This window comes from Streptomyces sp. NPDC029164, assembly GCF_055563995.1.
This window is the reverse complement of record NZ_JBVHWW010000016.1, coordinates 123,993-167,489: the sequence shown is the minus strand read 5'-3', so window position 1 is coordinate 167,489 and position 43,497 is coordinate 123,993. Positions and strand designations below refer to the sequence as shown.

Genomic DNA, 43,497 nt, shown 5'->3' with positions numbered 1-43,497 from the left:
TCACAGGGGGATGGGTGCCCTTTGGTGAACGGAGACTTCCGGCGCCGCGCAACCCCCTGGGCCACGGGGGAACCCTGCCTTCGGGCAGGAGCCCCCCCGTCGGGCGCGCCCCCCCCGCGGGGCCCCCGCCTCCGTTCAGGGGCGCGGCTGGATGCCGCGCAGCTTCTCCGGGTTGACGGTGATGCGCAGTGCGGTGATCCGGCCGTCGACGGCCTCGAAGGTCATCGCGCCGATGTTCACGCCGCCGAGGACGAGCAGCAGGCCGGGCTCGCCGTTGATCTCGGCGAGGCGCATCTCCCCTTCGGCGGCCTGGGGTTTGGCCAGGACACCGAGCCACCAGCGGGCGACGTGGTCGGCTCCGTGCAGCGGGCGGCGGGCGGCGGTGACGACGCCGCCGCCGTCCGACCAGGTGACGACGTCCGGGGCGAGGAGTTCGAGCACCTCGCCGAGGTCTCCGCCGGCGCAGGCCGCGCGGAACTTCTCGGCGATCTCCCGCTGTTCGGCCGCGCCGGCGGTGAAGCGGGGGCGGCGGGCCTGGACGTGTTCGCGGGCGCGGTGCGCGCACTGGCGGACGTTCGCCTCGGACTTCCCGACGACCTCCGCGATCTCGGCGTAGGGGTACCCGAACACCTCGCGGAGCATGAACACCGCGCGTTCGGTCGGGGTCAGGGTCTCCAGTACGACCAGGACCGCCATGGAGACGGTGTCGGTCAATTCGGCCTCCTCGGCGATGTCGGGCGAGGTGAGGAGGGGTTCGGGGAGCCAGGGCCCGACGTACGCCTCGCGGACGGCCTGGGCCGACTTCAGCCGGTTCAGGCTCAGGTTGGTGACGGTGCGCACCAGGTAGGCCCTGGGGTGCTCGACGGCCGTCCGGTCGGCGCGGTTCCAGGCCAGCCAGGCGTCCTGCACGATGTCCTCGGCGTCGGCGACGCTGCCCAGCATGCGGTAGGCGGCGGCGAACAGCAGCCGCCGGTGCTCCTCGAAGTGATCATTCATGATCGACACCGTGGCATCAGCCTCCTGTTCGATCAAGTGGGGTTCACCTGGTGGTTCTTCGTTCCGTTCATGTCCAGGGGACAAGCCGCCGGGGCCGAACGTGACACTCCTGCGAGGTGACCGGGGTCACACGTCTCCGCCGGGCGGGCGTAGGCGTCTCACGGCCGCCGGCCCTCGTCCAGCGGGGCGGCCGCCGGATCGACGGAGGCCGCGGCGTCCCGGAAGCGGCGCAGGAGGTCCATGCCCTCGGTGCACTCCCACAGGTACGCCGCGACCAGCCCGCCCGGCCGGACCACCCGGGCGGCTTCGGCCACCGCGGGCCCGGGCGGTTCGAGGAAGTCGAGGGCCGGCCCGCTGACGGCCGCGTCGAACACGGCGTCGCGCAGCGGCAGCCCCGACGCGTCGGCCACGGCGAAGCGGGCCGGCCCGGGCGCGGCGGCCCGGGCCGGCGCGCTGGAGTCCGGGGGACCGGTCCAGTCCCACCACGGCGAGCGGCCGGCACCGGGCCGCCACCGTCAGGGTCAGCGCTGCGGTGCCGCGTCCGACGTCCAGCCACCGCAGACCGCTCCGGGCGCCGTGCCGTGCGACGAACACCTCGGCGCCCTGACGGCTCCACCGGCCCGTGTACCGCTCACAGGCGCGCCCCTGCACCCACGCGTCGGACGGCCGCTGCGCCGTGCGGCTGTCAGTGGTGGAACCCCGAACGGGGCGCCGCGTTCGGTACGGGCGGGGGTGAGGCCGTGAGGTGCTCCACGGACCGGCGCAGATCGGCGACGAGCAGGGCGATCTGGTCCCGGGTCACGCCGTGCCGGACGAGGACGCGCTGGATGACCGTGTCCTCCCGGTCCGCGGGCAGCGGGTACGAGGGCACCTGCCAGCCCCTCATGCGCAGCCGATCGGAGAGGTCGTAGAGGGTGAAGCCGGCCGCTTGCGGGTCGGTGAGCTTGTAGGAGACGGCCGGCAGGCCGCCCTCGCCGTCGTAGAGGAGGGTGAAGGGGCCCATCCCGGCGATCTCCCCGGCCAGGTACTGGGCGGTCTGGGCGCAGGCCTCCTGGACGCGCCGGTAGCCGCCCCGGCCCAGGCGCAGGAAGAGGTAGTACTGGGCGATGATCTCGCCGCCGGGGCGGGAGAAGTTCAGGGCGAAGGTCGGCATGTCACCGCCCAGGTAGTCCACGTCGAAGACGAGGTCCGCGGGGAGCAGGTCGGCGGTGCGCCAGACGATCCAGCCGACTCCGAGGGGCGTGAGCCCGTACTTGTGGCCGGAGGTGTTCACGGAGGCGACGCGCGGCAGCCGGAAGTCCCACACCACGTCGGGGTGGAGGAAGGGCGCGACGAATCCGCCGCTTGCGCCGTCCACGTGGATGGGGACGTCCCAGCCGCTCTCGGCCTGGATCCGGTCGAGTTCGGCGGCGATCTCGGCGACGGGCTCGTACACACAGGTGTAGGTGACGCCCAGGATGGCGACGACGCCGATGGTGTTCTCATCGACGTACGCGGCGAGCTGATGGGGCAGCAGGCCGTTCGCGCCGGGCTCCATCGGGACCTGGCGCAGCTCGACGTCGAAGTAGCGGGCGAACTTCTCCCAGCAGACCTGGACCGGGCCGCACACCAGGTTGGGGCGGTCCGTGGGGAGCCCGGCGGCGCGGCGGCGTTCGCGCCAGCGCCATTTGAGGGCGAGGCCGCCGAGCATGGCGGCCTCGCTGGAGCCGGTGGTCGAGCAGCCTGTCGCGGTGACGCCGGCGGGGGCGTTCCACAGGTCCGCCAGGATGTTGACGCAGCGGGACTCGATCTCGGCGGTCTGCGGGTACTCGTCCTTGTCGATCATGTTCTTGTCGAGGCAGTCGTTCATCAGGCGGTGGACGCCCTCGTCCGACCAGGTGGTGCAGAAGGTGGCCAGGTTCTGGGCGGCGTTGCCGTCCAGGAGGAGTTCGTTGCGGAGCAGTTCGTAGACGACCTCGGTGGGCGAGTGTTCCTCGGGCATCCGGTACTTGGGGAGGACCTCGCCGCTCAGCGCGGACGCGAACACGTCCGTGTCGGCGTCACTGGAGCGCGCGTCCTTCGTCTCATGAAGAGCCATATCGGGACTATAGGTGACAGAGTCTCCCAATTCGGGATGAGATCGAGGCGACGCGAGGGGTGGATGACGCTCCGCTTCCGGCCGACTCTGCGGTGTGACCCTCCCCATACGAGCCTTGGCAGTCCGAAAAAATTACCGTCCAGTAGACTCACCCCCGCAGATCTTCCCGTTCGAACCCCTGGATCCAGCCCGAACGGGAAGATCATCCAACTTGTTCTATGCGCAACATATCCGCCGATGTCCGGATAGCGGTCCGACGTCCCCCCGGCCCTGATACCTCTCTGGCCATGAACAAGATCACCCGCCGTCAGGCCCTGGGTACAACCGCCGGTGCACTCACCGTCGTTGGCCTGACCGCTGCCGCCGCGAGCGTCGCCACAAGCGCCGCCGCGACCCCCACCGCGTCCACACCCCCGGGCACGGTCGACCAGGTCTACAAGGGCCGCCGCATCCAGATCACCCCGGGCGAGGGGGGCCACCACGGCGGCCACCACTCCCCCGGCCAGCCCACCGTACGAATAGACGGCCGCGAACTGCACGTGATGCGCAACGCCGACGGAACCTGGATCAGCGTGATCAACCACTACGAGACGTTCTCCGACCCGACCCTGCTCGCCCGCGCCGCCGTGCGCGACCTCCAGGGCGCCGCCCTCGCCCCCTTCGGAGGTGCGGCATGACCGTCCGCAAGAACCAGGCCACGCTGACGGCCGACGAGAAGCGCGCCTTCACCTCGGCCCTCCTGGAGCTCAAGCGCACCGGCAGCTACGACCGCTTCGTCACCACCCACAACGGCTTCATCATGAGCGACACCGACTCGGGCGACAGGGTCGGCCACCGCTCCCCCTCGTTCCTGCCCTGGCACCGCCGGTTCCTGCTGGAATTCGAGGCGGCGCTGCAGAAAGTGGACGCGAACGTCGCGCTCCCGTACTGGGACTGGACCGTGGACCGCACCTCCCGCTCCTCGCTCTGGGCCCCCGACTTCCTCGGCGGCACCGGACGGGCCCGCGACGGACAGGTCCTCGACGGACCCTTCGCCTACGCCACCGGCAAGTGGAACGTGAACGTACGGGTGGACGGCCGCGCCTACCTGCGCCGCACGCTCGGCGAGGGCGTCGCCCAGCTGCCGACCAAGGCCGAGGTGGACGCCGTGCTCGCCATGCCGGTGTACGACGCGGCCCCCTGGAACAGCTCGTCCAGCGGCTTCCGCAACAACCTTGAGGGCTGGCGCGGCGCCAACCTGCACAACCGGGTGCACGTGTGGGTCGGCGGCCAGATGTCCACCGGGGTCTCCCCGAACGACCCGGTGTTCTGGATGCACCACGCCTTCATCGACAAGCTGTGGGCCGACTGGCAGGCACGCCATCCGCAGTCCACCTACCTGCCGGCCGCGGGTACCGCGAACGTCGTGGACCTGAACGACACGATGCGGCCGTGGAACGACGTGACCCCCGCCGACATGCTGAACCACCGGAAGTTCTACACCTTCGACACCGAACCGGCCGCCGCCAGCCAGCGGTAGTGCAGTTCGGGGCGGCCGACCTGGCCGTACCGGGGGGTGCGGTCCGCGCGGCCGGTGTCCACCAGGTGCTCCAGGTAGCGGCGTGCCGTGATCCGGGAGATCCCGGCCGCCTCGGCCGCCCCCGCCGCGGTCAGCCCCTCGGGCGCCGCCCGCAGCAGCGCGGCCACCCGGTCCAGGGTCGGCGCGCTCAGCCCCTTGGGCAGCTCGGCCGGACGGGGCGCGCGCAGGGCGGCCATCGCCCGGTCCACGTCGTCCTGGCCGGCGGCCTCGCCCGCGGTAGCGCGGAACTCGGCATAGCGCAGGAGCCGTTCGCGCAGCGTGGGGAAGGCGAAGGGCTTCAGTACGTACTGGACCACCCCGAGGGAGACGCTCTCGCGCACCACGGCCAGATCCCGTGCGGAAGTCACCACGATCACGTCGACGGGATGTCCGGCGGCGCGCAGCCCGCGTGCGTAGCGCAGGCCGTGCCCGTCGGGCAGCCCGAGGTCGAGCAGCAGCAGGTCGACGCGGGTCCGCTCCAGGACCCGGGTGGCCTCGGCGAGGGAGTGGACGGCGCCCACGGCGCTGAAGCCCGGCACCCGGCCCACGTAGAGCGCGTGCGCGTCGGCGGCCACCGGGTCGTCCTCGACCACCAGGACGCGTACGTCTCCCGCGCTCATCGCGGGCCCCCCGCGGCCGGATCCGCCGCGGCGCCCCGCGGGGGCACGGCCTGATCCGGCTCGACCCCCTGCGGGGCCGGCAGGCGGACCGTGAACTCCGCCCCGCCACCCGGGCCCTGCGCGGCGGTCACCGTGCCGCCGCGGCGCTGGGCCACCTGCTGGACCAGGGCGAGGCCGAGGCCGCGCCCCTCGCCCTTGCCGGACCAGCCCCGGCGGAACACGTCGACTCCCTCGGGCAGCCCGGGTCCGTTGTCCGCGACCCGCAGCAGCAGCTCGTCCCGTTCCGGCCGCAGCGTCACCGCGATCCGCGCGCCCGGTACGGCGGTCACGGCGTCGACCGCGTTGTCGATGAGGTTGCCCAGCACCGTGACGAGGTCACGGGCCGGCGGCAGCCCGCCCCCGTCGGCCAGGCTGCGGCTGTCCGCGGTGACGACCAGCTCCACGCCCCGCTCGTGCGCCTGCGCGGCCTTGCCCAGCAGCAGCGCCACCAGCACCGGCTCCCCGACCGCGGTGACCACCTCGTCGGTGAGGGCCTGGGCCAGTTCCAGTTCGGCGGTGGCGAAGTCCACCGCCTCGTCCGCGCGGCCGAGTTCGATGAGCGAGACCACGGTGTGCAGCCGGTTGGCTGCCTCGTGTGCCTGGGAGCGCAGGGCCTGCGTGAAACCCCGCTCGTGGTCCAGCTCGCCGGTCAGCGCCTGCAGTTCCGTGTGGTCCCGCAAGGTGACCACGGTGCCCCGGCGGCCGCCGCCCGCCACCGGCGAGCTGTTGACGACCAGCACCCGGTCCGCGGTCAGGTGCACCTCGTCCACCCGGGGCCGGTCGGCGAGCAGGGCCCCGGTGAGGGGGGCCGGCAGGCCGAGGTCGGCGACCCCGGTGCCGGTGATCTCACCGCCGGGCAGGCCCAGCAGTTCCCGCCCGGCGTCGTTGATCAGGGTGATCCTGCGCTGCCCGTCGAGCATGAGCAGCCCCTCGCGGACCCCGTGCAGAGCCGCCTGGTGGTAGTCGTACATCCGGCTGAGCTCGGCCGCGTTCATGCCATGAGTGTGGCGGCGCAGCCGGGCGTTGACGACGTACGTGCCGACCCCGCCGAGGGCGAGGGCGGCGGCCGCGACCCAGGCGAGGGCGGAGAGCTGCGCGCCGAGCCGGTCGCTGATCGCGCGGACCGTGATCCCGGCGCTCACCATGCCGACGATCCGGCCGTCGTCCTCCAGCGGGGTGACGACACGGATGGAGGGGCCGAGGGTGCCCGTGTAGGTCTCGCTGAAGGTCTCGCCGCGCAGCGCGGGGGCGGTGTTGCCCATGAAGGGCTCGCCGATCCGGCGCGGGTCGGGGTGGGTCCAGCGCCGCCCGTCGGGGGCCATGATCGTCACGAAGTCCACCCCGGAGTCCGCGCGGACCTTCTGGGCGTAGGGCTGCAGCTCGATCGACGGATCGCTCCCGCGGGCCGCTCCCCGTACGGCCTCGCGTACGGAAGGTGAGTCGGCGACCGCGTGGGCCACGGCGCCGGCCTGCCGCCGGGCGGCCTCCTCGGCCTGGCCCCGGGCGGTGGCGTACGCGTAGACGGCGCAGCCCGCGACGACCAGCGCGACCAGCAGGACCTGCATGGCGAAGAGCTGGCCGGCGAGGCTGCGCGGGGGCCGGGGGAAGCGGAACATGGCGCTCAGTGTGCACCGGGTCGTGAACTCAATGAACGCAAGGGTGACCGGGGTCACAGCCCTGGGCGATGGTCTCCCCGAACGTATTCACCACCGGGAGGCATCGTGGCCGCCAGACGCGACAGAACGCACTATCTCTACATCGCGGTGATCGGCGCGGTGCTGCTCGGCATCGCCGTCGGCTTCGCCGCACCCGGCGTGGCCGTGGAGCTCAAGCCTCTGGGCACCGGCTTCGTCAACCTCATCAAGATGATGATCTCGCCCGTGATCTTCTGCACGATCGTGCTGGGCATCGGGTCCGTCCGCAAGGCCGCCAAGGTGGGCGCCGTCGGCGGTCTCGCCCTCGGCTACTTCATGATCATGTCCACGGTGGCGCTGGCCATCGGCCTGCTGGTGGGCAACCTGCTGGAGCCGGGCAGCGGCCTGCACCTGACCGAGGCGGCGCGCAGCGCGGGCGAGGCGCAGGCCAAGGCGGGCGGGGCGGAGAGCACGCCGGAATTCCTGCTCGGGATCATCCCGACCACACTGGTGTCCGCCTTCACCGGGGGCGAGGTGCTCCAGACGCTGCTGGTGGCGCTGCTCTGCGGGTTCGCGCTACAGGCCATGGGCGCGGCGGGAGAGCCGGTGCTGCGGGGCATCGGGCACATCCAGAAGCTGGTGTTCCGGGTCCTCGCGATGATCATGTGGGCGGCTCCGGTGGGCGCCTTCGGGGCGATCGCGGCGGTGGTCGGGGCCACCGGCATCGACGCGCTGAAGTCCCTCGCCGTCATCATGATCGGCTTCTACACGACCTGTCTGCTCTTCGTGTTCGTGGTCCTGGGCACCCTGCTGCGGGTGTGCACGGGGGTCAGCGTCTTCGCGCTGCTGCGCTACCTGGGCCGGGAGTTCCTGCTGATCCTCTCGACCTCCTCGTCGGAGTCGGCGCTGCCGCGGCTGATCGCGAAGATGGAGCACCTGGGGGTGTCGCGGCCGGTCACCGGGATCACCGTGCCGACCGGGTACTCCTTCAACCTGGACGGGACCGCGATCTATCTGACGATGTCCTCGCTGTTCGTCGCCGAGGCGATGGGCAAGCCGCTCGCCCTGGGCGAGCAGATCTCGCTGCTGCTGTTCATGATCATCGCCTCGAAGGGCGCGGCCGGGGTGACCGGCGCGGGCCTGGCGACGCTCGCCGGCGGACTCCAGTCGCACCGGCCGGAACTGGTGGACGGGGTCGGCCTGATCGTGGGCATCGACCGGTTCATGAGCGAGGCCCGGGCCCTGACCAACTTCGCGGGCAACGCGGTCGCGACGGTGCTCATCGGGACGTGGACGAAGGAGTTCGACCACGCGCGGGCCGCCGAAGTCCTCGGGGGCCGGCTGCCGTTCGACGAGTCCACGCTGGTCGACGACGGGCACGGGGCGCCGGCGGGGACGGAGCCGGCCCGGACAGAGTCGGCCGGGTCGGATCCCGCCGGGTCCGACACGGCGCCGACCGCCATGCCTGCCCCGTCGCACGGCCCCAAGGACGGCGTACCGGTCTAGCCGGACCGCCCGCACGGGCCGGCCGGGCAGGGCTCGCCCCCACGGTGCCCAGCCCGGCCGGCCCGCCACATTCTCCGCACTTGTACCCATAGTCGGGATTCGGCCACCGATAAACGAACCCCGGTGCTGCAAAAGGTACTTCCGTAACCGGCCGCGTGCATGACATCTTGCGTCCACCACTTGTTTCGTACGACCCGGCATGACCACCGGGTCTTCGGAGGACGCATTGATACCCCACATATCCAGCCGACCTCGACGTACCCTCGTGCTAGCCGCCACGCTCGGCGCGGCACTCGCCTTCGGCGCCCCCGCCGCGCTCGCCGGCACCGCCCCCGTCTCTCCCTCCGGCTCCCCCGCCCCCGCGGCGGCGGCACCCCAGGCCGCGGCCCCGACTTCCCAGAGTGCGACCTGGGTTGCCGGCACCCGCGCCTACCTCGTGATCACCGCCCCCGGTGACACCACGGCGGTGCGCAACGCCGTCACCGCCAACGGCGGCACGGTGTTCAACAACTACGACGCGATCGGCGTGATCATCGCCCACTCCGCGTCCGGCACCTTCGCCTCCACCATGCGCGGTGTGAGCGGCGTCCAGCAGGTCGGCGCCACCCGCACCTCGGACGTGCCGGCGGACGCCTACAACCCGGCGCTGCCCGCCAACCCGGCGCAGTCCACGACGCCTTCGGGCGAGCCGGTCCGCGCGGACATGACCCAGATCAAGGCCGACCAGGCCTGGGCCGTCACCACCGGTTCCGCCTCCGTCAAGGTCGGCATCCTGGACACCGGTGTGGACGACCAGCACCAGGACCTGGCCCCGAACTTCAACGCGGCGGACTCCGCGTCCTGCGCCTACGGCAAGCCGGACACCCGTTCGGGCGCCTGGCGGGACGTCGGCACCCACGGCACGCACGTGGCCGGTACGGTCGCCGCCGCCAAGAACGGCAAGGGCGTCATCGGCGTCGCGCCGGGCGTGAAGATCTCCTCGGTGCGCATCGCCGAGCCGACGTCCTCGCTCTTCTTCGCCGAGAACACGGTCTGCGGCTTCATGTGGGCCGGTGACCACGGCTTCAAGGTCACCAACAACAGCTACTACACGGACCCGTGGCAGTTCAACTGCCCGGACAACGCCGACCAGGCCGCGATCATCGAGGGCGTCAAGCGCGCCCAGGAGTACGCCGAGGGCAAGGGCTCGCTGCAGGTCGCGGCGGCCGGCAACTCCAACATCGACCTGGCCAACAAGACGACCGACACCGAGTCCCCGAACGACTCCACCCCGGTCACCCGCACCATCACCAACGCCTGCCTGGACATCCCGACCGAACTCCCGGGCGTGGTCACGGTCTCCGCGATGGGCACCACCGCGAAGGCCTCGTACTCCAACTACGGCCTGAACGTCGTCGACGTCACGGCCCCCGGCGGCGACGCCACCGGCATCTACAGCACCCTGCCGGGCGGCAAGTACGGCAGCATGAGCGGTACGTCGATGGCGTCCCCGCACGTCGCCGGTGTGGCGGCCCTGCTCGCCAGCACCAACCCGGGCATCACCCCGGCGCAGCTGCGCGACAAGCTGGCCACCCAGGCCAACGACGTCGCCTGCCCGTCGGACAGCCGCTGCAAGGGCACCACGGCGAAGAACGGCTTCTTCGGCGAGGGCCAGGTCGACGCCCTCAAGGCGGTCGGCTCCACCCCGCCGCCCGGCAAGTACTTCGAGAACCCCGGTGACTTCGCCATCGGCGACAACACCACCGTGGAGAGCCCGATCACCGTCAGCGGGGTGACCGGCAACGCCCCGGCCACCCTCAAGGTGGGCGTGAACATCGTGCACACCTACATCGGTGACCTGAAGGTCGACCTGATCGCCCCGGACGGCACCGTCTACACGGTCCACAACCGGGCCGGCGGCAGCACCGACAACATCAGCCAGGTCTTCACCGTCAACGCCTCCTCCGAGGTCGCGAACGGCACCTGGAAGCTGCGGGTCAACGACAACGCCGGCGGCGACACCGGCAAGATCGACTCCTGGAACCTGACCTTCTGAGAAGGCGGTCCTGGGGGACCTGAACCCATCCGCGAGCCAGTCGAAGACGGCCTCGCCGTGCTGTTGGGGGGCCATCGGGGAGCAGTGCAACTGCGCCCCGGTGGCCTCCTTCATCTTCACCTACTCCGTGCGCGAGGTCAGCAGGTCGTACATCTGCCGCGGCCGGCCCGGGTAGAAGGTCTCGAAGCGCTTCTTGACCGTGAAGGCCAGCGTCGCGCAGCTCCTTGTCGAAGCCGAGCCACGGGCTGACGCAGCCCGGCTGGCAGACGACCGCCGCGCGCCGGTGCGCGAAGGCGGTGGCGCGCGCCGGCTGTCCCTGGCCGGGGCCGTCGGCGGCCACCGCCCGGGCGCCGCCGCCCAGGGCGAGGGGAGCCCGCACCGGCGGCGAGTCCGGTGAGCGCGGCACGGCGGGACAGCTCGGACGGCTGGTGCGGTGAAGGAGCCGTCATGCAGCGGACCGTAGGAGCAGCCCGGGTGGCGCCGCAGCCGGCCACACCCTGCGCCCATCCGAACGGCCCCTACCGCGTCCGCAGCACGCAGTCCCCGCAGAGCCCGCCGCCGGGCACCCGGTAGTACAGGCAGCAGCTGCGCCGTACGAAGGCCACCCCGAGCCCCTCCTCGTGGACGAAGGTGCCGGTCCCCGCCAGGGCTCCGCCCTCGGCCAGCAGGGCGCCCGCCAGCGCCACGGCCGCGCCGCCCGGCACCCGGTCGAGCAGCACCCGCAGCGCGCCGACGAGCCCGGACGCCGCGTTCCCCCGCAGGACCTTCTGGGAGACCCCGAACCGCTCCCGCAGACCCGCGTCGAGCACGGCCAGGTTCCCCAGGACCGTCTCGCCGAGCGTCTCGGCCGGCCGGTCCACGGGCTCGGGCAGCCACAGCTCCAGCGACCCCGCGTCCGGCAGCCTCCACCACACCCGGTCTGCGGCCAGGTCGGGCACCCGCCCGGCCAGCGCCGCGCACCCCAGCCCGAGCGACCACAGCCGGGAGGCGATCCCGAGCTGGGCCGTCGAGGCGGCGACGCGGCCGGGGCCGCTGCCGATCCGCCGGCCCACCTCCGCTACGTACGGCCCCAGCCGCTCCCCGTACAGCGCCGTCAGCGGCCGGAAGCCGGGCCCGGGCGGCTCCGTCCCGTACGGGACGGTGAAGAAGGGCCCCACGGCGGCCAGTCGCCGCAGTACGTCGTCCATGCCCGCAATGATCTCAGGCGCGGCCGGGGCGACCCCGGGCGGTCGGCTCAGAGCCCGGCGAGGAACTCCAGCAGCGCCCGGTTGAAGGCCTCCGGCTGCTCCACGCCGGGCAGGTGGCCGGCCCCCTCGATGACGGTGAGCACCGCGTTCGGCAGCAGCGCGTGCAGCGCCTCGGCCTCGGCCACCGGTGTGTAGACGTCGTCCGCGCCGACCAGCACCAGGCAGGGCTCCGCGGTCTCGGCGAGGACGGGCCGGTAGTCGGGGCGCTCGGCCCGGCCGCGCAGCGCGGCGGCCGCGCCCTGCGGGTCGGTCGCGCACATCATGGCGCTCACCCGTGCGGCGGCCTCGGGCATGCCGGTCACGTTGTAGGGCGCCAGCATCTTGTCCATGACCTCCTCGGCGTACGGCCGCATGCCCTCGGCGATCAGCCGTTCGGCCGTCTCCCGGCGCAGCTTCGCGCCCTCGTCCGTCTCCGGGACCGGCGAGGTGTCGGAGAGCACGAGGGCCCTTACCAGACCCGGGTGGCGCAGTCGGAGCTCCATCGCGATCTGACCGCCCATGGACACACCACCGACGACCACCTGTTCGATGCCCAGGCGGGCGAGGAGGGAGGCGAGATCATCGGCGAGATCGGCGAGCAGGGCCTTGCCCGGTACGACCGGGCTTTCCCCGTATCCCCGCAGGTCAGCGGCGATCACACGGTACCCGGCGGCCGTGAGCGCGGCCGTCTGGGGGGCCCACATCGTGCGGTTGAAGGGATGTCCGTGGATCAGGATTACGGGCGCTCCGTCGCGGGGACCCAAGTCCTCGAAAATCAGCGTCACACCATTGCCAAATTGGGGGTTCATGAGAGGACATTAAGGGGCTACATTGAGCCACTCGCGTTCACCTGACAGCCGGTTGCCTTTCACTCGTGTTTTGCACGGGGGGCGACGTCATGGACGCAGACTGTGCAACCACCCCACCGCCCAGAAGGACCGAAGGCTCCGTGCCCGTACCCGTACACCTCGCGGGCCGCACCGTGCGGCTCGAGCCCCTCGCCCCCCACCACACCGAGGCTCTGGCCGTGGCCGGGGCCGAGGATCGTACGACTTACGCCTTCACCCCCGTACCCCATGGGGTGCAGGCGTCCCACGAGTACATCGACCGTGCCCTCGCCGATCAGGCGGCGGGTCGATCGCTCCCCTTCGCCATCGTCAGAGCCACTGACGGGCGTGTCGTCGGTTCGACCCGGTTCCTGGAACTCGACTACTGGCAGGGGCCACTGGTGTGGCCCGCCGTGCCGGGCGTCCCGTTCGGCGATCCGGCGACGGCGATCCCCGATGCCGCGGAGATCGGCAATACCTGGCTGTCCCCCGCCGCCCAGGGAACCGGCATCAACACCGAGGCGAAGCTGCTCATGCTCCGCCATGCCTTCGAGACCTGGGGTGTGAGGCGCATCTCGCTGCGCGCCGACGCGCGCAACGGCCGGTCGAGAGCCGCGATGGAACGTCTCGGCTTCACCTGCGAGGGGGTCCGCCGGGCCCATTCGCGGGGACTGGACGGCGCCGTCCGCAGTACCGCCTTCTACTCGATCCTCGACGAGGAGTGGCCGGCCGTGCGGTCGATCATCGAGCTGAGGCTGTCGGCCGGTGCGCAGCGCAAGCGGCGCCGCAAGACGCTGATCCCGGCCTAGCCGGAACGGACACCGGAACAGACAAACGGAAAAACGGTCCTGCCCCCGCCCCGGCCCGCCATGGGCCGGTCGTGGGGGCGGGCGTTCCCGGGGCCTCGCCGCGGTCTCCTCATCCGAGGAAGGCCGGGGCGAGGGCCGAGTCCATGAGCCGGGTGGGGGCGCCGCTCCCGTCGGCCGCCACCGAGTACAGATCGGCGCCGAAGTCTCCCGGCAGGGCGTAGACGACCGTCCGGTCGTCGGTCCACACCACCTGGTCGTCCACGCTGCGCTCCTCACCGAGCGGGGTCTCCGCGCCGGAGGCCAGGTCGAGTGCGTACAGCCGCCACGGTGCCTCGGCCGGCAGGCCCGGTACCCGCTTCTTGAACACCACCCGGGTCCCGCCGGGTGACAGCGACGGGCACTCGACGTTCTCGCGCAGGGTGGTCACCGTGCGTGCGCCCACGTCCCCCCGGACCAGGTGGGTCCGGCCGCCGGTCGCCAGCGTCGCGTAGAAGGTCCGCTCGTCGGCGGCGAAGGTGACGCCCCAGAAATTCACGTCGGCGCTGCGGTACGGCTTGCCGTCCTTGAGGATCGTGAAGTCCTCCAGCGAGGCGTCGAGCCGGCCCGTGCGCAGGTCGAGCACCGAGGTCCGCGTCGAGAAGTTCGTACCGGCGTACGAGTCCCCGCCGACGAAGACGGTCCAGGCGGCGAGGTGCCCGCCGGGCGAGACGCGGGCGCGGGTGGGGACGCCGTTCAGCGGATGCGCCGCCACCTCCTTCAGGCGGGCGTCGAGGATCACGGCCTGGTAGCCGTCCTGGACCCCGCTCCGGTCCGCCCGGAGGCAGACCCCGGTGCCGCCGGCCGCGTGGAAGCGCAGACAGCTCACCCCGGACGCGGTGCGGTCCCCCTCGGGCGCGCCGGCCGGGACGGTGGCGAGCTCGTCGCGGTGCGGGCCCCAGGCCATGTTGCGGAACACGATCCGCCGGCCGTCCTCGCCCGGGGCCAGGGAGACCGCGCCCGCCGAGATCCGCGGGCCGCCCGCCCGGGCGTGGTCCTTCTCCTCGGCCCGGGACGATGCCCGCAGTACGGCGACCACACCCACGGCGGCGAGCAGGAGCACCGCGGTCGCGAACAGCAGGATCCGGCGCTGGAAGGTCATGGAGGCTCCGGGCGGGGTGGGGGTCCGGGGGCTGGGCGGGGGCACCATACCCAGCGGCCCCTGCATGAGCCAGGGACGTACGCCGTCGGGTGGGGGAACTCCATGTGCCGTGCGGGCGGCAGGCAATGACCTCCCCCAGGGCACCCCAAGAGAAGGAAAAATGCGGAACCCTGACATGCTTTCGTTCATCCTTCGAACGGAAGGATCCAGCTTCCAGACCACCCCGCCCCTCTGGGGCAGCACCAGCCGGAGAGCCACCGCACATGTCGTACGCACCCGACGGGCAGCAGTACCAGCCGTACCGGCCGCAAGGGCAGACCCCGCAGCCGCCCTACGGCGACCAGTACGGCCAGCCGTACGGACAGCAGCCGTACGGGGCCGGGGGCGGGCAGCAGCCGCCCCCCGGCCGGCCGCAGCCTCCGTACGGGCAGCAGCCGCAGTACGAGTACGAGCCGCAGGACCACCAGGAGCAGCCCGAGCCCCCGCGCCGCAAGTCCCGGGGCCGGCGCTGGGTGATCGCGGGCGCCACCGTCCTCGCGCTCGCGGGCATAGCCGCGCTCGTGATGAACCACTACGAGATACCCCCCTTCACCGACAAGGGCTCCGCCGTGTCCTTCGGGCAGCCGTCCGCGGGCGGCGGCAAGAAGAACGACGCACCGCAGCAGGCGGCCAACTCGAAGATGCTGATGCCGACGGGTCCGGCCGCCGACTTCAAGAACTCGATGACCCTGCCCGACGGCACCCACGTGGCCGTCACCACGCTGGACGGCAAGAAGTCCGGCTTCAAGGGCAAGGTCTGGGTCTGGGCGCCCAAGGAGTACAACGACCCGAAGTTCGCCAAGAGCGGCTTCCCGGTCATGATCGCCCTCCCGGGCGGCGCCGGTTACCCCAGCAACTACTGGATGGGCACCGACCTCGGTCTGCAGACCAGCATCAGCAAGTGGTACGCCGAGGGGAAGAGCAAGCCCTTCATCCTGGCCATGCCGGTGCTCAACCCGGCGCCGGACGACAAGGGCATCTACTGGGACGGCTCCGACATACCCGGCCAGCCCAAGATGGGCACCTGGCTGGCCGAGGACGTCCCCGACCTGATGAAGGCGAACTTCCGCACCGTCAAGTCCCGTGACGGCTGGGCCTTCATGGGCTCCTCCACCGGCGGGTTCGCGGGTCTGAAGGCCGTGCTGAAGCACCCGGACAAGTTCAAGGCCGTGATCGCCTCCGGCCCGGACATCGTCCCGGACTCCTCCCTGTGGAAGGGCCACGACAAGGAGAAGGCCGAGAACAACCCGGAGGTGCTGGCGAAGCAGCTCATCGACAGCAAGGGTCCGGACGTGTACCTGGCCTTCCAGGTCGGCGACAGCGAGAACAACAAGAAGACCCTGCCGGACGTGCAGAAGTTCATCGCCACCTACGGCAACAAGGGGCCCATACACGCCGAGTTGAGGGTCATCAGGGGCGGCCAGCACAACGCCAAGACCTACGTCCCCAACATGGGTGAGGGACCGGTCCAGTTCATCAGCAAGGTCATGGAAGGACCCGTCGAGTAACCACCGGCGCCCCCGCACGATCGAGTTCCGGCCCGCCGAACATCTTCGGCGGGCCGTTTCCGTCCCAGGCCGCCCAGCCCGGGTCACCCGTCACCGCGAACCGCACCCAGGCCGCGTGCATCTCGTCGGCCAGCGCCTGCGGGGCGTCCGGCCCGGCCAGCCAGGAGGCCTCCGGCGCCGCGAGCGTGTCGAACACGAAGCCGATCTCCAGGGCGTGGCAGGCGCCGAGCCCCGGGACGCCGGAGGGCCAGCCGAACTCGTACAGATAGCTCGGCGCCGCCCGCCGCGCCCCCGCGAGCCGGCGCAGCGGGTCGCGCAGCAGCCGGTCGGTGATCAGCTGGCCGACGAGCTCGGCCGGACCCGCCCCGGGCAGGGCGGCGCGCAGCGCCCGTACGTCGGCCCGCTCCTTGCCGGAGCGGGCGCGGGCCAGCGACACGGCGAGCGGGCCCAGCCGGTCCAGCAGCCGCATCCCGCCGGTGGGGGCGAGCCAGAGCCGGTACTCGTCGCTGGTCCATCCGAGGAGCAGGGGCACGTCGGCGGAGACGGTGGAGCCGGTCAGGGCGTCGAGGGGGTCGCCGGGGACCGTGCCGGGATCGGCGACCAGGCCGAAGGCGGGTCCGCCGAGGAGCGGGCTGGAGCGGCGCAGCACGGCGGCCTGGGCGGCGAGCAGGGTGGGCAGGGCGGTGGCCGTGAAGGCCTCGGCGGTGGCGTCCGCCTTGAGCAGTGAGGCCATGCGCCGGACCATGGTGCGCACCTTGTCGCGCGGCAGGACCTCGGGGGCTCCGCTCTGCAGGACGGCCCGGGCGAAGAGCCCGGTGGCGCGCGGGGCGGCCAGGAGGGCGCCGATGCTGATGGCTCCGGCGGATTCGCCGAAGACGGTGACCCGGGCGGGGTCCCCGCCGAAGGCCTCGATGTTGTCGCGGACCCATTCCAGGGCGGCGATCTGGTCGAGCAGGCCGCGGTTGGCGGGAGCGTCGGGGAAGAGGCCGTAGCCGAGGACGCCGAGCCGGAAGTTGCAGGAGACGAGGACGACGCCGTCACGGGCGAAGGCCGAGCCGTCGTACACGGGCACGGCCGAGGAGCCGCGGGTGTGCGCCCCGCCGTGGATCCACACCATGACGGGCAGCCGGGCTCCGGGCGCGGGGTCGGGGGTCCACACGTTCACGCTCAGGCAGTCGTCCCCGGGGATCTCGGGGTCGGGCAGCAGGGCCGCGAACGTGTCCGGGTAGGGCACCTTGGGCGCGGTGGGGCCGAAGGCCGTGGCATCGCGCACGCCGTCCCAGGCGGCCGGGGGCCGGGGCGCCGCGAAGCGGAGGGGGCCGACGGGCGGGGCGGCGTACGGGATGCCCCGGAAGACGGCGGTCCCGCCGGCCCCGGTCCGGCCCTCGACCACACCGGCCGCGGTCCTGACCCTCGGCCGGCTCCCGCCGCCGGCTCCGGCGTCGCCCACTGCGCTCATCCCGTCCTCCTGAACCCTGGTGCTGGGCGCACGGTCGCACAGCCGTCCAACGGGTGACAAGGCGTGACCGTGCCCGGGCCCGCCCAGGTTGGACGGGCATGCGATTCCTGCGTATCCACCACACCACGGTGCCCGTCCTGCTGCTCGCGGGCGCCACGCTCCTCGGCGGCCCGGCCCTGGCCGCGGCCGGTCCGGAGTTCCAGTACGTCGGCCAGGACGACCAGGTCCACGGGCTCTCCGCGCCGAAGGGCTGCGTCGAGGCGGAGGGCGGCGGCGCCCGGGCGGTCACGAACGGGACCCGGGGCACGGCGACCCTCTACCGGGAACCGGGCTGCTCGGGCCCGGTGGTCGGGGCGCTGCGGCCCGGCGACGTCAGCCAGGTGAGGCCCTACTTCGCCTCGGTGCGTTTTCCCGTCACCGGGTAGGCCTACCGGCCGTGACCCCTCGGCCGTCCCTGCGTTGTATGCCATGTCAAATGCCGCAGAGTCTGCGGCGCCCCACATCTCACGAGGAGATCTTGATGTCGCGTATCGCGAAGGCATTCGCCATCACCGCTGTCACCGGTAGCGCCGTGGTCGCCGGTGCCGGTCTGGCCGTCGCCGATGCCGGAGCGCACGGTGCGGCGGTCGGCTCCCCCGGTGTCCTGTCGGGCAACCTGCTCCAGGTTCCGGTGCACGTTCCGGTCAACGTCTGCGGCAACACGGTGAACGTGATCGGTCTGCTGAACCCCGCGTTCGGCAACACCTGCGTCAACGCGTCGGGCCACGGTGACAAGCACCACACCGAGGGCGAGGGCTACGGCCACTGATCGCCTGATCGACGGAAGGGCCCCCGCCGGATGGCGGGGGCCCTTCCCGTGTGTGTCGTCTCCTTGCCTCGCCCCGGGCATATCACTCGTAGCGGTACAGGGTCCGGTGGCCGAGGATCTCGCGCGGCGGGATGTTCCACGGTGGCATCGGCTCGTCGAGGGAGATCACCCGGCCCTGCTGGAGGTCGCCGCGGGCGAGGGGGGCGGCGGGCAGGTAGCCGGCGGCGGGGTGCTTCTGCTGCCAGCGGTCCCAGATCAGGTCCACGAAGGCGTGGTGCAGCCAGAAGGCCGGGTCGTTGGGCGCCGTGCCGCCCGTCATGTGGCCGCCGATCCACTGGTGGACCTTGTTGTGGTTGCGCCAGCGCTCGCTCTTGGGCGCTGCCCAGCCCTCCAGTTTGTTGCGGAAGCCGCCCGCGCCCGCGGTGGAGTCCCACGGCGCGCTGTCGTAGACCGGATCGTCGATCGCCCATTGCAGTTCGGCCGCGGTGGGCAGCTTGATCGGGTTCTGCGGCCGGCCGAGGTTGCGGGTGAGGAAGGCGGACTCCGTGATGCCCACGGTCACCGTCCAGTTGCCCTTGTCGTAGGCGAACGGGCCGGTCATCACCTTGCGGTCGCTCGCCCGGCCGGTGCCGCCGAGGAAGTCGTCGGCCCAGAGGGAGGAGACCGGGCTGGTGTCGGTGGTCCAGTCCCAGTACGGGATGGACACGCCCGCGTCGATCTCCTGCAGCCTCCGCTCGAACTCCAGCAGGTAGAGCCGGTGCCAGGGGAAGAACGAGGGTGACATGTGCCCGACGCGCAGCTTGCGGTCGCGGTCGGGCACGAAGTACTTGTCGTGCGTGCGCACGAACGTGTCGTAGGTGCCGTTGCGTTTCAACTCCAGCACCGCCGTCGTGAACCGCTTCTTCTGGGCACTGGTCAGGTTCTTCTGGTTCTGCCGGGTGTGCAACGCGGGGGTCTCCCGTTCCCGTGGGTGTGTCAGCCGTGGTGCGGGGCGGCCGCGAACGCCAGCTGCGCCGTGCCGAGTTCGTCGACGGCGGCCCGGGCCAGTTCCATCGGCGTCTCATAGGACTGGAAGTGGTTGATCCCGCTGAGGTAGCTGCCGTCGGCCCGGCGCATGACGTGCAGCGGGCGGCCGTCGATGCGGACCCCGGCGACGTCGACGGCGATGTGCCGGCCTCGGTACGTCTCCTCCTCCGCGAGCGGCGCGGGGGTGAGGGTCTGCCGGGGGCGCCGGGCGCGCAGGACGGGCGCCAGGGCCGCGGCCGTACCGGCGAGCACGGCCGCGGTGAAGGCCGTACGGAGGACCGCGCGGCGGGTCGGTGGTGCGGCGTCGGATGCAGCGGACATACGGTCTCCCTCGCTCGGTGGCCGGCGGCTACGGGTCTAACGCCGCGCGGCGGGCGAGGTCACCCGTGAGTGTTACGGGGCCGCTTGTAGTAGAGGGTGGTGGGGTGCAGACGGCCGGCCGGATCGGTGGCGTAGTCGGGGATGGTGCCGACCTCCGTCCAGCCCGCGGAGCGGTAGACGCGCTCGGCGCCGCTGCCGGTCTCGGTGTCCAGGAAGAGCAGCACCACCCCGGCGCGGGCGGCGGCGCTCTCGGCCTCGGCGAGCAGCGCGCGGGCGGTGCCGCGGCCGCGGGCGGCCGGGTGGACCATGAGCTTGCGCAGCTCGGCGCGGTGGCGGCCGTTGGGCTTGGACTCCCGGTACCAGCTGACCGTGCCGTCGATGCGGCCGTCGTCGCCGGTGCGGGAGACCCACAGGGCGAGGGATCCGTCCTCGACGGCGGGCAGCAGGGAGTCCCACCAGGCGGCGGCGCCCTCGTGGTCGAGGCCGGCGAGGAAACCGAGGGAGGAGCCGCCGTCGACCACCGCGAGGAGGAGCGCGGCGAGTTCGTCGCGGTGGGCGCTGAGTCCGGCCGCGTCGAGCGCGGTGATGGTCTTCGTCATGCGGTGAGCGTAGGGATCACCCGGGGACGCGCCGCAGGCGGGGCAGGCGGAGGTCGCGGAAGACCGCGGCCATGCGCAGGGTGAACACGAGGCCGGCGGAGACGGCCGTGTCGGCCGTGGCCGGGGCCCCGGCCCCGTGCGGGAGCTCCCGGCGGGGCAGGTGGACCATGGTCAGGACGGCCACGGGGGCGATGAGGACGAGCAGCACCCAGTCGTGCGTCCAGCGGTCCTCTCCCGGTTCTTTACCGAGGACCCCCGGTCCGGGCCGGAGGAGGCTCCGGGTGCGGACCACCTGGGCGGCATGAGGAGCCTGCTCCCGTTCGCGCCCCTCGCACCACGCCAGCGGGCCGCCGTGTACGAGGTCCTCGCGGACGTGCCGGGACAGCGGCTGGTCGGCCCCGAGGGGGGCGGGGTGCTGGAGACGACCGTCCACTACCGCGGCGGCGAGCACGGCGGCAGGATCGCCAAACGCACGACGACCCTGTCCGCCGGCCCGGAGCAGCGCGTTCCGACCGTACCGGGAACGGCCGGCGGACTCGTCACCGGGCGTTGCCGTACCCGTGCCCCAGCTCCCGTAGGCCGCGCGCGCAGGCCTACGGCGCCGGGAGTTCGGCGAAGTCGGCGACCAGGCCGCGGTGGTGGCCCGCCGTGCCGAGGGCCAGGGAGTCGGCCTTGGCCCGCTTGAGGTAGAGGTGGGCCGGATGCTCCCAGGTCATGCCGATGCCGCCGTGGAGCTGTACGCACTCCTCGGCGGCGCGGACGGCCACGCCCGAGCAGTAGGCCTGGGCGACGGCGACGGTCAGCGGTGCGTCGGGAGCCCCGGTGGCGAGGGCGTCGGCCGCGGCCCGGGCCGCCGCGCGCGCGGAGGCCACGTCGAGCCAGAGCCGGGCGAGGCGGTGCTTGAGGGCCTGGAAGGATCCGACGGGCCGGTTGAACTGGTGGCGGGTGCGGACGTGCCCGGCGGTCTCCGTCAGGCACCATTCCGCCAGCCCGAGCTGCTCGGAGGCGAGCAGTCCGGCCCCCGAGAGCAGCGCTCCGGCCACGGCGGCCCGGGCTGTGGCGGGGTCGGCGAGGCGGGTGCCGGCGGCCGACCGCAGGGTGACGGTGGCGAGCGGGCGGGTCAGGTCCAGCGGGACCTGCGGGGACAGCTCGGCGGAGGCGGCCGGGACGGCGTACAGCCCGGTGTCGGCGAGGACCAGCAGGACGTCGGCGGCCACCGCGTCCGCGACGGCGGTGACGGTGCCGGTCAGCGCCCCGCCGCCGGAGTCCCTGACCGCGGGCGGGAGGGGCGCCCCGGGGGCGAGGGTCAGCGGCACGGCCGGTACGCACACGGTGTGTCCGGAGGCCAGTTCCCGCAGCAGCGGGGTGGCCTCCGCGGTGTCGCAGCCGAGCAGGATCTCCGTGGCGAGCACCGCGCTCGTCAGGTACGGGACGGGTGCCACGGCCCGGCCCAGCTCCTCCAGGACCACGGCCGCCTCGCGGTGGCTCGCGCCCTGTCCCCCGAGCTTCTCGGGTACGAGGAGCCCGGCGGCGCCGATCCCGACGGCGAGCGTGTTCCAGAGCGCCGGGTCGTGCGGCCGGCCGGTCTCGGCCCGGGAGAGGACGCTCTTCGCGTCGCAGCGGTCGGCGAGGAGGGCCCGTACGGCGGAGCGGAGCTCCTCCTCGGTCTCGGAGTAGAGCAGGTCGGTCGGCGCGGCCGGTGTCGGCTGCGTACTCGGCGTTGACCGCGTCGTCGGCGTCGGCTGCGTTGTCGGCTTCGTCATCGGGAGAGGTCCTTCCACGCGATGTCCTTGTCGTCGCGCGGCTCGGGGGGCAGGCCGAGGACGCGTTCGGCGACGATGTTGAGGAGGATTTCGCTGGTGCCGCCCTCGATGCTGTTGCCCTTGGCGCGCAGGTAGCGGTAGCCGGCCTCGCGGCCGGTGAAGTCGACGCCCTCGGGCCGGCGCATGGTCCAGTCGTCGTACAGGAGGCCCTCCTCGCCGAGGAGTTCGACCTCCAGTCCGCTGATCTCCTGGTTGAGCCGGGCGAAGGTGAGCTTCATGCCCGATCCCTCGGGGCCGGGCTGTCCGGCGGCGAGCTGCTGGCGCAGCCGTTCACCGGTGAGGCGGGCGACCTCGGCCTCGACCCACAGTTCCAGCAGCCGCTGGTGGAGGGCGTGGGTGCGCAGTGCGGGGCGCTCGCGCCAGGCGGCGGCGACGGTTGCGATCATGCCGCCCTCGCGCGGGATGCGCATGCCGCCGATGGAGACGCGCTCGTTCATCAGGGTGGTGCGGGCGACGGCCCAGCCCTCGCCCACCGCGCCCAGGCGGTGGCTGTCGGGGATGCGGACGCCGGTGAGGAAGACCTCGTTGAACTCGGCCTCGCCGGTGATCTGGCGCAGCGGCCGGACCTCGACGCCGGGGGCGTGCATGTCGCAGAGGAAGTAGGTGATGCCCTGGTGCTTGGGGAGTCCGGGGTCGGTGCGGGCGATCAGGATGGCCCAGCGGGCGGTGTGGGCGCTGGAGGTCCATACCTTCTGGCCGTCCACGATCCAGTCGCCGGAGCCCGTCTCGCGGACCGCGCGGGTGCCGAGCGCGGCGAGGTCGGAGCCGGCGCCGGGCTCGCTGAAGAGCTGGCACCAGACCTCGTCACCGACCCACAGGGGGCGCAGGAAGCGGTTCTTCTGCTCGTCCGTGCCGTACGCGAGGATCGTGGGCGCGGCCATGCCGAGGCCGATGCCGATCCGGCGCGGGTCGTTGTCGGGGGCGCCGGCGGCTTCCAGCTCGGCGTCGACGACGGCCTGGAGGGTGCGGGGTGCGCCGAGACCGCCGAGCCCCACCGGGTAGTGGACCCAGGCGAGTCCGGCGTCGAAGCGGGCGCGCAGGAAGTCGGTGCGGGAGGTGTCCCCGGGCGGGTGGGCCGCGAGCAGGTCCCGTACCCGGGCGCGCAGGTCCTCTGCGGTGGTGGCCGCGGCGGTCATCGGGGGCCCCCGTCCTGCGCCGGTACGACGACCAGCCGGCCGGTGGTGGTCCCGTCGGCGAGGCGCTGTACGGCGTCGGCGGCCGCGGCGAGCGGGACCCGTTCGCTGACCAGCGGTTTCACGGCGCCCTCGGCGGCGAGGCGGGTGAGCTCGGTGTGGCAGGCGAGGATGGCGGCTGGCTCCTTGGTGGCGTAGAGCCCCCAGTGCAGGCCGAGGATGGCGTAGTTCTTCACCAGTGCGTGGTTGAGGGCGGGGGCCGGGATGGCGCCACTGGCGAAGCCGACGACGACGATGCGGCCCTCGAAGGCCACGCATTTGGCGGAGGCGGTGTAGGAGTCGCCGCCGACCGGGTCGTAGACGACGTCGGCGCCGCGCCCGCCGGTGAACTCCTTGACGCGGGCGACGAGGTCCTCCGCCGTGCGGTCGATCACCAGGTCGCAGCCGAGCTCCTCGGCGGTGCGGGCCTTGGCCTTGCCTCCGACCACCCCGATGACGGTGGCGCCGGCGGCCTTGCCGAGCTGGACGGCGGCGCTGCCGACCCCGCCGGCGGCCGCGTGCACGAGGAGGGTCTCGCCGCTCCGCAGGCGGGCGCGGCGGTGCAGGCCGAACCAGCCGGTCTGGTAGCCGATGTGCAGGGCGGCCGCCTCGGCGTCGTCGAGGGTGTCCGGGGCCGGCAGCAGGGCGCGCGCGGGCGCGGTGACGTACTCGGCGAAACCGCCGTGCGGCAGGCTCGGGTTGGCGATGACGCGGCGGCCGTCCTCGGTCTCGCCGCAGATCTCGACGCCGGGGGTGAAGGGCAGCGGGGGCCGGATCTGGTACTGCCCGCGGACGAGCAGCGCGTCGGGGAAGTTGACGTTCGCCGCGAGCACTCTGAGCCTCACCTCGCCCTCGCCGGGTACCGGCTCGGGAACCTCTTCGAGGCGCATGGCCTCACGGGGCTCACCGGGGGTATGTACTCGCCATGCCTGCATCCGGGGCCTCCAGCCGCCGTCGAGGAATCACGCTCCGCGCGCATACTAAGCGGTCGCTTGCCCTCCTGTGAACCCATCCCCTCCGAAGGTGTGGGCAGGGGGCCTGTTTGTCGTGCAGCATGTGTCCCGTAGATCAACAGTGATCGACATCGATCAACAGGCTGATGCCGCAGGGCATATGACCCGCACCATCGGGGGGACTCGCACCGTGAACAGAATCGGGATGAGAAGCGTGACGGCCGCGGCGGGGGCCGCCGCCGTCCTCGCAGGGCTGATCACCGCCGCCGGACCGGCCGCCGCGACCTCCGGCGCCGCCGCGTGCAGCCCCGCCATCGAGCTGCTCCCCTCCCTGCCGGGGGTGAGCGGGGGCACCGTGACGGGCTTCGGCACCGGCGGGCTCGTGGTCGGCGACAGCGGCGACCGGCCCGCCTACTGGACCGGCGCCGAGCACACGGTCCACGCCGTTCCGCTGCCCGCCGGCTTCGACCGGGGCAGCGTCAAGGCCGTCAGCGCCAAGGGACTGATGGTGGGGACGGCCACCCGCGACTCGGACCGCTCCAGGGTCGCCTTCACCCACCAGCTGGGCTCCGCGACCTCCGAGCCGCTCACCGCGCCCGTCGAGGAGGGGCGCGCCGTCGACGTCGACGTCAACGAGTCGGGGCGGGTCGTGTACGCCGACGGGGGCGTCGCCAAGGAGCAGGTGAACGGGAAGGTCGTGCGCGAACTGCCCGTTCCGGCCGACGCGATCGCCGGCAGCGAGGTCGTCTCGCTGAACGGCATCAACAAGCGCGGCGACATCGTCGGCACGGTCTCCGGCTCCTCCTTCGACGCCGAGAACGACATCATGGTCACGAAGACCTTCCCGGTGGTCTGGCCGGCCGGTGGCGGCTACCCGCCCTACAGCCTCCAGGTGTGGAACGGCTACCACTACTCGTACTCCACGGTCGGCAGGGACATCGACGACCGCGGCCGCGTCGTCGGCCTGGAGGACTACTACTACCGCAACGACCCGAAGCTGACCCCGGCCGTCTGGAAGAAGCCGTACGACGCCCTGCCCGCCGACCCGGGCCGGCTGAACGGCTACCACGACCTGGAGTTCTCGGGCAGCAGCCCCACCACGAACGTGGCCGTCGGCACCGCCACCGACTTCGAGGAGAGCCGGCCCAGCTACTTCCAGGCCGTCTACTGGCCCGGCAAGGGCGCTCCGCTGGCGCTTCCCTTCCCGACGGGCGCCCCGGGTGCCGTGCCGCGCACCCGCGCCTTCGCCGCCACCGACGACGACCGCGTCGGCGGCACCGTCAGTGACCGGGAGACCGGGGCGAGCAGCGCCGTGATCTGGACGTGCGCGAGCAAGCAGGCGTACGCGCCGGAGGGCTGATCCTGTCCGGGGCATGGTGATCTAGCCGCCGGCGCGCTATCGATGCCCCATGACGGACGAGATCCCGCGCGGCCTGCCCGCGCCCCCGCCGCTCGGCGCCGCCGCCCTGCCCCCCGGTACGTACGCGGGGCAGGTGGTCCTCGTGACCGGCGGCGGCACCGGGCTGGGCAAGGCCATCGCCACCGAGTTCGCGCGGCTCGGAGCCGATCTGGTGATCGCCGGCCGGCGCCCCGAGCAGCTGAAGGCGGCGCAGGAGGAACTGGCGGCCGTACCCGGCGCGGGCCGGGTGACGGCCGCGGTCTGCGACATCAGGGATCCCGAGCGGATCGCGGAGGTGTTCGACGCGGCCGAGGCGACGCTCGGCCCACCGGGCGTCCTGGTCAACAACGCGGCCGCGAACTTCCCCTCGCCCGCGGAGGACCTGTCGCCGAACGCCTGGCGGGCGGTGGTCGACATCACCCTGACCGGGACCTGGTTCGTGACCCGCGAGTTCGGCCGCCGCCACCTCGCCGCGGGCACCCCCGGTTCGATCGTGAACATCGGCGCCTCGTACGCCTGGACGGGCGGGCCCGGCTTCGCCCACAGCGCCGCCGCCAAGGCCGGGGTGAAGAACCTGGTGGAGACGCTCGCCGTCGAGTGGGGCCCGTATGGCATCCAGATCAACGGGCTGGTGCCGGGGCTGTTCCCGCACGCCGACATGACCGAGGACATCCGCGGCGGCCTGGAGCGGGCCGCGCCGGACTCCAAGGACGCCCGGCAGCCCGCGCTGCGGGTCGGCGCCCCGCGTGAACTGGGCTGGGCCGCCACCTTCCTGGCCTCGCCCTACGCCCGCTTCGTCACCGGCCACACGCTCGTGGTCGACGGCGCGAACTGGCAGCGCCGCTCGGTGGTCAATCCGGCGGTCGTCCCGGTGCGGGAGCAGCTGGGGCGCGGCCCGTTCGCCCCCTGAGCGACGCCGGTTGTCAGTGACCGGTGCGAGGATCGGATCATGTCTCTCGCCGATCTGACCCTTGGCCGCTGGCGTTCGCTCGACCCGGCCGCCGCAGGACGCATCGAGCGCGAGGGGCAGGAGTTCGCCCTCATACCCGGCGGGACGGTGCGGCTGGGGTTCGACGCGGACGCCTTCTCGGCGACGCCCGCGCAGAGCGCCGACTACGCGGAGAGCGTGGACGAGGGGTACGGGTACGGCCACCCCGACCTGAAGTCCCATCTCGCCGACGCGCTCAGCCCGCTGCGCACCGTGACGCCGGCCACCGTGCTCATGGCCGTGGAGGACGAGGCCCTGAGCGACCACCCGTCCGGCATACCGGGCGCCCTCGCGGCGCGCGGGCTGCGGATGCCCGGCGCCGACGAGTGACCCGGCCGGTGCTCAGCCTCCGCTGAAGCGCGGGGGGCGGCGGGCCGCCTTGGCCCCGTAGCCCTCGCGGCAGTCGTCCGAGGTGAGGGTGAGGGCCGCGGTCATCGCCACCCGGTCGAGGGCCGCGGGCAGGGCGGCGTCGGCGTACGCGTCGACCGCGCGCTTGATGCCCTGGACGGCGAGGGGCGCGTTCGCGGCGATCTCCGCTGCAAGGGCGCGGGAGGCCGGCTCCAGTTCCTCGCCGGGGACGAGCACTTGGACCAGGTTCAGGCGGTGCGCCGTCGCCGCGTCGATCCGGCGGCCGGTCAGGGCCAGGTACTTGGCCCAGCCCGCGCCCGCCTCGCGGGCGATGCGGAGGTCGCCGCCCGCGTCCACCGCCACGCCCAACCCGGCTTCGGGCAGGGCGAAGACGGCGTCCTCGGCCGCCACCCGGATGTCGGCCATCAAGGCCAGTTCGAAGCCGAAGCCGAGGCAGTAGCCCTGGACGGCGGCCACCACCGGCTGCGGAAGCCGCGCGAGGACCGCGAAGCGCTCGTGCACCCAGCGGATGCCCTCGTAGTAGTTCCGGGTGCGCTCGGCGGCGGATCCGCCCGTGATGGCACCGCCGGGCGCGGTCACGTCGATGCCCGCGCAGAAGGCCCGGCCCTCGGCCCGCAGCAGCACCGCCCGGACGGACGCGTCGAAGCGGATCCGGTCCGCGAGCAGCCCGAGCTGGCGGGTGGACTCCCAGCTCCAGCCGTTGAGCTTGTCCGGGCGGCACAGGGTGAGGACCGCGAGGCCGTCCGCGACCTCCAGCCGGATCCGCTCCTCACCCTCCGCGATCTCCGTGGAGATGGTGTCGATCACCGTGTCCCGCACCCCCGGCCCGATGGCTGACGACAGACGAACTGACGAGCCGTCAGACTAGGGGCGGCGGGTCAGCGGGGGAAGACCTCGAAGGGCACGGCCGGACGGCCGCCGAAACGGGCCGCCGCCTGCTGGGCGTTCCCGGTGAGGAAGGTACGGACGTACTCCTCCGGGTCCTGGTCGGTGAGCACCTCGATGTACGCCTTGTGCTCCAGCAGGGACTTCACCGACCGCTCCAGCCCGGGGCCGGCGTCGGCCGCGTGCGTCGGGGTGGTGGATCCCGCCACCGCGACCCAGCGCACGCCGTTCCACGGCTCCAGGCCCTGCTCGATGAGCTCGGGGAAGATCCAGCGGTTCCCGGCGTCCCCGGCCGCGTCCAGGACGGCCCGGCCGACGGCCTTGTGGTCGGGGGTGTTCCAGAAGCCGCCGCCCCGCGCGCCGCCCCACGTGTCACGGTGGTTGAGGGTGACGATCAGCTCGGGCCGGTGCCGCCGGATGGCCGCGGCGATGTCCCGGCGCAGATCGAGGCCGTACTCGACGACGCCGTCGCGGTAGTCCAGGAACTCCACCTCGGACACGCCGACGACCGCGGCACTGGCCCGCTGCTCCGCCTCGCGCAGCGGAGCGCAGTCGGCGGGGGCGATGCTGTCGATGCCCGCCTCGCCGCGCGTGGCGAGGACGTAGACGACTTCCCGGCCCCCGTCCGTCCAGTCCGCGACGGCCGCCGCGCACCCGTACTCCAGGTCATCGGGATGGGCCACCACGGCGAGAGCACGCTGCCAGTCGGTGGGCATGGGCTGCAAGGCGGTCTGCTGATCAGGTTGTTCGGTCATGTCTCGCACCATAGGTGCATGGACCGTCATGGACAGGTGGTGGCGCTGCTCGACGCCACGGGAATCTTCTTCGAGCCGGCCCGCACCGCCTTCCCCGGGGCGGACGAGGCCGCGTGGGCCCGGGCCGCACTGCTGGATCCGGGCGCGACCGGACCGGACGGGGCATGGAGGCTGGACTTCCGCTGCTTCGCGATCGCCCGGCCCGGCGGCCGCTGGGTGCTGGTGGACGCCGGGGTCGGGCCGGCCCGGTCCCCTGCCGCCGCGTGGGCGCCGGTGCCGGGGCAGCTGCCGGAGGCCCTCGCGGCGGCCGGTATCGCCCCGGCCGACGTGGAGGCGGTGGTCCTGACCCACCTGCACGAGGACCACGCGGGCTGGTCGTCGGGGGACGACGGCGAGCCGTTCTTCCCGGATGCCCGGTACGTCGTCCAGCGCGCCGAGGTGGCCGCGCTGGACCGGGCGGATCCGGTGTGGGACTGGACGGTGGCGCCCCTGCGGGCGAGCGGCCGGCTGCACGAGGTGGACGGGACACACCGGTTGGCCCCCGGCATCACCCTGCTCCCGACGCCCGGGCACACCCCCGGGCACCAGTCGGTGCTGGTGGATCAGGGCTCCGGCGCCCGGGACGTGGTGGTCACCGGGGACGTACTGGTGCACGCGGTACAGCTGGGCGACCCGGCGGTCCCGTACTCCCACGAGCGCGATCGGGATACCGCCCGCGACTCGCGCGAGGCCCTGCTGGCGCGGGCCCGGGAGCGCGGCGCCCTGCTGGCCACCGCGCACCTGACGCGCGCGTTCGTGGAGCCGGGCTGACTCAGGCGTCGTCGCGCACGAGGGAGAGCAGTCGGTCCAGGACCCGGGTGCCGCTCGCGCGGACGCCGTCGTGCTCGAACTCGTCCGTCACCCAGGTGCGCAGGCCGCGTACGGCGCGGGCCGTGGCCAGGGAGTCGGCGGTGTCGACGTACATGTCGTCGTGGTAGACGGCGGCCGCCACCGGCACCTCGTTGGCCGCCAGGCGCGCCGGGTCGTAGAGCGGCTGCCAGCCGGTACGGGCGGCCAGCAGCTCGGCGGTCTCGCGGAGCGGGACGAGGGACGGGTCGGTGGTGAAGTGCCAGGGGTGGATGGTCTCGCCGGTGAAGAGCAGTGGCTCGTCGCCCGCGAGGGCCTTCGCCGCGTCGAACCGGGGGTGTCCGGCCCTGACCCGTTCGGCGGCCCAGGCGGTGGGCGTGGCCGGGTCCTGGGCGTAGATCGCCTCGTGGACCAGCGCGTAGAGGGGGTGGCCGGCGAAGGAGAGCAGGGCGCGGGCGCCCTCCAGGAAGGCGTCGGAGAGGGCCGGGCCGGCCGGGGTCGGCACGAAGGCGTCCTCCAGCAGGTAGTGGAGCTGGTGGCTGCCGTCGCCGCCGCCGAGGAGGATGCCGAGGGACTGGAAGGCCTCGACGGTGAGGCGGTGGCCGCCGGGGAGTTCGGCCGGCCGGTCCGCGAGGTGGGCGGCGATCCGGCGGGCGCGCTCGACGTCCATCGGGTAACGGGCGTAGTGGGCGAGGTTCTTGCGCTCGATGCGGGGGAACGCGGCCTCGTACACCTCGTCGGCGGTGGCCGTGAGGGAGGGCAGGCCGCCGGTGATCAGGGCGGCGCTGAGCCCTTCGGGCGCGGTGGAGAGGTAGTGGGTCGCGCAGAACCCGCCGAAGCTCTGGCCCAGCACGGTCCAGGGCGCGCCGCCCGTCAGGCCGGGGCGGATGGCCTCGGCATCGCGCACGATCGAGTCGGAGCGGAAGTGGGAGAGGAACTCCGCCTGCTGGGCGGGTGTTCCGCGCAGGGGCAGGGTCTGCCGGTTCAGCGGGGTGGAGCGGCCGGTTCCGCGCTGGTCGAGCAGGAGCACCCGGTACTCGGTGAGGGCCCGCGCCAGCCAGGCCTGCCGGCCGACGAAACGGCGGGCGCCGAAGCCCGGACCGCCCTCCAGGTACAGCAGCCACGGCAGCGTCTCGGGGTCCTTGCCGGTGGCGACCACCTCACGGGCGTACAGCTCGATCCGCTCCCCGTCCGGGCGGGCGTGGTCCAGGGGAACGGTGAACCGGTGGTCGCTGAGAACCGTGCCGGGCTGGCGGTAGCTGTGGGCGATGGTCACGGGCGGCCCCCTGGGGTACGAGTGCGGAACGGCGCGCCCCGGCCGGGTGGCGGCGGGGCGCGGTGGTGGCGGTCGGCCGAGTCTATGGGGTGCCCTGCCGGCCGGGCCGGGCGCCGTGGACCTCGGCCCGGTGGGGCGTTCGGCCCGGTGGGGTCCGCGGCCCGGTGGGGCGTTCGGCCCGGTGGGGTCCGCGGCCCGGTGGGGCGTTCGGCCCGGTGGGGTCCGCGGCCCGGCCGGCGGGCGGGCGGACTCGGGGTCAGAATTCGACGACCGAGCGGAGCACCTCGCCGCGTTCCATCCGGGCGAAGGCGTCCTCGACCCCGTCCAGCGGGATGGTCTCGGAGACGAATGCGTCCAGGTCGAGCCGGCCCTGCAGGTAGAGGTCGATGAGCAGCGGGAAGTCGCGCTCGGGCAGACAGTCCCCGTACCAGGACGACTTGAGGGCACCGCCGCGGCCGAAGACGTCGAGGAGCGGGAGTTCGAGCTTCATCTCCGGGGTCGGCACGCCCACCAGGACCACCGTCCCGGCGAGGTCGCGCGCGTAGAAGGCCTGCCGGTAGGTCTCGGGGCGGCCCACCGCGTCGATGACCACGTCCGCGCCGTTGCCCTCGGTCAGGGCCTGGACGGCCTTGACCACGTCCTCCGTGCGGCCGTTGACGGTGTGGGTGGCGCCCAGGCCGCGCGCCCACTCCAGCTTCCGGTCGTCCAGGTCCACCGCGATGATCTTCGAGGCGCCCGCCAGCCGGGCTCCGGCCACCGCCGCGTTGCCCACTCCCCCGCAGCCGATGACGGCGACGGAGTCGCCCCGGCCGACGTTGCCGGTGTTCAGGGCGGCGCCGAGGCCGGCCATCACCCCGCAGCCGAGGAGTCCGGCGGCGGCGGGGGCAGCGGCCGGGTCCACCTTGGTGCACTGGCCGGCCGCCACGAGGGTCTTCTCGGCGAAGGCGCCGATCCCGAGGGCCGGGGAGAGCGGGGTGCCGTCCTCCAGGGTCATGCGCTGCGTGGCGTTGTGGGTGGCGAAGCAGTACCAGGGCCGCCCGCGCTTGCAGGCACGACAGGTGCCGCACACCGCGCGCCAGTTGAGGACGACGAAGTCGCCGGGGGCCACGGAGGTGACGTCCGGGCCGACGGATTCGACGATCCCGGCGGCCTCGTGACCGAGCAGGAAGGGGAACTCGTCGTTGATCCCGCCCTCGCGGTAGTGCAGGTCGGTGTGGCAGACCCCGCAGGCCTGGACCCTGACGAGCGCCTCGCCGGGTCCCGGGTCGGGCACGAGGATCGTCGTCGTCTCCACCGGTGCGCCCTTGCTCCGGGCGATGACCCCTCGTACGCGATGCGTCACGTCGTACCCCGCTCTGATCGAATCCGTCTGGATCAACGAACGTACACGGACGGCACGCGGTACGGGAGTTGTGTCACGTTTCGGCGCGCGACCCGACCAGATCCGGTGGTACGGCGGCCCGGAGCGCCGCGCCGAAGGCGGCCACGGCGGGATGGGCACCCGCCCCGCTGCGGAAGGCGAGGCCGGTACGGCGGCGCACGGACAGCCGGGTGAGGCGCACGGCCGGGTCCGAGGGGCCGGTGACCCCGAGCTGCGGTACGAGGGCCACGCCCTGGCCGGCCGCCACCAGCGCGAGCACGGTGGCGAACTCGTCGACCTGGTGGCGGACCCTCGGCGTGAAACCGGCGGCCTCGCAGGCCCGTACGGTCATGGCGTGGCAGAGGGTGCCGGGCGTGGCGGTGATCCAGGGCGCCCGCGCGTGCGCGCGCAGGGCCGCGCCCGGGTCGGGCCCCTCGGACGGCCCTGGGGTCTCGCCCGCGGGCGCGGCCAGGTACATCGCCTCGGCGAAGAGCGGCTCGGTGGCGAGCCCCGGCTCCCGCGGGGCGGGGACGAAGTCGTACTCGTGGACCAGGGCCACGTCCAGGTCGCCGGCCCGCAGGGCGTGCGCCACCGCCGCCGGATCGGTCTCGGAGACCATCGGCTCCAGGGCGGGGTGGCGCCGGGCGAGGGCGGCGAGCGCGGCCGGGACGATGGCCCGGGTGGCGGTGGGGAAGGCGCCGATCCGCAGGGCTCCCGCCAGGCCGCCGCGCGCCTCGGCGAGGTCGGCTTCGGCCTGCTCCAGCCGTTCGAGGACGGCCTCGGCGTGCCGGACCAGGTTCTCCCCGGCCGGGGTGAGCCGTACCCGGCGGCCGGTGCGCTCCAGCAGGGGCAGGCCGGCCTCCCGTTCCAGCACGCCGAGCTGCTGGGAGACCGCCGAAGGGCTGAACGCGAGGGCCTCGGCCACGGCGGCGATGGTGCCGCGGCGGGCGAGTTCGCGCAGCAGGCGCAGGCGTCGTACGTCGAGCATCGGCTCAGCTTACGGGTCTGGTAAGGAACGCGAACTGGATTTGACGCTCCGGGCGGGTGAGGCTCTTCGGCATGGCACAGGACACGGCACCGGACACGGCACTGGACACGGCACAGGACACGCAGGACATCGCTCGGCACAGGTCGGAAGAGCCTTCGCTCCACGGGATCCACGTACCGCTCGTCACCCCCTTCACCCCCGCCGGGGACGTGGCCGTCGGGGCCCTGCAGGCACTCGCCCACGAGGTGCTCGACGCGGGCGCCACCGGGATCGTCGCCCTCGGCACCACCGCGGAGGCGGCCTGCCTCGACGAGGCCGAGCGCGACCTCGTCACCGGCGTGTGCGCCGAGGTCTGCCGGGAGCGGGGTGCGCTGCTCACGGTCGGCGCCGGGGCGAGCGGCACCCGGGCCGCCGAGGCCTCCCTGGCCCGGCTGGCGCGGTGGCCACAGGCGCGGGCGGCGCTGGTGACCGTGCCCGCGTTCGTACGGCCCTCGGCGCCGGGGGTGCTGGCCCACTTCGCGCGGCTGGCGGAGGTGAGCCCCGTACCGCTGATCGTCTATCACATCCCGTACCGCACCGGGCAGCCGCTGGATGCGGCCGCGCTGCGGGCCCTCGGATCCCTCTCCGGGGTCGCCGGGATGAAGTACGCGGGCGGCGGCATCGACCAGGACGCGGTGGCGCTGCTCGGGGACCTGCCGGCCGGGTTCGAGGTGCTGGCGGGTGACGACGCGTACCTGTCGCCGCTGCTGGCGCTGGGTGCGGCCGGCGGGATCCTCGCCTCGGCACACCTGGCGACGGAGCGGTTCGTGGAGCTCGCGGCGGCCTGGCGGGCCGGTGACGTGGCCCGGGCCCGGCCGCTGGGGCACGCGCTGGCCCGGATGTCGGCGGCGGCCTTCGCGGAGCCCAATCCGGCGGTCGTCAAGGCCGTACTGCACGCGCAGGGCCGCATTCCGAGCCCCGGCGTACGGCTCCCGCTGCTGCCGGCCTCGGAGGCCGCGATGGCGGCCACCCTGGAACGGCTGGGCGAGCTTCCCGACGGCCCGCCACAGTAGGCGGCGGATGCCGGAAAGAGTCCGCTATGGGCGATTCGCCACCTAAGCTCCCGTAGCCCGAATGAGGCGCATGGAGACCGAACTTGCCCGTATTGAGCAAAGGGGTTCCGACCCGTGATGTGAGTCACGCGGGAGAGGCCAACATCATTTCCACAGACCGGCCGATTCCCTTTTCCCGGAAAGGGAATCGGCTATTTCGGCGAGGGGCCTTCATGGTCATTTAACGGGTCGATGGCGGGATGTCGATCTATCGGTGGAATTCGGGGCTTGTTCCCGCCCTCAGAGCTCACTTACCTTCACCTCACTCCAGGTGGTCCGCTCGCCTAATAGGCCGCCGCCCGGGCTCTCCCGTCCCCCCACGCGAGGAATTCCGCCATGCCTGCAAAGGGTAAGCACCGTCGGCCGAAGCACCACCCCATCACCCGCAAGCTGGCCCTGGCCGGCACCGGTGGAGCGGCCCTCACTCTGCCGCTGATCAGCGCGACGACCGCAGGTGCGGTGCCGACGACCGCGACCACGACCACGACCGCCGCGACCGCCACCACCGCAGCGAACGTGGCGACGGCGGCCGCCAAGACCTATTCCGTGGTCGCCGGCGACACCCTTTCGGAGATCGCCGCGGACCATTCCGTAAGCGGCGGCTGGCAGCAGCTCTACGCGGCGAACCGGAGCGTCATCGGCGACAACCCGTCAATCATCCGGCCCGGCATCAAACTGCAGCTCGGCACCGAGGCGGAGACCGCCCGTGCGAGCCGGTCCGCCGCCCGGCCCGCCCTCGCGGCGGCCGCCAAGCCCGCCGCCAAACCTGCCGCCAAGCCCGCCACCGCGTACCCGAACAACCTCGACGGGTGGATCCGCGAGTCCCTCGCCGTCATGGCCAAGCACGGAATTCCCGGCAGCTACAACGGAATTCACCGCAATGTGATGCGGGAGTCCTCCGGCAATCCGATGGCGATCAACAACTGGGACATCAACGCCCAGAACGGGATCCCGTCCAAGGGTCTGCTCCAGGTCATCGACCCGACCTTCCGGGCCTACCACGTGCCCGGCACCTCGCAGAACTCCTACGACCCGGTCGCCAACATCACCGCCGCCTGCAACTACGCGGCAGCCCGCTACGGCTCGATCGACAACGTCAACGGGCCCTACTAGACCCCGCCTCGGTGACGGACGGCGCGGACCGACGGGCGGCGCGGACGAGGATCCGCAGGGGCGCCGCCAAGCCGTAGCCGACGTCCCGGCGCAGGGCGCCCACGCCCGCCCGCTCCACGCGGGTCAGCTGGTGCTCCATGAGCTCCCTCATCGTCGCGATCACGGGACGCAGTCCGGGTTCGGCGAGGTCAAGGACGCCGTGGGTGGCGTCGAGGGCCGTGCGCGCACGTCGGCTCTCGTCGGCGAGGAGGGCGCGCACGCCCGGGGTGTCACGGGCCTGTTCGAGGTCGGCGCGCGTCACGGAGTGCTCCGCGAGGCGCTCGCGCGGGATGCAGAGCCGGCCGTCCGCGAGGTCCCCGCAGAGGTCGGCGAGGAAGTCCACGCGCTGGGCGGCGTCGACGAACCGCCGCCAGCCGGCGGCCTGTTCGGGATCGGGGCCGCCCCGGTACTGGAGCCCGGTGAAGACCAGGACGCCGGGCCACGCGTAGGCGTCGAGATAGTCCTGGAAGTCCTCCTCGGCGGCGAAGCCGTCGAAGGCGGCCTCGGCGGTGGCGGCGCCCTCCAGGAAGCGGGAGACCCAGTGCGCGGGGAGGGCGCGGGAGTCCACCGCGTGGGCGTAGGCGCGCAGCACGGGGTCCGGGCTGTCCCCCGATGCCAGGGCCGCCTCGGTCCGCCCGGCCAGCGCCGAGAGTCCCCCGGCCCGCTGCTGCGGGGTGCCGGTCTCGGCCACGTCGTCGACCAGGTTCATGAAGGCGAGTCCCGCGGCCAGGTACGGCACCAGCGGCGGCGCGGCGAGCAGCCGGAGCGCGAGGTACGGGGCCGGTTCCCGGCGGAGCACCCGGCGGGCGGCGTGCGTGTAGTCGTCCCGCAGCCGGGGGCCGGATATCCCGGCCGCCGTGAGGGTGGTGCGCCAGCTGGGCATGGACGTCGAACTCCTTGACGTGTCGGACCGTACGTGCGGCCGCGTCCGCGACCGCACGTCTGTACCGGTACACGATCTCAGGAGGCGACGACCTTCTTGACCTTGCCGTCGATTCCGGCGAGGACGTAGCCGCCGCGGCCGTACTCGTCGCTGAGGTAGGGCCGCATGCACGGGACCTGGTCCATCATCCAGGGTTCGACGATGACGTAGCGCGAGGTCGGGTTCGGGACGTTCAGGTCCTTCTTGGACTGCTCCAGCAGGGCGGGCAGCGCGTCCCAGTTGACCGTGGCCATGTCGATCAGCGGCTCTTCCTCGTCGACGGTGCCGTCCGGGCCGGTACGCTTGGCGGCGCCGTCGCGGTACTGCCAGGCGTCGACGGTCTCGGCGCCGGGGGCCGTGGGGATGGAGGCGAGCACGTAGCCGTCGTAGACCTTCAGGTCCACGAAGGTCGTGGTGCCCGTCTGCTGCTTGAGCGCTTCGAGGGCCGTCCGGATGTTCTCCGGGGTGAGCATGCTGCCCTTGGTGGCCGTCCCGGTCTTGGCCGTGCTCGCCTTCGGCGCGGGGGTCGAAGCGCCGGGGGTGGTGGGGCCGGACGGGGCGGCGGCGGTACTGGTGCGGGTCTCCGGGCTCTTCGCGTCGTCGTTGCCCGCGCCCCCGTCGGGCAGCCACCGGACCGCGCCGACGACCGCGGCCACCAGCACCGCCGCGAGCGCGGCGCCGAGCAGGACCGGGCGCCGGCGCGGGGCGGGCGGCGTGGCGGGGATCGTCGCGGTGGTGGCCGCGTAGGGGGAGCCGGCCGGGCTGCCGAACGGCGGCGGGGTGGGCGGCGCGGTGGGCGGCCCGTACGAGCCGCCGTAGGGGTTGTACTGCCCGTACGGACCCGGGCCGGCCGGGGCAGCGGGGGTGACAGGGGTGGCCACGGACACGGCGGCACCGCCGCCCGTACCGGAGCCGGCCCCGAGAGCGGTGCTCGCGTCCCGGAGCAGGTCTTCCAGCTGCGCTCCGTCGGGTCGCGCGGCCGGGTCCCGTACGAGCAGCCGTTCCAGTACGGGCCCCAGCGGGCCGGAGCGTACGGGCGCCGGGATCGGCTCGTCGAGCACGGCGACGACGGTGGCCAGGCTGGTGGCCCGGCGCAGCGGGTGGACCCCTTCCGAGGCCACGTACAGCAGCATGCCCAGCGACCACAGGTCGGAGGCGGCCAGCCCCTCCTCCCCGCGGACGCGTTCGGGCGCGATGTACTCGGGCGAGCCGATCAGCACCCCGGTCGAGGTGAGCGCGGTCGATCCGTGCAGCGCCGCGATGCCGAAGTCGGTGAGCACCGCCGACCCGTTCGGGCGCAGCAGCACGTTGGCCGGCTTCACGTCGCGGTGGAGTACCCCCTCGGCGTGTGCGGCGCGCAGCGCGGACAGGACGTCGAGGCCGAGCCGGAGCACGTCTTCGGGCGGCATTGGGCCGGCGACCAGACGGTCGTGCAGGGAGCCGCCCTGGACCAGCTCCATGACGATCCACGGGTGTCCGTCCGCGCCGGCCGCCGGTTCGACGATGTGGTGGATCGTCACCACGTGGGGGTGGGCGAGCCGGGCGAGGGCGCGGGCCTCGCGGACGGCCCGTTCGCGCAGCTGGTCGGTGAGGCCGGGCTGGGCGGCGGCGGTCGCCGGGTCCGGCGGGCGCACCTCCTTGAGTGCGACCTCGCGGTGCAGGGCGATGTCGCGGGCCCGCCACACCGTACCCATGCCGCCGCTGCCCAGGGGCGCGACCAGTTCGAAGCGCCCGTCGATCAGCTGTCTGCCGGCATCACTCGTATCCATGGCCGGTCATCGTAGGCGCCCGCCGTGTCAGCAGCGGAGGCGGTCCACCGTCACCGTGCCCTGGACGGTGCCGACCGTACGGTCGTAACAACCTCCGGGCGCTCCTGCCCCGTATAGGCGGTGGCGTGCGGTGGTGGTGGCGACCGCGTGCCGCTGGTCGCGCGGGACGTTCGCCGTGTAGGTGGCGTCACCCGTGTACTGGTCGTCGAGCCGGGACGAGTCCACCGGCCGGCCGCCGCGCAGGGTGACGGTGTCCGCGCGGTCGCCGAGCGCGAGGACGGTGCGCAGCCGGTCACCGGCGCCGAGGGTGGTCTCGCCGTTCATCGTGTAGGTGCGGGCGGTCCGGGTGGTGGCCGGCCCGTGCGTGACGCTCTCCTCGTCGGTCCAGGTGGCGTCGAGGGCGTCGAGGTTCTCGCCCTCGGTCCAGCGGTGGACGGAGGTGCTGTGCACGGTGCGGGTGACGGTGGTGGCCACCCGGCCGTGGGAGGTGTTCAGGTACCCGGCGACGGTCAGCCGGTGGCCGCCCTCGGTGTCCAGGCGGTGTTGTCCGCCGGGTGCGGCCGGCGTCCAGCGGGAGTGGCCCGCCGGATCGCTCTGCTCGTGCCGGGTCAGGGCGCCGGTGACGACCCGTCGGTCCTCGTCCTGCCACAGCAGCAGGTTGGTGGGGGTGCTCCAGCCGCTCTGGCCGGCCGGCACCCCCGCGACGGACACCTCGATCCGGTGCGGGCGGCCGTCGTTGAGGAGGGCGGCGTAGGGGGTGAGGTCGTAGCGGATCGGCCGGACGTCGAAGGCGCGCGGGCCGGGGGTGACGTACCAGAGGAAGGGGTTGGACCAGCCGCCGGTCCAGACGGTCGGGAAGGGCGCGGCGATGCCGGCGAGCTGCCCGTCGACGGAAACGCGGACCTCCCGGTGGGGTCCGTCGGCGGCCTTGCAGGAGTACGGGGCGGCGTCCGGGGTGGTCATGTACCAGTACTCCTCGCAGCCGCCGCCGGAGCCGGTGGCGTACACCTCGGCCAGCAGCCGCTCGGTGTTGCGCGGGGTGGTGACCGACGGGGAGGTGAGGGGCAGGACGCGGTCGGGGGTGTCGGGGGCCGCGGCGCCGCCCCCGGCGGCGTAGAAGGTCAGGGTCACCTTGACGTCGATGACGCCCGTGTAGGTGTCGTTGACGACGTTGCCGATGAGCATCTCGACGGGCTGCGGGCGGGCGAGGGTGTCGCGGTAGCGGGTGACGTCCTTCTCCACGGACCAGGTGATCCCGTCGGGCGAGGGCTGGGGGGTGGAGGTCCGCAGGATCTCGACGCCGCCGAGGGAGAGGTGGCCGAGCCGGTCGTACTGGCGGCCCTTGACCTTGCCGTCCAGGCGCAGGACCACCTTCGCCCAGGGGCCGGTGCCGCAGGCCGCGGGCGGCGCGTAACTGCCCTGGTACGGGGTGAAGTCGCGGAACTGCGCCTCGGCGAGGGTTACCTCGCAGGACCGGGTCGCGGGCCGGGTGACGGGCGGGGCGGGGGTGCGGGGGTCGTGCCAGTCGGTGCCGAACTCGGCGGGCGGCGGGTCGGCCGGCGTCACGCCGTGCACGGACGGCGGGTCAGCCGGGGTGAGGCCGTGCGCGGGTCCCGCGGCGGCCAGGGTGCCGGCGGCCAGCGCGATCGCGCCGAGCAGGCCCGTGATCCTGTGTCGTCTCATGGATCCGCAGTGATACGCGGGCCGGCCCGGCCGTGCCAGGGCCGGTGCGCGGACCCTGGCCTGTTCTCGCCGTCAGCCGCGCAGGACGACCACGCCGTCGTCGTCCGCGTGGACCGTGTCCCCGGGGCGGAAGGTGATCTCGCCGATGGTGACGGGCTCGTCCACCGCGCCCTCGCCGGTCTTGCCGCTCTTGCGCGGGACCGTGCCCAGCGCCTTGATGCCGAGGTCGAGGCCGCCGAGGGCGACGCTGTCGCGGACCGAGCCGTTGATGATCAGGCCGGCCCAGCCGTTGCTCTCGGCCGCGCCGGCGAGGAGGTCGCCGACCAGGGCGGTCCGGGGCGAGCCGCCGCCGTCCACGACGAGCACGGCGCCCTCGCCCGGCGTGTGCACGAGGGTGCGCAGCAGGGCGTTGTCCTCGTGGCAGCGGACGGTCCGTACGGGACCGGCGAACAGGCGGCGGCCGCCGAACCGGCGGAACGCGGTGGTGCAGATGCCGAGGGATTCGCCGTACTCGTCGTACAGGTCGGCCGTGGGGACGGGGGTGACGCTCATGTCAGTACCGGTTTCCTCGCTGCTCGTTCCCGTACATCGCGTGGTCCGGCCAGGGTAGTGGGGCCTTCCTTCGGTCCGGCGAGCGGTGCCGATCGGCCGGAACCTGACGGGTCGTGGCGCGGGCGCGAGGGCGGGCGCGGGTATCCGGTGCCGGCGCGCGGAGCCGGGTCAGTCCCGGGAGTTGCCGAACAGGATGCGGTAGCCGATGAGCAGGACCAGCGAGCCCGCGATGGCGGAGCCCCAGGTGGCCAGGTCGAAGAACTCCGTCTGGATCGGCTTGTCCAGGACCTTCGCCGAGAGCCAGCCGCCGATGAAGGCGCCGGCGACGCCGATGAGGGTGGTGCCGATCAGACCGCCGGGGTCCCGGCCGGGCAACAGGACCTTGGCGATGCCGCCGGCCAGCAGTCCCAGGATGATCCAGCTGACGATCCCCATGCCCAGTCACTCCGCTTCGGTGGTTCAGTCGTTCAGTCGTTCAGTCGTTCGGTTGTCGCTCGGTTGTCGTTCCGTCGCGTCCGGACGATGTCTGCGTCCGGACGTTCACCAGGGAGGACGCGGCCGTGGCCGAAACGGTTCTCTCCGGCTCAGACCGCCACGCGGCCGGCCGGCACGGCGGGCTCGGCCGCGACCGGAGCCGCGGTGGGCACCGCCCGCGGGGGCGTCGCCCCGGCGGACGGCGTCCGGGTCAGCAGGACCACTCCGCGGGCCGCCAGCAGGGCCCCGGCCGCGGCCAGCAGCATCCCCGGCGCTCCGCCCTGGAGGCGTTCGCCGAGCAGGACCATGCCGATGGCGGCCGCCGCGAGCGGGTTGGCCAGGTTCACCACGGCGAGCGGGGCGCCGAGGCCGCCGCGGTAGGCCCGCTGCGACAGGAGCATCCCGCCGACGGCGAAGAACACGACCAGCAGGGCCACCGCGACGACCCGGAAGCTGAGCAGGGCCCCGCCGCGGCCGCCCGCCACGGCCACGGTCTGGGTCAGGGCGGAGGCCGCCGCGGAGGCCAGCCCGGACGCCGTCGCGTGCCGCAGCCCCGAGCGCGGGTCCTTGGACGCGGTCAGCACCAGGATCACGGCGGCCGTCGCCCCGGAGACGGCCAGCGCCTCGGCCAGGGTGAGGGTGTCGTCGGGGGCCGGCCCGGAGGCCGGGAGGAGGAGCAGGCCGAGCCCGGCGACGGTGGCCAGGGTGCCCCGCCATTCGGTGGCCGCCACCCGGCGTCCGGACCGCCGCGCGCCCAGCGGGACGGCGGCCACCAGGGTGAGCGCGCCGAGCGGCTGCACCAGGGTGAGGGGGCCGTACCGCAGGGCGGCCGCGTGCAGGAGCGCGGCGGCCGCGTTGAGCCCGGCCGACCACCACCAGGCGCCGGAGCCCATCAGCGCCTTGGCGCTGCGCGCGACGGCGGCGCGGGCGAGGCGCTCCTGGGCGACGGCGCCGGCCGCGTAGGCCACGGCCGAGGCCAGGCAGAGCGCGAGGGCGAGGACGGTGTCGTTCATTGCCCGGCCCCCACGGCGGCGGCGGCGCCCTGCCGGTCCGGCAGTCCTCCCGCGGCGGCGTCCGCGTCGGAGTCCGTGCCCGACTCCGTGCCTGCATCCGTGCCCGAATCCGTACGCGGGTCCGCGCCGGGGCCGCCCGCGCGCGGCCGGGGGATCAGCAGCAGGGCCGCCCCGAGCAGGACGGCGGCCACGACCGCGTCGAGCCAGTAGTGGTTGGCCGTGCCGACTATCACCAGCAGGGTCAGCAACGGGTGCAGCAGCCACAGCAGGCGCCACCGGGAGGGGGCCTTCCCGCCCGGGGACGGGGTGCGGGTGGCGGCGATCACGCCGAGCGCGAGCATCAGCGCCCAGCCGAAGTGCAGCGAGGGCATCGCGGCGAACTGGTTGGCCAGGGTGTCGGCGTCCGGCGCGGCCCGGTAGACGGTGGGCCCGTAGACCTGCCCGGTGTCGATGAGCCCTGCCGCTTCGAGCATCCGCGGGGGTGCGAGCGGAAAGGCGAGGTGCAGGACGAGGGCGGCTCCGGTGAGCACGGCCAGGACCCGGCGGGTCCACAGGTAGTGCGCGGGGCGGCGGACGTAGAGCCAGATCAGGAAGAGCGCGGTCGCGGGGAAGTGGACGACCGCGTAGTAGGTGTTCGCGGTGTGCACGAGGGCCTCCCCGTGGAGCAGCAGCCGCTGCACCGCGCCTTCACCGGGCAGGCGCAGCGCTCGCTCGGCGTCCCATATGCGCTCCGCGTTGCGGAACGCTTCCCCGGTGCGGTCGGTCGAGAGCAGCCGACCGGCCTTGTAGACGGTGAAGAAGCCCGCGACGAGCAGCAGCTCGCGTATGAGGCGGCGGCGCGCGGCTCTCGGTCCGGCTGGCCCGGCCTCCGGCCCGGCAGCTGTGGTGTGGGAGGTCATCCCCCGGTCTCTCTTCCTGTTTACGCGCACTGCGACACGCCAGTGTATCGATACATTGGCGTATCGATACGCTGGTGTACCGATACGGTCGCGTTCCCGTACACTTCCGTAGTGGAACCGCCGCCGAGGAGCCCCCGAGGAGAGCCGCACCCCATGACGTCGACGCCGCCCCCCGCGCGCCGCTCCAAGATCACCCCGGAGCGGGAGCAGGAGTTCTACGACGCCGTCCTGGAGCAGCTGCGCGAGCACGGCTACGAGGCGCTGACCATGGAGGGCGTCGCCGCCCGGGCCAGCTGTGGCAAGTCCACGCTCTACCGCCAGTGGAAGACCAAGCCCCAGCTCGTCGCCGCCGCCCTGCGCGCCGGCCGGCGCGGCAGTCTCGTCGCGGTGGACACCGGGACCCTGGCGGGCGACCTGCGCGAGGCGGCCCGCATCGCGGCCGGCACCTCAGGGCGTGACACCCGGCTGACGCAGGCCCTCGGACACGCCGTGCTCAGTGACGAGGAGCTCCAGGCCGCCCTGCGCGAGGCACTGGTCGATCCCGAACTCGCCGCGTTCGACGTGATGGTGCGGCGGGCCGTGGCACGCGGCGAGATCGCCGCCGGCCACCCGGCCGTGGAGTTCCTGCCGGCCCAGCTGATGGGCGTGCTCAGGATCCGGCCGCTACTGGAAGGACGGTACGCGGACGCCGACTACCTGGTGCGGTTCGTCGACGCCGTCATGCTCCCGTCCCTGGGCCTCGCACCCTCCCACCCCGCCCGGCCCCCGGCCGGCCGGACCCCCTGAACCGGCGGGCCGCCGTCCCGATGACCTGACGGCGACCCGCCCGCGCTGCCTCGTGGGGACGGCGGCAGCGCGCCACCCGGACCGGGCGGCGGCCACTCACTCGAGGAGTGGCCGCCG

At 73.4% G+C, this 43,497-nt stretch carries 43 protein-coding genes; 15 read left to right on the top strand and 28 right to left on the bottom strand.

The genetic code is table 11. The features are described from left to right. Positions 1-135: 135 nt before the first annotated feature. The 3 genes from ACZ4VT_RS17800 to ACZ4VT_RS17790 form a co-directional block, all read right to left on the bottom strand. Positions 136-996 (bottom strand): RNA polymerase sigma-70 factor, encoded by an 861-nt coding sequence (locus tag ACZ4VT_RS17800; RefSeq protein ID WP_467950625.1) that lies wholly within the window; start codon positions 994-996, stop codon positions 136-138. 158 nt (positions 997-1,154) lie between these two features. Beyond that, positions 1,155-1,406 (bottom strand): methyltransferase domain-containing protein, encoded by a 252-nt coding sequence (locus ACZ4VT_RS17795; protein WP_467950623.1) that lies wholly within the window; start codon positions 1,404-1,406, stop codon positions 1,155-1,157. A gap of 275 nt (positions 1,407-1,681) precedes the next feature. Then, positions 1,682-3,073 carry a glutamate decarboxylase gene (locus ACZ4VT_RS17790; protein ID WP_467950621.1) on the bottom strand — a complete coding sequence of 464 codons (1,392 nt, stop codon included), beginning with the start codon at positions 3,071-3,073 and terminating at the stop codon, positions 1,682-1,684. Positions 3,074-3,360: 287 nt separating this feature from the next. Between ACZ4VT_RS17790 and melC1 the strand changes: the two genes are divergently transcribed. Beyond that, a complete protein-coding gene (melC1, locus tag ACZ4VT_RS17785; RefSeq protein WP_467950620.1) occupies positions 3,361-3,750 on the top strand; it encodes an apotyrosinase chaperone MelC1 in 390 nt (129 codons plus the stop codon). After that, positions 3,747-4,592: a tyrosinase MelC2 gene (melC2, locus tag ACZ4VT_RS17780; RefSeq protein ID WP_362804816.1), complete on the top strand. Its 846-nt coding sequence runs from the start codon at positions 3,747-3,749 to the stop codon at positions 4,590-4,592. Before melC1 ends, melC2 begins: the two co-directional genes overlap by 4 nt. On the opposite strand, the gene ACZ4VT_RS17775 is transcribed toward melC2, so the two are convergent. Further along, positions 4,550-5,251, bottom strand: a complete 702-nt coding sequence (locus ACZ4VT_RS17775) for a response regulator (protein ID WP_351295905.1) — start codon at positions 5,249-5,251, stop codon at positions 4,550-4,552. The two genes, melC2 and ACZ4VT_RS17775, sit on opposite strands and share 43 nt — an antisense overlap. Continuing rightward, the gene (locus ACZ4VT_RS17770) at positions 5,248-6,855 is read right to left on the bottom strand and encodes a sensor histidine kinase (RefSeq protein ID WP_467950637.1); all 1,608 of its coding nucleotides are present in this window, start codon (positions 6,853-6,855) and stop codon (positions 5,248-5,250) included. The genes ACZ4VT_RS17775 and ACZ4VT_RS17770 overlap by 4 nt, the downstream gene beginning before the upstream one ends. A gap of 156 nt (positions 6,856-7,011) precedes the next feature. On the opposite strand from ACZ4VT_RS17770, the gene ACZ4VT_RS17765 reads away from it, so the two are divergent. Both ACZ4VT_RS17765 and ACZ4VT_RS17760 read left to right on the top strand, forming a co-directional pair. After that, positions 7,012-8,430, top strand: a complete 1,419-nt coding sequence (locus tag ACZ4VT_RS17765) for a cation:dicarboxylate symporter family transporter (RefSeq protein ID WP_467950617.1) — start codon at positions 7,012-7,014, stop codon at positions 8,428-8,430. A gap of 265 nt (positions 8,431-8,695) precedes the next feature. Next, positions 8,696-10,465 carry a S8 family serine peptidase gene (locus tag ACZ4VT_RS17760; protein ID WP_467950616.1) on the top strand — a complete coding sequence of 590 codons (1,770 nt, stop codon included), beginning with the start codon at positions 8,696-8,698 and terminating at the stop codon, positions 10,463-10,465. A gap of 518 nt (positions 10,466-10,983) precedes the next feature. Here the strand turns inward: ACZ4VT_RS17760 and ACZ4VT_RS17755 are convergent. Both ACZ4VT_RS17755 and ACZ4VT_RS17750 read right to left on the bottom strand, forming a co-directional pair. Beyond that, on the bottom strand, positions 10,984-11,652 hold the full coding sequence (locus ACZ4VT_RS17755; protein WP_467950614.1) for a (2Fe-2S)-binding protein: 669 nt from the start codon (positions 11,650-11,652) through the stop codon (positions 10,984-10,986). A gap of 47 nt (positions 11,653-11,699) precedes the next feature. Then, positions 11,700-12,500, bottom strand: coding sequence for an alpha/beta fold hydrolase (locus ACZ4VT_RS17750; RefSeq protein WP_467950612.1), 801 nt, complete (start codon positions 12,498-12,500; stop codon positions 11,700-11,702). A 140-nt stretch (positions 12,501-12,640) separates the two neighbouring features. Here ACZ4VT_RS17750 and ACZ4VT_RS17745 point away from each other — a divergent pair, with 140 nt between their 5' ends. Continuing rightward, entirely contained in the window at positions 12,641-13,327 is a 687-nt protein-coding gene (locus tag ACZ4VT_RS17745; RefSeq protein WP_326478024.1) for a GNAT family N-acetyltransferase, read from the top strand. Between the two features lie 109 nt (positions 13,328-13,436). On the opposite strand, the gene ACZ4VT_RS17740 is transcribed toward ACZ4VT_RS17745, so the two are convergent. Then, on the bottom strand, positions 13,437-14,465 hold the full coding sequence (locus ACZ4VT_RS17740; RefSeq protein WP_467950609.1) for a TolB family protein: 1,029 nt from the start codon (positions 14,463-14,465) through the stop codon (positions 13,437-13,439). Positions 14,466-14,728: 263 nt separating this feature from the next. Between ACZ4VT_RS17740 and ACZ4VT_RS17735 the strand changes: the two genes are divergently transcribed. Further along, the gene (locus tag ACZ4VT_RS17735; RefSeq protein WP_467950607.1) at positions 14,729-16,012 is read left to right on the top strand and encodes an alpha/beta hydrolase; all 1,284 of its coding nucleotides are present in this window, start codon (positions 14,729-14,731) and stop codon (positions 16,010-16,012) included. Here ACZ4VT_RS17735 and ACZ4VT_RS17730 read toward each other — a convergent pair. Beyond that, the gene (locus ACZ4VT_RS17730) at positions 15,990-17,471 is read right to left on the bottom strand and encodes a carboxylesterase/lipase family protein (RefSeq protein ID WP_467950605.1); all 1,482 of its coding nucleotides are present in this window, start codon (positions 17,469-17,471) and stop codon (positions 15,990-15,992) included. The genes ACZ4VT_RS17735 and ACZ4VT_RS17730 overlap by 23 nt on opposite strands. Before the next feature lie 98 nt (positions 17,472-17,569). Between ACZ4VT_RS17730 and ACZ4VT_RS17725 the strand changes: the two genes are divergently transcribed. After that, positions 17,570-17,896: a hypothetical protein gene (locus tag ACZ4VT_RS17725; RefSeq protein WP_467950604.1), complete on the top strand. Its 327-nt coding sequence runs from the start codon at positions 17,570-17,572 to the stop codon at positions 17,894-17,896. A gap of 95 nt (positions 17,897-17,991) precedes the next feature. Further along, entirely contained in the window at positions 17,992-18,279 is a 288-nt protein-coding gene (locus tag ACZ4VT_RS17720) for a chaplin (protein ID WP_362804847.1), read from the top strand. A gap of 82 nt (positions 18,280-18,361) precedes the next feature. Here ACZ4VT_RS17720 and ACZ4VT_RS17715 read toward each other — a convergent pair whose 3' ends face one another. The 7 genes from ACZ4VT_RS17715 to ACZ4VT_RS17685 all read right to left on the bottom strand — a co-directional run bounded on the left by ACZ4VT_RS17715 (position 18,362) and on the right by ACZ4VT_RS17685 (position 24,155). Beyond that, complete coding sequence (locus tag ACZ4VT_RS17715) at positions 18,362-19,225, bottom strand: tyrosinase family protein (protein WP_467950602.1); 864 nt, start codon at positions 19,223-19,225, stop codon at positions 18,362-18,364. A gap of 29 nt (positions 19,226-19,254) precedes the next feature. Next, positions 19,255-19,626 (bottom strand): tyrosinase family oxidase copper chaperone, encoded by a 372-nt coding sequence (locus tag ACZ4VT_RS17710; protein ID WP_362804853.1) that lies wholly within the window; start codon positions 19,624-19,626, stop codon positions 19,255-19,257. Positions 19,627-19,685: 59 nt separating this feature from the next. After that, on the bottom strand, positions 19,686-20,225 hold the full coding sequence (locus ACZ4VT_RS17705; RefSeq protein ID WP_467950599.1) for a GNAT family N-acetyltransferase: 540 nt from the start codon (positions 20,223-20,225) through the stop codon (positions 19,686-19,688). A gap of 16 nt (positions 20,226-20,241) precedes the next feature. Next, the gene (locus tag ACZ4VT_RS17700; RefSeq protein ID WP_467950597.1) at positions 20,242-20,676 is read right to left on the bottom strand and encodes a hypothetical protein; all 435 of its coding nucleotides are present in this window, start codon (positions 20,674-20,676) and stop codon (positions 20,242-20,244) included. Between the two features lie 142 nt (positions 20,677-20,818). Further along, a complete protein-coding gene (locus ACZ4VT_RS17695; RefSeq protein ID WP_467950594.1) occupies positions 20,819-21,988 on the bottom strand; it encodes an acyl-CoA dehydrogenase family protein in 1,170 nt (389 codons plus the stop codon). After that, entirely contained in the window at positions 21,985-23,184 is a 1,200-nt protein-coding gene (locus ACZ4VT_RS17690; RefSeq protein WP_467950592.1) for an acyl-CoA dehydrogenase family protein, read from the bottom strand. The genes ACZ4VT_RS17695 and ACZ4VT_RS17690 overlap by 4 nt, the downstream gene beginning before the upstream one ends. Then, positions 23,181-24,155 carry an NADPH:quinone oxidoreductase family protein gene (locus ACZ4VT_RS17685; protein WP_467950590.1) on the bottom strand — a complete coding sequence of 325 codons (975 nt, stop codon included), beginning with the start codon at positions 24,153-24,155 and terminating at the stop codon, positions 23,181-23,183. Before ACZ4VT_RS17685 ends, ACZ4VT_RS17690 begins: the two co-directional genes overlap by 4 nt. A gap of 223 nt (positions 24,156-24,378) precedes the next feature. On the opposite strand from ACZ4VT_RS17685, the gene ACZ4VT_RS17680 reads away from it, so the two are divergent. Genes ACZ4VT_RS17680 through ACZ4VT_RS17670 form a run of 3 tightly spaced genes read left to right on the top strand, consistent with a single transcriptional unit; the run spans position 24,379 to position 26,890 of the window. Continuing rightward, positions 24,379-25,533, top strand: a complete 1,155-nt coding sequence (locus ACZ4VT_RS17680; protein ID WP_467950588.1) for a hypothetical protein — start codon at positions 24,379-24,381, stop codon at positions 25,531-25,533. Positions 25,534-25,582: 49 nt separating this feature from the next. Further along, the gene (locus ACZ4VT_RS17675) at positions 25,583-26,482 is read left to right on the top strand and encodes an SDR family oxidoreductase (RefSeq protein ID WP_467950586.1); all 900 of its coding nucleotides are present in this window, start codon (positions 25,583-25,585) and stop codon (positions 26,480-26,482) included. A gap of 39 nt (positions 26,483-26,521) precedes the next feature. After that, on the top strand, positions 26,522-26,890 hold the full coding sequence (locus tag ACZ4VT_RS17670) for a hypothetical protein (protein ID WP_467950583.1): 369 nt from the start codon (positions 26,522-26,524) through the stop codon (positions 26,888-26,890). Between the two features lie 12 nt (positions 26,891-26,902). Here the strand turns inward: ACZ4VT_RS17670 and ACZ4VT_RS17665 are convergent, their stop codons facing one another. Together ACZ4VT_RS17665 and ACZ4VT_RS17660 are read right to left on the bottom strand one after the other, a co-directional pair. After that, complete coding sequence (locus ACZ4VT_RS17665; protein WP_467950581.1) at positions 26,903-27,736, bottom strand: enoyl-CoA hydratase/isomerase family protein; 834 nt, start codon at positions 27,734-27,736, stop codon at positions 26,903-26,905. 71 nt (positions 27,737-27,807) lie between these two features. Beyond that, positions 27,808-28,569, bottom strand: coding sequence for a PIG-L deacetylase family protein (locus ACZ4VT_RS17660; RefSeq protein ID WP_467950577.1), 762 nt, complete (start codon positions 28,567-28,569; stop codon positions 27,808-27,810). An 18-nt stretch (positions 28,570-28,587) separates the two neighbouring features. Between ACZ4VT_RS17660 and ACZ4VT_RS17655 the strand changes: the two genes are divergently transcribed. Next, positions 28,588-29,379 (top strand): MBL fold metallo-hydrolase, encoded by a 792-nt coding sequence (locus ACZ4VT_RS17655; RefSeq protein WP_467950576.1) that lies wholly within the window; start codon positions 28,588-28,590, stop codon positions 29,377-29,379. A gap of 1 nt (position 29,380) precedes the next feature. On the opposite strand, the gene ACZ4VT_RS17650 is transcribed toward ACZ4VT_RS17655, so the two are convergent. The 3 genes from ACZ4VT_RS17650 to ACZ4VT_RS17640 form a co-directional block, all read right to left on the bottom strand. After that, positions 29,381-30,685: an alpha/beta fold hydrolase gene (locus ACZ4VT_RS17650; protein WP_467950635.1), complete on the bottom strand. Its 1,305-nt coding sequence runs from the start codon at positions 30,683-30,685 to the stop codon at positions 29,381-29,383. Between the two features lie 262 nt (positions 30,686-30,947). Continuing rightward, positions 30,948-32,033 (bottom strand): S-(hydroxymethyl)mycothiol dehydrogenase, encoded by a 1,086-nt coding sequence (locus ACZ4VT_RS17645; protein WP_467950574.1) that lies wholly within the window; start codon positions 32,031-32,033, stop codon positions 30,948-30,950. Positions 32,034-32,106: 73 nt separating this feature from the next. Beyond that, on the bottom strand, positions 32,107-33,039 hold the full coding sequence (locus tag ACZ4VT_RS17640; RefSeq protein WP_467950572.1) for a LysR family transcriptional regulator: 933 nt from the start codon (positions 33,037-33,039) through the stop codon (positions 32,107-32,109). A gap of 71 nt (positions 33,040-33,110) precedes the next feature. On the opposite strand from ACZ4VT_RS17640, the gene ACZ4VT_RS17635 reads away from it, so the two are divergent. Further along, on the top strand, positions 33,111-34,091 hold the full coding sequence (locus ACZ4VT_RS17635) for a dihydrodipicolinate synthase family protein (RefSeq protein WP_467950570.1): 981 nt from the start codon (positions 33,111-33,113) through the stop codon (positions 34,089-34,091). Positions 34,092-34,466: 375 nt separating this feature from the next. Beyond that, complete coding sequence (locus tag ACZ4VT_RS17630) at positions 34,467-35,243, top strand: LysM peptidoglycan-binding domain-containing protein (protein WP_467950568.1); 777 nt, start codon at positions 34,467-34,469, stop codon at positions 35,241-35,243. Here the strand turns inward: ACZ4VT_RS17630 and ACZ4VT_RS17625 are convergent. The 7 genes from ACZ4VT_RS17625 to ACZ4VT_RS17595 all read right to left on the bottom strand — a co-directional run bounded on the left by ACZ4VT_RS17625 (position 35,227) and on the right by ACZ4VT_RS17595 (position 42,594). Continuing rightward, complete coding sequence (locus tag ACZ4VT_RS17625) at positions 35,227-36,165, bottom strand: phytoene/squalene synthase family protein (RefSeq protein ID WP_467950566.1); 939 nt, start codon at positions 36,163-36,165, stop codon at positions 35,227-35,229. The genes ACZ4VT_RS17630 and ACZ4VT_RS17625 overlap by 17 nt on opposite strands. A gap of 77 nt (positions 36,166-36,242) precedes the next feature. Beyond that, positions 36,243-37,973, bottom strand: a complete 1,731-nt coding sequence (locus ACZ4VT_RS17620; protein WP_467950564.1) for a serine/threonine-protein kinase — start codon at positions 37,971-37,973, stop codon at positions 36,243-36,245. A 27-nt stretch (positions 37,974-38,000) separates the two neighbouring features. Further along, positions 38,001-39,656 (bottom strand): peptide-N4-asparagine amidase, encoded by a 1,656-nt coding sequence (locus ACZ4VT_RS17615; RefSeq protein ID WP_467950562.1) that lies wholly within the window; start codon positions 39,654-39,656, stop codon positions 38,001-38,003. Positions 39,657-39,728: 72 nt separating this feature from the next. Then, positions 39,729-40,208 (bottom strand): ribonuclease E activity regulator RraA, encoded by a 480-nt coding sequence (gene rraA / locus ACZ4VT_RS17610; RefSeq protein WP_467950560.1) that lies wholly within the window; start codon positions 40,206-40,208, stop codon positions 39,729-39,731. Positions 40,209-40,376: 168 nt separating this feature from the next. Continuing rightward, positions 40,377-40,643 (bottom strand): GlsB/YeaQ/YmgE family stress response membrane protein, encoded by a 267-nt coding sequence (locus ACZ4VT_RS17605; protein ID WP_030390536.1) that lies wholly within the window; start codon positions 40,641-40,643, stop codon positions 40,377-40,379. A gap of 149 nt (positions 40,644-40,792) precedes the next feature. Further along, the gene (locus ACZ4VT_RS17600; RefSeq protein WP_467950559.1) at positions 40,793-41,695 is read right to left on the bottom strand and encodes a DMT family transporter; all 903 of its coding nucleotides are present in this window, start codon (positions 41,693-41,695) and stop codon (positions 40,793-40,795) included. Further along, complete coding sequence (locus ACZ4VT_RS17595; RefSeq protein WP_467950557.1) at positions 41,692-42,594, bottom strand: phosphatase PAP2 family protein; 903 nt, start codon at positions 42,592-42,594, stop codon at positions 41,692-41,694. Before ACZ4VT_RS17595 ends, ACZ4VT_RS17600 begins: the two co-directional genes overlap by 4 nt. 153 nt (positions 42,595-42,747) lie before the next feature. On the opposite strand from ACZ4VT_RS17595, the gene ACZ4VT_RS17590 reads away from it, so the two are divergent. Beyond that, complete coding sequence (locus tag ACZ4VT_RS17590; RefSeq protein ID WP_467950556.1) at positions 42,748-43,380, top strand: TetR/AcrR family transcriptional regulator; 633 nt, start codon at positions 42,748-42,750, stop codon at positions 43,378-43,380. The last annotated feature ends 117 nt before the right edge of the window (positions 43,381-43,497 follow it).

Excerpts from the sequence above, each read along its gene's own strand:
- ACZ4VT_RS17800 (WP_467950625.1), bottom strand. The coding sequence starts at position 996 with ATGAATGATCACTTCGAGGAGCACCGGCGGCTGCTGTTCGCCGCCGCC.
- ACZ4VT_RS17790 (WP_467950621.1), bottom strand. The coding sequence starts at position 3,073 with ATGGCTCTTCATGAGACGAAGGACGCGCGCTCCAGTGACGCCGACACG.
- melC1 (WP_467950620.1), top strand. The coding sequence starts at position 3,361 with ATGAACAAGATCACCCGCCGTCAGGCCCTGGGTACAACCGCCGGTGCA.
- melC2 (WP_362804816.1), top strand. The coding sequence starts at position 3,747 with ATGACCGTCCGCAAGAACCAGGCCACGCTGACGGCCGACGAGAAGCGC.
- ACZ4VT_RS17775 (WP_351295905.1), bottom strand. The coding sequence starts at position 5,251 with ATGAGCGCGGGAGACGTACGCGTCCTGGTGGTCGAGGACGACCCGGTG.
- ACZ4VT_RS17770 (WP_467950637.1), bottom strand. The coding sequence starts at position 6,855 with ATGCAGGTCCTGCTGGTCGCGCTGGTCGTCGCGGGCTGCGCCGTCTAC.
- ACZ4VT_RS17755 (WP_467950614.1), bottom strand. The coding sequence starts at position 11,652 with ATGGACGACGTACTGCGGCGACTGGCCGCCGTGGGGCCCTTCTTCACC.
- ACZ4VT_RS17750 (WP_467950612.1), bottom strand. The coding sequence starts at position 12,500 with ATGAACCCCCAATTTGGCAATGGTGTGACGCTGATTTTCGAGGACTTG.
- ACZ4VT_RS17740 (WP_467950609.1), bottom strand. The coding sequence starts at position 14,465 with ATGACCTTCCAGCGCCGGATCCTGCTGTTCGCGACCGCGGTGCTCCTG.
- ACZ4VT_RS17735 (WP_467950607.1), top strand. The coding sequence starts at position 14,729 with ATGTCGTACGCACCCGACGGGCAGCAGTACCAGCCGTACCGGCCGCAA.
- ACZ4VT_RS17730 (WP_467950605.1), bottom strand. The coding sequence starts at position 17,471 with ATGAGCGCAGTGGGCGACGCCGGAGCCGGCGGCGGGAGCCGGCCGAGG.
- ACZ4VT_RS17725 (WP_467950604.1), top strand. The coding sequence starts at position 17,570 with ATGCGATTCCTGCGTATCCACCACACCACGGTGCCCGTCCTGCTGCTC.
- ACZ4VT_RS17720 (WP_362804847.1), top strand. The coding sequence starts at position 17,992 with ATGTCGCGTATCGCGAAGGCATTCGCCATCACCGCTGTCACCGGTAGC.
- ACZ4VT_RS17710 (WP_362804853.1), bottom strand. The coding sequence starts at position 19,626 with ATGTCCGCTGCATCCGACGCCGCACCACCGACCCGCCGCGCGGTCCTC.
- ACZ4VT_RS17705 (WP_467950599.1), bottom strand. The coding sequence starts at position 20,225 with ATGACGAAGACCATCACCGCGCTCGACGCGGCCGGACTCAGCGCCCAC.
- ACZ4VT_RS17695 (WP_467950594.1), bottom strand. The coding sequence starts at position 21,988 with ATGACGAAGCCGACAACGCAGCCGACGCCGACGACGCGGTCAACGCCG.
- ACZ4VT_RS17690 (WP_467950592.1), bottom strand. The coding sequence starts at position 23,184 with ATGACCGCCGCGGCCACCACCGCAGAGGACCTGCGCGCCCGGGTACGG.
- ACZ4VT_RS17685 (WP_467950590.1), bottom strand. The coding sequence starts at position 24,155 with ATGCAGGCATGGCGAGTACATACCCCCGGTGAGCCCCGTGAGGCCATG.
- ACZ4VT_RS17680 (WP_467950588.1), top strand. The coding sequence starts at position 24,379 with ATGAGAAGCGTGACGGCCGCGGCGGGGGCCGCCGCCGTCCTCGCAGGG.
- ACZ4VT_RS17675 (WP_467950586.1), top strand. The coding sequence starts at position 25,583 with ATGACGGACGAGATCCCGCGCGGCCTGCCCGCGCCCCCGCCGCTCGGC.
- ACZ4VT_RS17670 (WP_467950583.1), top strand. The coding sequence starts at position 26,522 with ATGTCTCTCGCCGATCTGACCCTTGGCCGCTGGCGTTCGCTCGACCCG.
- ACZ4VT_RS17660 (WP_467950577.1), bottom strand. The coding sequence starts at position 28,569 with ATGACCGAACAACCTGATCAGCAGACCGCCTTGCAGCCCATGCCCACC.
- ACZ4VT_RS17655 (WP_467950576.1), top strand. The coding sequence starts at position 28,588 with ATGGACCGTCATGGACAGGTGGTGGCGCTGCTCGACGCCACGGGAATC.
- ACZ4VT_RS17640 (WP_467950572.1), bottom strand. The coding sequence starts at position 33,039 with ATGCTCGACGTACGACGCCTGCGCCTGCTGCGCGAACTCGCCCGCCGC.
- ACZ4VT_RS17635 (WP_467950570.1), top strand. The coding sequence starts at position 33,111 with ATGGCACAGGACACGGCACCGGACACGGCACTGGACACGGCACAGGAC.
- ACZ4VT_RS17630 (WP_467950568.1), top strand. The coding sequence starts at position 34,467 with ATGCCTGCAAAGGGTAAGCACCGTCGGCCGAAGCACCACCCCATCACC.
- ACZ4VT_RS17625 (WP_467950566.1), bottom strand. The coding sequence starts at position 36,165 with ATGCCCAGCTGGCGCACCACCCTCACGGCGGCCGGGATATCCGGCCCC.
- ACZ4VT_RS17620 (WP_467950564.1), bottom strand. The coding sequence starts at position 37,973 with ATGGATACGAGTGATGCCGGCAGACAGCTGATCGACGGGCGCTTCGAA.
- ACZ4VT_RS17615 (WP_467950562.1), bottom strand. The coding sequence starts at position 39,656 with ATGAGACGACACAGGATCACGGGCCTGCTCGGCGCGATCGCGCTGGCC.
- rraA (WP_467950560.1), bottom strand. The coding sequence starts at position 40,208 with ATGAGCGTCACCCCCGTCCCCACGGCCGACCTGTACGACGAGTACGGC.
- ACZ4VT_RS17605 (WP_030390536.1), bottom strand. The coding sequence starts at position 40,643 with ATGGGGATCGTCAGCTGGATCATCCTGGGACTGCTGGCCGGCGGCATC.
- ACZ4VT_RS17600 (WP_467950559.1), bottom strand. The coding sequence starts at position 41,695 with ATGAACGACACCGTCCTCGCCCTCGCGCTCTGCCTGGCCTCGGCCGTG.
- ACZ4VT_RS17595 (WP_467950557.1), bottom strand. The coding sequence starts at position 42,594 with ATGACCTCCCACACCACAGCTGCCGGGCCGGAGGCCGGGCCAGCCGGA.
- ACZ4VT_RS17590 (WP_467950556.1), top strand. The coding sequence starts at position 42,748 with ATGACGTCGACGCCGCCCCCCGCGCGCCGCTCCAAGATCACCCCGGAG.